Origin of the sequence: Serratia fonticola (assembly GCF_001006005.1) — a bacterium.
Lineage (GTDB): Bacteria > Pseudomonadota > Gammaproteobacteria > Enterobacterales > Enterobacteriaceae > Chania > Chania fonticola.
Genome location: NZ_CP011254.1, coordinates 5928599 through 5986269, shown reverse-complemented (window position 1 = coordinate 5986269; position 57671 = coordinate 5928599). Strand labels below are relative to the sequence as shown.

The 57671-nt window shown below is 55.6% G+C and carries 46 protein-coding genes, 6 tRNA genes and 1 pseudogene (1 of these 53 cut by a window edge); 25 read left to right on the top strand and 28 right to left on the bottom strand.

Translation table 11 applies throughout. The features are described 5' to 3' along the window. Positions 1-12 precede the first annotated feature (12 nt). Both WN53_RS26605 and WN53_RS26600 read left to right on the top strand, forming a co-directional pair. Positions 13-693 (top strand): response regulator transcription factor, encoded by a 681-nt coding sequence (locus tag WN53_RS26605; protein ID WP_024484484.1) that lies wholly within the window; start codon positions 13-15, stop codon positions 691-693. Positions 694-698: 5 nt separating this feature from the next. After that, on the top strand, positions 699-2009 hold the full coding sequence (locus WN53_RS26600; RefSeq protein ID WP_024484483.1) for an ATP-binding protein: 1311 nt from the start codon (positions 699-701) through the stop codon (positions 2007-2009). A 198-nt stretch (positions 2010-2207) separates the two neighbouring features. Here the strand turns inward: WN53_RS26600 and pgtA are convergent, their stop codons facing one another. Genes pgtA through WN53_RS26585 form a run of 3 tightly spaced genes read right to left on the bottom strand, consistent with a single transcriptional unit; the run spans position 2208 to position 6681 of the window. Next, positions 2208-3452 carry a two-component system response regulator PgtA gene (pgtA, locus tag WN53_RS26595; RefSeq protein ID WP_024484482.1) on the bottom strand — a complete coding sequence of 415 codons (1245 nt, stop codon included), beginning with the start codon at positions 3450-3452 and terminating at the stop codon, positions 2208-2210. Then, positions 3446-5449, bottom strand: a complete 2004-nt coding sequence (gene pgtB / locus WN53_RS26590) for a two-component system sensor histidine kinase PgtB (protein WP_024484481.1) — start codon at positions 5447-5449, stop codon at positions 3446-3448. The genes pgtA and pgtB overlap by 7 nt, the downstream gene beginning before the upstream one ends. Continuing rightward, entirely contained in the window at positions 5446-6681 is a 1236-nt protein-coding gene (locus WN53_RS26585; protein ID WP_024484480.1) for an ABC transporter substrate-binding protein, read from the bottom strand. Before WN53_RS26585 ends, pgtB begins: the two co-directional genes overlap by 4 nt. A 458-nt stretch (positions 6682-7139) precedes the next feature. Here WN53_RS26585 and pgtP point away from each other — a divergent pair, with 458 nt between their 5' ends. Beyond that, complete coding sequence (pgtP, locus tag WN53_RS26580) at positions 7140-8522, top strand: phosphoglycerate transporter PgtP (protein WP_024484479.1); 1383 nt, start codon at positions 7140-7142, stop codon at positions 8520-8522. A 65-nt stretch (positions 8523-8587) separates the two neighbouring features. Here pgtP and crr read toward each other — a convergent pair whose 3' ends face one another. The 5 genes from crr to cysZ form a co-directional block, all read right to left on the bottom strand. Further along, a complete protein-coding gene (crr, locus tag WN53_RS26575) occupies positions 8588-9097 on the bottom strand; it encodes a PTS glucose transporter subunit IIA (protein ID WP_021807057.1) in 510 nt (169 codons plus the stop codon). 49 nt (positions 9098-9146) lie between these two features. Then, the gene (ptsI, locus tag WN53_RS26570) at positions 9147-10874 is read right to left on the bottom strand and encodes a phosphoenolpyruvate-protein phosphotransferase PtsI (protein ID WP_024484478.1); all 1728 of its coding nucleotides are present in this window, start codon (positions 10872-10874) and stop codon (positions 9147-9149) included. A 46-nt stretch (positions 10875-10920) separates the two neighbouring features. Continuing rightward, positions 10921-11178, bottom strand: coding sequence for a phosphocarrier protein Hpr (gene ptsH / locus WN53_RS26565; RefSeq protein WP_024484477.1), 258 nt, complete (start codon positions 11176-11178; stop codon positions 10921-10923). A gap of 402 nt (positions 11179-11580) precedes the next feature. Continuing rightward, on the bottom strand, positions 11581-12549 hold the full coding sequence (gene cysK, locus WN53_RS26560) for a cysteine synthase A (protein WP_046808395.1): 969 nt from the start codon (positions 12547-12549) through the stop codon (positions 11581-11583). Positions 12550-12721: 172 nt separating this feature from the next. After that, complete coding sequence (gene cysZ, locus WN53_RS26555) at positions 12722-13483, bottom strand: sulfate transporter CysZ (RefSeq protein WP_024485235.1); 762 nt, start codon at positions 13481-13483, stop codon at positions 12722-12724. A 222-nt stretch (positions 13484-13705) separates the two neighbouring features. On the opposite strand from cysZ, the gene zipA reads away from it, so the two are divergent. From zipA to WN53_RS26540, 3 genes are all read left to right on the top strand, one after another. Next, on the top strand, positions 13706-14662 hold the full coding sequence (zipA, locus tag WN53_RS26550) for a cell division protein ZipA (protein ID WP_024485234.1): 957 nt from the start codon (positions 13706-13708) through the stop codon (positions 14660-14662). A 77-nt stretch (positions 14663-14739) separates the two neighbouring features. Continuing rightward, complete coding sequence (ligA, locus tag WN53_RS26545) at positions 14740-16761, top strand: NAD-dependent DNA ligase LigA (protein ID WP_024485233.1); 2022 nt, start codon at positions 14740-14742, stop codon at positions 16759-16761. Further along, on the top strand, positions 16761-16976 hold the full coding sequence (locus WN53_RS26540) for a DUF3820 family protein (protein ID WP_021178683.1): 216 nt from the start codon (positions 16761-16763) through the stop codon (positions 16974-16976). Before ligA ends, WN53_RS26540 begins: the two co-directional genes overlap by 1 nt. Before the next feature lie 37 nt (positions 16977-17013). On the opposite strand, the gene WN53_RS26535 is transcribed toward WN53_RS26540, so the two are convergent. From WN53_RS26535 to WN53_RS26525, 3 genes are all read right to left on the bottom strand, one after another. Next, complete coding sequence (locus WN53_RS26535; protein ID WP_024485232.1) at positions 17014-17463, bottom strand: FlxA-like family protein; 450 nt, start codon at positions 17461-17463, stop codon at positions 17014-17016. Positions 17464-17514: 51 nt separating this feature from the next. Next, positions 17515-18063 (bottom strand): nucleotidyltransferase family protein, encoded by a 549-nt coding sequence (locus WN53_RS26530; protein ID WP_037412578.1) that lies wholly within the window; start codon positions 18061-18063, stop codon positions 17515-17517. Between the two features lie 195 nt (positions 18064-18258). Continuing rightward, the gene (locus tag WN53_RS26525; RefSeq protein ID WP_046808394.1) at positions 18259-20541 is read right to left on the bottom strand and encodes a TonB-dependent siderophore receptor; all 2283 of its coding nucleotides are present in this window, start codon (positions 20539-20541) and stop codon (positions 18259-18261) included. A gap of 307 nt (positions 20542-20848) precedes the next feature. Here WN53_RS26525 and fes point away from each other — a divergent pair, with 307 nt between their 5' ends. The 5 genes from fes to WN53_RS26975 all read left to right on the top strand — a co-directional run bounded on the left by fes (position 20849) and on the right by WN53_RS26975 (position 28509). After that, the gene (gene fes / locus WN53_RS26520) at positions 20849-22201 is read left to right on the top strand and encodes an enterochelin esterase (protein WP_071784975.1); all 1353 of its coding nucleotides are present in this window, start codon (positions 20849-20851) and stop codon (positions 22199-22201) included. Positions 22202-22211: 10 nt separating this feature from the next. Then, the gene (locus WN53_RS26515) at positions 22212-22418 is read left to right on the top strand and encodes an MbtH family protein (RefSeq protein WP_024485229.1); all 207 of its coding nucleotides are present in this window, start codon (positions 22212-22214) and stop codon (positions 22416-22418) included. A gap of 41 nt (positions 22419-22459) precedes the next feature. Then, on the top strand, positions 22460-26407 hold the full coding sequence (locus tag WN53_RS26510; RefSeq protein WP_024485228.1) for an enterobactin synthase subunit F: 3948 nt from the start codon (positions 22460-22462) through the stop codon (positions 26405-26407). A 252-nt stretch (positions 26408-26659) separates the two neighbouring features. Then, positions 26660-27091: a hypothetical protein gene (locus WN53_RS26505; protein ID WP_024485227.1), complete on the top strand. Its 432-nt coding sequence runs from the start codon at positions 26660-26662 to the stop codon at positions 27089-27091. Then, positions 27088-28509: an FKBP-type peptidyl-prolyl cis-trans isomerase N-terminal domain-containing protein gene (locus tag WN53_RS26975; protein WP_024485226.1), complete on the top strand. Its 1422-nt coding sequence runs from the start codon at positions 27088-27090 to the stop codon at positions 28507-28509. The genes WN53_RS26505 and WN53_RS26975 overlap by 4 nt, the downstream gene beginning before the upstream one ends. A gap of 153 nt (positions 28510-28662) precedes the next feature. Here WN53_RS26975 and WN53_RS26495 read toward each other — a convergent pair whose 3' ends face one another. The 3 genes from WN53_RS26495 to fepD are packed head-to-tail and all read right to left on the bottom strand — an operon-like array spanning position 28663 to position 31560. Continuing rightward, the gene (locus WN53_RS26495) at positions 28663-29463 is read right to left on the bottom strand and encodes an ATP-binding cassette domain-containing protein (RefSeq protein WP_024485225.1); all 801 of its coding nucleotides are present in this window, start codon (positions 29461-29463) and stop codon (positions 28663-28665) included. Beyond that, the gene (gene fepG, locus WN53_RS26490) at positions 29460-30485 is read right to left on the bottom strand and encodes an iron-enterobactin ABC transporter permease (RefSeq protein WP_024485224.1); all 1026 of its coding nucleotides are present in this window, start codon (positions 30483-30485) and stop codon (positions 29460-29462) included. Before fepG ends, WN53_RS26495 begins: the two co-directional genes overlap by 4 nt. Position 30486: 1 nt before the next feature. Continuing rightward, entirely contained in the window at positions 30487-31560 is a 1074-nt protein-coding gene (gene fepD, locus WN53_RS26485) for a Fe(3+)-siderophore ABC transporter permease (protein ID WP_024485223.1), read from the bottom strand. Positions 31561-31720: 160 nt separating this feature from the next. On the opposite strand from fepD, the gene entS reads away from it, so the two are divergent. Then, positions 31721-32989 carry an enterobactin transporter EntS gene (entS, locus tag WN53_RS26480; RefSeq protein WP_024485222.1) on the top strand — a complete coding sequence of 423 codons (1269 nt, stop codon included), beginning with the start codon at positions 31721-31723 and terminating at the stop codon, positions 32987-32989. Here the strand turns inward: entS and fepB are convergent. Then, positions 32976-33935 carry a Fe2+-enterobactin ABC transporter substrate-binding protein gene (fepB, locus tag WN53_RS26475; RefSeq protein ID WP_024485221.1) on the bottom strand — a complete coding sequence of 320 codons (960 nt, stop codon included), beginning with the start codon at positions 33933-33935 and terminating at the stop codon, positions 32976-32978. The two genes, entS and fepB, sit on opposite strands and share 14 nt — an antisense overlap. A 194-nt stretch (positions 33936-34129) precedes the next feature. Here fepB and WN53_RS26470 point away from each other — a divergent pair, with 194 nt between their 5' ends. Genes WN53_RS26470 through dhbA form a run of 4 tightly spaced genes read left to right on the top strand, consistent with a single transcriptional unit; the run spans position 34130 to position 38594 of the window. Then, complete coding sequence (locus WN53_RS26470; protein WP_024485220.1) at positions 34130-35338, top strand: isochorismate synthase; 1209 nt, start codon at positions 34130-34132, stop codon at positions 35336-35338. Between the two features lie 11 nt (positions 35339-35349). Then, positions 35350-36978 (top strand): (2,3-dihydroxybenzoyl)adenylate synthase, encoded by a 1629-nt coding sequence (locus WN53_RS26465; protein ID WP_024485219.1) that lies wholly within the window; start codon positions 35350-35352, stop codon positions 36976-36978. Positions 36979-36981: 3 nt separating this feature from the next. Beyond that, positions 36982-37836, top strand: a complete 855-nt coding sequence (locus WN53_RS26460; protein ID WP_021807039.1) for an isochorismatase — start codon at positions 36982-36984, stop codon at positions 37834-37836. Next, positions 37836-38594: a 2,3-dihydro-2,3-dihydroxybenzoate dehydrogenase gene (gene dhbA, locus WN53_RS26455; RefSeq protein ID WP_024485218.1), complete on the top strand. Its 759-nt coding sequence runs from the start codon at positions 37836-37838 to the stop codon at positions 38592-38594. The genes WN53_RS26460 and dhbA overlap by 1 nt, the downstream gene beginning before the upstream one ends. 425 nt (positions 38595-39019) lie before the next feature. On the opposite strand, the gene WN53_RS26450 is transcribed toward dhbA, so the two are convergent. The 4 genes from WN53_RS26450 to WN53_RS26435 form a co-directional block, all read right to left on the bottom strand. Then, positions 39020-39095, bottom strand: a tRNA-Lys gene (locus WN53_RS26450). A 33-nt stretch (positions 39096-39128) separates the two neighbouring features. Next, positions 39129-39204, bottom strand: a tRNA-Val gene (locus WN53_RS26445). A gap of 38 nt (positions 39205-39242) precedes the next feature. After that, positions 39243-39318, bottom strand: a tRNA-Val gene (locus WN53_RS26440). A gap of 33 nt (positions 39319-39351) precedes the next feature. Then, positions 39352-39427: transfer RNA gene (locus WN53_RS26435), tRNA-Val, on the bottom strand. A 283-nt stretch (positions 39428-39710) separates the two neighbouring features. Between WN53_RS26435 and gltX the strand changes: the two genes are divergently transcribed. From gltX to WN53_RS26420, 3 genes are all read left to right on the top strand, one after another. Continuing rightward, entirely contained in the window at positions 39711-41126 is a 1416-nt protein-coding gene (gene gltX, locus WN53_RS26430; protein ID WP_024485217.1) for a glutamate--tRNA ligase, read from the top strand. Positions 41127-41346: 220 nt separating this feature from the next. After that, a tRNA-Ala gene (locus WN53_RS26425) sits at positions 41347-41422 on the top strand. Positions 41423-41484: 62 nt separating this feature from the next. Next, positions 41485-41560: transfer RNA gene (locus WN53_RS26420), tRNA-Ala, on the top strand. 180 nt (positions 41561-41740) lie between these two features. Here the strand turns inward: WN53_RS26420 and WN53_RS26415 are convergent. Next, on the bottom strand, positions 41741-42928 hold the full coding sequence (locus WN53_RS26415; RefSeq protein WP_024485216.1) for a NupC/NupG family nucleoside CNT transporter: 1188 nt from the start codon (positions 42926-42928) through the stop codon (positions 41741-41743). 378 nt (positions 42929-43306) lie between these two features. Here WN53_RS26415 and WN53_RS26410 point away from each other — a divergent pair, with 378 nt between their 5' ends. Further along, a complete protein-coding gene (locus tag WN53_RS26410; protein WP_024485215.1) occupies positions 43307-44542 on the top strand; it encodes an Nramp family divalent metal transporter in 1236 nt (411 codons plus the stop codon). Positions 44543-44668: 126 nt separating this feature from the next. On the opposite strand, the gene WN53_RS26405 is transcribed toward WN53_RS26410, so the two are convergent. Continuing rightward, a complete protein-coding gene (locus WN53_RS26405; protein WP_024485214.1) occupies positions 44669-45064 on the bottom strand; it encodes a DUF2502 domain-containing protein in 396 nt (131 codons plus the stop codon). A gap of 255 nt (positions 45065-45319) precedes the next feature. Further along, a complete protein-coding gene (gene mgrA, locus WN53_RS26400) occupies positions 45320-46309 on the bottom strand; it encodes an L-glyceraldehyde 3-phosphate reductase (protein ID WP_046808392.1) in 990 nt (329 codons plus the stop codon). Between the two features lie 244 nt (positions 46310-46553). On the opposite strand from mgrA, the gene WN53_RS26395 reads away from it, so the two are divergent. Further along, positions 46554-48215 (top strand): alpha-keto acid decarboxylase family protein, encoded by a 1662-nt coding sequence (locus WN53_RS26395; RefSeq protein ID WP_024486098.1) that lies wholly within the window; start codon positions 46554-46556, stop codon positions 48213-48215. Here the strand turns inward: WN53_RS26395 and WN53_RS26390 are convergent. After that, the gene (locus WN53_RS26390; protein ID WP_024486099.1) at positions 48191-49081 is read right to left on the bottom strand and encodes a LysR family transcriptional regulator; all 891 of its coding nucleotides are present in this window, start codon (positions 49079-49081) and stop codon (positions 48191-48193) included. The two genes, WN53_RS26395 and WN53_RS26390, sit on opposite strands and share 25 nt — an antisense overlap. 99 nt (positions 49082-49180) lie before the next feature. Between WN53_RS26390 and WN53_RS26385 the strand changes: the two genes are divergently transcribed. After that, positions 49181-49639 (top strand): multidrug/biocide efflux PACE transporter, encoded by a 459-nt coding sequence (locus tag WN53_RS26385; protein WP_024486100.1) that lies wholly within the window; start codon positions 49181-49183, stop codon positions 49637-49639. Between the two features lie 68 nt (positions 49640-49707). Continuing rightward, entirely contained in the window at positions 49708-50400 is a 693-nt protein-coding gene (locus tag WN53_RS26380) for an aspartate/glutamate racemase family protein (RefSeq protein ID WP_024486101.1), read from the top strand. On the opposite strand, the gene WN53_RS26375 is transcribed toward WN53_RS26380, so the two are convergent. Beyond that, the gene (locus tag WN53_RS26375; RefSeq protein WP_046808391.1) at positions 50397-51644 is read right to left on the bottom strand and encodes an ion channel protein; all 1248 of its coding nucleotides are present in this window, start codon (positions 51642-51644) and stop codon (positions 50397-50399) included. The genes WN53_RS26380 and WN53_RS26375 overlap by 4 nt on opposite strands. Before the next feature lie 332 nt (positions 51645-51976). Between WN53_RS26375 and glk the strand changes: the two are divergent. Then, a pseudogene (gene glk, locus WN53_RS26365) lies at positions 51977-52927 on the top strand (glucokinase); the annotation flags it as partial. A gap of 181 nt (positions 52928-53108) precedes the next feature. On the opposite strand, the gene WN53_RS26360 reads toward glk, so the two are convergent. Then, positions 53109-54335: an L-lactate MFS transporter gene (locus WN53_RS26360; RefSeq protein WP_024486104.1), complete on the bottom strand. Its 1227-nt coding sequence runs from the start codon at positions 54333-54335 to the stop codon at positions 53109-53111. A gap of 382 nt (positions 54336-54717) precedes the next feature. Here WN53_RS26360 and WN53_RS26355 point away from each other — a divergent pair, with 382 nt between their 5' ends. Further along, positions 54718-55056, top strand: coding sequence for a DUF2502 domain-containing protein (locus tag WN53_RS26355; protein ID WP_024486105.1), 339 nt, complete (start codon positions 54718-54720; stop codon positions 55054-55056). On the opposite strand, the gene WN53_RS26350 is transcribed toward WN53_RS26355, so the two are convergent. The 3 genes from WN53_RS26350 to WN53_RS26340 form a co-directional block, all read right to left on the bottom strand. Next, entirely contained in the window at positions 55057-55791 is a 735-nt protein-coding gene (locus WN53_RS26350) for a LytR/AlgR family response regulator transcription factor (RefSeq protein WP_024486106.1), read from the bottom strand. Beyond that, on the bottom strand, positions 55788-57479 hold the full coding sequence (locus WN53_RS26345) for a sensor histidine kinase (protein ID WP_024486107.1): 1692 nt from the start codon (positions 57477-57479) through the stop codon (positions 55788-55790). Before WN53_RS26345 ends, WN53_RS26350 begins: the two co-directional genes overlap by 4 nt. Positions 57480-57588: 109 nt before the next feature. Next, positions 57589-57671: the end of a DUF1479 domain-containing protein gene (locus WN53_RS26340; RefSeq protein ID WP_024486108.1), read on the bottom strand. 1162 nt of this gene lie beyond the right edge of the window; only the last 83 of its 1245 coding nucleotides appear in the window; its start codon lies off the right edge, out of view; it ends in the stop codon at positions 57589-57591.

Genomic DNA, 57671 nt, shown 5'->3' with positions numbered 1-57671 from the left:
GAAGGAGTGGGCATGAAAATTTTATTGGTCGATGACGATCTGGAACTTGGCACCATGCTGAGCGAATACCTGACGGCTGAAGGATTCAACGCGTCCCTGGTGCTGACCGGCAAGGCCGGAGTGGAGGGTGCGCTTTCTGGCGAGTATGTTGCGATGATCCTCGACATCATGCTGCCGGACATGAGCGGTATCGACGTGCTGCGCGAGGTACGTAAAAAGAGCCGCTTGCCGATCATCATGCTGACGGCCAAGGGTGACAATATTGACCGGGTGATCGGGCTGGAGATGGGCGCCGACGACTATGTGCCCAAACCTTGTTACCCACGCGAACTGGTGGCACGCCTGCGTGCGGTGCTGCGCCGGTTTGAAGAACAGCCGGAAGCGGTGGATAAAGTTTCTGTCCTGAGCTTTAACGAATTGACCCTCAACCCGTCCACCCGTAGCAGTGCGTGGCAGGGCAAAGCATTCGATCTCACCGCCTCAGAGTTCAATTTGCTGGAGTTACTGCTGCGTTCGCCAGAACGAGTGGTGTCGAAGGATGAACTGTCAGAGAAAGGGCTGGGGCGGCCACGTGAGGCTTACGATCGCAGCGTGGACGTGCATATCAGCAATATCCGCCAGAAGCTGGGCGCGCTAACCGATAACCGACTGAGCATTGAAACCGTGCGCAGTATCGGTTACCGCATCAGGTAATGCCGATGCGCGGAAGACTGTTCTGGAAAATACTGCTCGGTTTCTGGCTGACGTTTATCATCATGACCCAGGCGCTGTGGGTGACGTTTACCTTTTATGGCAATCGCCATGAAGTCCCGGAAAACAGCATGACCTGGCGTATCGCTAATCTGCAATTGACCTCTGCGGCCTCGGTGTTGCGCAGCAGTGGGATGCCCGCGCTGAACGCAATGGTTGCCAAGTGGCCTGAAACCGAACGCCGCTTCTTAAGCGTGACACCAGCCTTTAAGCCATCGGCTGATGAGTCTGTCTCCGACCGACCCGCGAAAATGATGGTGGAATGGGTAACAGGTGCAGATAACCAGAGTTACCTGTTGAGCTACGATCTGGAAGGACTGCGTGCCGAATATCGGCCACCCAAGCGCTGGCGCCTGCTGAACATTCCGGAGCCAATGGTGTGGGTCGGTGGGCTGGGGGGCTTGCTGTTCAGCGCCATGTTGGCCTGGAACCTGACGCGCCCGATGCGCCAGCTGCGTGCTGGTTTTGAGCGGGTAGCGCAGGGTGATCTGGCGGTGAGGCTGTTCCCGGCGATGCGGCGGCGGCATGACGAGCTTTCTGAGGTGGCACGTGACTTTGACAGCATGGCGGAGCGGCTGGAGGTGCTGGTCAGCGCCCGTGAGCAATTGCTGCATGATGTCTCCCATGAGTTGCGTTCGCCATTGGCTCGCTTGCAGCTAGCGATCGGCCTGGGGCGGCAAAATCCGGAGAACGTGGAGAACTCGTTGCAGCGTATCGAGCACGAAGCCGGGCGGCTGGACAAGATGATTGGCGAATTGCTGGCGCTGTCGCGTACCGAGAACAACGGCCTGTCGGATGATGAAGAGTATTTCGATCTCTATGGCCTAGTGGAGGCGGTGGTTAACGATGCGCGCTACGAGGCGCAAATCCCCGGCGTAGAGATCGTGTTGCAGGCCAGTTCCGACGAGGAATACACCGTAAAAGGTAATGCCGAACTGATGCGCCGCGCGGTAGAGAATATTGTGCGTAATGCCCTGCGCTTTTCCAGCCACGGCCAGCGGGTGACCGTGGTGCTGACGCGTATCGATCAGCTGTTCCAGATCCAGGTCAGCGATCAGGGGCCGGGCGTGGAGGAGTCAAAGCTGTCCAGCATCTTTGATCCTTTCGTTCGGGTAAAATCGGCGATGTCTGGCAAAGGCTATGGCCTGGGTTTGGCGATCACGCGCAAAGTGGTGCTGGCCCACGGTGGGCAGGTTGAGGCACACAATGGAGAACAGGGCGGCCTGGTGATCACGCTGCGGGTACCGCGCTGGAGTTAAAGGTTACAGACAAAATAAAGACTGCTGAAAACCCCTCTCTGGGCTCACAACGGGGGCGCTGTACTGGTTAGTTTTCGCATCGTAGACGTGAGACTACTGACAAATTCGCTCCTAGCTCACTCCGTAGGGGCGCAGCATGCAGCGCCCCTACGGAGTGAGCTAGGTGTTGATTTGACAGCAACCTGAGGCGGTTTGATGTTAACGGTAATGCTGCTTATCCAGATCGTACTTTTTCATCCGCAGGTAGAGCTTCTTACGCGGGATCTGTAAATACTCGGACACCTCATTAATCCGCCCCTGATGCAGGTTCAATGCCTCGGTAATGATCTGGCGCTCATAGTCTTCGATACGCTGATCCAGCGGCGCGGGATCGGATCCGTGCAACAGCGGGTTGGCGGTCTCTGCCAGTGGCATCACCCCGACGGCAAACAGCTCTGCGGCATTGGCCAGTTCGCGCACGTTATTTGGCCATACCCTTTTTACCAAACGTTTGATCAGCTCGGCTGGCAGATCCGGCAATGGATGGTTAAGGCGCAGGCAGGCTTGCTCCAGGTAGTGGCGGAATAACGGCTCTATATCGTCGGGGCGCAGAGAAAGCGGCAGGCAGGCGATTTGGGTCATGGCAAAGCAGTAATAGAAATCGGGCAGTAGGGTATGCCCGGCGGCCAGTTCTACCAACGGTGAAGTCCCAATGCCGATCAGCCGGAAGGGCAGCGGGTCTTGCCCCTGGAGCTGGATCAACCGTGCCTGCTGGGTGATAGACAAGTGTTCGAGGTGGCGTAAAATCAGTGTCCCGCCGCTTACCTGCTCAATCCATTGTTCTAACGGTGCCTCACCCCCTGGGGTTAATTCACCCACGATCAACGGCTGTTCGCTGCGATGGCTCATGCGGTGTAAATAGCGGGCAGCCAAAGTCCTGCCGACCCCTAACTCCCCTTGCAGGTAAACCGCCAAATCGGTTTCGGCTACCTGCTGCAAACGCACCCGTAGCTGCTTTACCCACTCACTACGGCCAATCAGATTGCTCTGCAGTTGTTCTTGCTGCCAACGACGACGGGCAATGTAAGAACGTCTCTGGGTCAGCGCGGTAGCGACCTGTTCGAGTAGCTGGGCCGGGTTGACCGGTTTTTGCAGGAAGTCCCTGGCCCCTTTTTTCACTGCTTCAACCGCCATCGGCACATCGCCGTGGCCAGTGATCAACAACACCGGCAAACAGGCATCGTGAGCGAGCAGTAGCGCCATCAGCTCAATCCCGGAACAGCCAGGCATACAGACATCGCTGATAACGATCCCTGGCCACTCCTCCCCGAGCATTTCCTGTGCCTTAAGCGGGTTATTACAGGCCTGGACCTGATAGCCTGCCTGGTTAAGCAGCATGGTATAGGCATCAAGGACGTCGGCATCGTCGTCGATTAACAGAATTTGCGCTTGTTGGCTTAGCATGGTTGATCCACCGGTTGAAACTGTAAAACGACGCAGGCGTTTTGCGTCAGCGTAGAGGCCAGATGCAGGCTACCGCCCATTTGCTGCATCAGCGAAAGCGAGATGGACAGGCCAATCCCCAAGCCTACCGATTTGCTGGTGGTGAAAGGTTTGAGTAACGACTCAGCCCGCGCCAGCGGCCAGCCAGGCCCATTATCCCACAGCATGATCTGCCAACCTGACGCTTGGCGTTGCCAGCTGATCTGCAATAGAGGCCGCTCCTGGCAAGCATCCAGCGCGTTGCTCATCAGATTGACCAACACCTGCTGAATGCGCACCTCGTCACCTAACACGTTTGGCGCACCTTCCGGTAGCCGCAGTTCCCCCTGCAACGGTTGGTGGCGAAGGGCCAGCAACTCCCAGGCGGCAAGTAATGACTGGCGCAAATCAACGGGCTGAGAGGGGCTATCCTGTTCTGTTCGCCGGGTAAATTGCCGCAGCATACGGATGATGGCATCCATGCGGCCAATCAGACCATCGGCCTTGGTCAGGGCCAGCGTGGCCGCCTCGGGCTGTTGTTTCTCAACCGCATGGCGAGCGGTAAACAGGTACATCGACAGGGCGTTCAGCGGTTGGTTGATCTCATGAGCCAGGGTGGTCATGGTCTGCCCAACCACGGCCAGTTTGGCGGCCTGAACCAGCTCATCCTGTGTAGCACGCAAATGCTGCTCAATGCCCTTACGCTCGGCGATCTCCTGCTCCAGCCGGGATTTTTGCTGGTTCAACTGGCCTAGGGTACGCCGCAACAGGCGGGCGATGCGGCCCAGTTCATCGCCACCGTAAACCGGGATCGCTGCGTTGGTTTCCCCAAGGCCGATACGTACCACCACCTGGTTGAGCTGGGTAAAACGCTTGACCAGGCGGGAACGGATAAAATAGTGATTGAGCAAATAAACCAATAACATCGCCAGCAGTGTGGCGATCACAATTAGCCTGCCGCTGACGCGGATGATCTGCTCCAGGCGATGGTTAAAGGTCTGCATCTGCTGGTGGCTGTTACTCAGTTGCGATTCCAACTGCGTGCGAAAGCGGGCAAGCGTGGCCTCCTTGGCCTGAGTAGCCAACGTAAGTGCCCGTTGTGCCTGATGATAGTTTTTCATCGCCGCGGGCATGCTGTTTTCGGCGATGCCGGTCTCCAGCAGTTCGTCTATGGTTTGACGTAGCGTGATGGTGCTGGGATGAGCCTGCAACCCCTGCATACTTTCGTTGGCCGTTTTTTGCAGATAGGCGAGGTAACGTACATGCTCGGCAACCGAAGTAGGTTCTTCACTGCCAGATTGCAGCTCGTTGAGGCGATCGCGTAAAGCATCGACGATCTGGTTCTCAATGCGTGCCAGTGCATAGACTTGCTGCTGCTCACTTTGCACCTCGCGCAGACTGGCTTGCAAGCGGGGGAGTACCTGGCCAGAGCCTGTCTCCATCTGATCGAGCAATGCCCCCTGTTGCCAACTGAAATCCTGCACCAGCGAATTCAGCTCGGTGGTGAAATCATCATGTAGCCAACTGATGCGCGCGGCGATCTCATTGACCTTTTCCCCGGCGATAAACATGTTGTAGAGCGCGTTGTCTAATCGGCCCAACAGTTGGCGGCTTTCTGCCAGCGTCGCCTGAATTTGCTGACGTTCAGGGTTATCCAACTGCATGCTGGCCTGCTCGATTTGCTCCAAATGACCGACGATCTGATTTCTTAACTGCAGGCGGGCATTGGTATTGGCGGCCTGCAAAAACTCATTGAGCTGATCGACCAGCGTGTTCAGATTACTTTCGATCACGAACGAAGATTGGATACGCGGAAAGTAATCATCCAGCGCATAGCGGACCTGCGAGCTTTGCTCATGCCAGGAGTACAGGCTGACCCCGCTGACGGTAAGCGTCAGCAGCGCGCCGGTAAGAAAGGCACCCCGCAGGCAGGTGCTGATGGTCAGGCGTTTGAAGAAGCGCGGCAATAAACGGCTCATTTTAACTCTTCCAGCGCCTTGATGGCCTTTCTCTGCTGTTGCTGAAAGAACAGTTGCCATTCCATGACCTGCTGTTCGCTCTCGCTACGTGCAGCAAACTGTTTAAGGTACTGCGGATCTTCGCTTTGGGCCTGGGTGACGGGAATGGCGGTCAACAAAGCACGGATCTCCGGCAAGGGCCGTTTGAGGCGGCTTTCAGCACCATACAACGCTTTCCAGGCGTCCTTGAGCTGAGACAGGCGGAAGCTGATGGCCGTATCAAACAACTTTTGTACCAGGCGCTGACGTTGCAGGATCAGCGAGTAATTCAGCGGCGGCCGCTGTAACAGCTTTTGCTGCTGCGCAAAACGTGGGCTGTCTGCCGGCAGCGGAACCACCGGGTATTTTCCCGTGCTGGTATCGGCCAGGACCCGCTGCCCCTGCGGGCTGAGTAGGAACTGAATAAAGCGCCGGGCCTCGGCGGGATAATGGCTATTGCTCGTCACGGCAATATAGGTGGGGGAGGCCGCAGCCTGAGGGAAATAATGGAAGGCCAGATGCGGATCGTCGAGCAGCAGATTGGCGTAGTTATCGATAATCGGCCCGACGGACCCCAGGCCACTTTTGACTTTATCCGCCACGCCAAAGCTGCGCGAAGAGATGGTGATCAGGTTACCGGCCGCCGATAGCATTGTTTGCCAGCCAGATTGCCACCCCCGCTGTTGCAACAGCGACTCCACCATCAGGTGGCTGGTATCCGAGCGGGAAGGGCTGCTCATCAGCAGGGCCCCCTGGTAGCGGGCATCGGTCAGATCGTCCCAATCGTCTGGCAGCGGCAGCCGTTTCTCTGCCAGATTGGTGCGGTTGATCAGCAGGCCAAAACCCGAAATGGCTACCGACACGGCGGTATTGCGGATAGGTTCAGGCACCAGCCGCTGTGATTGTTCCGGAGCACCCTCATAGTTTGCCAGGCGCTGATGCTGTTGCAGGTGCTGGAGCAGCATGGGGGAGGAGGTCAGCACCAGATCGACGTTGTCACTGCCGGTGCTGTCGAGCAGTTGTTCCAGGGAGGCGCTGGTGCGGTTCAGCGTGCGGATGACCACCGACTGCGGCTGGCCTTGCCAACGGCTGATGAGATAGGCGGTTGCCTCTGGTGAAAAGGTGGTGGCCATCACCAGTTCATTTCTTTTAGCCCCGGCGACACTGGATAACAGCCAGCAGGCCATTGCCGTAAAAATGAGCGTTGCACGCATAATAAAACTCTCCCTCGACCTCATCGTTTGTGATCTTATTCATAAAATCGCAATAACGATAAAAATAACCCGCAAAACATTTGGGACAAAAATATTTTTCGTCAACCAATAGGATTTAGCCGGGGTTATAACGTTGATGAAGTCAGAATATTACCATTGATAGACTATCAATACTGTTAACACCTTCAAAAACATCACCACTTGTGGGCTGGCTTTGTGTGCAGCCGCAGTGCTGTGGCACTCTAGCGCGTGGAGGTGAGCGAACTGGTTTTTGGTTAATAACGGTAATGTTAATTGATGGGTCAAAATTGGGCTTATTTGTTCTGGGTTTGAGTCAATTTTGACACATATTACGGGGCTTGTCTTATTAATGAATTAATTACACCATCCGCTGCGAGCGTTATTAATAAATAGCAGGCGCATCGAGCCAGTACAGATAAACCTCACAGGGGAATAACATGTTTTCATTATTAAAACCTAGCGCGGCGGCGAAGCGTGTTCCGCCAGAACAGGTGCAGGCAACCTACCAGCGTTATCGCATGCAAGCGTTACTGAGCGTCTTTTTGGGCTACCTGGCCTATTACATCGTGCGTAACAACTTCACCCTTTCGACGCCCTACCTGAAAGAGCATCTGGATCTGAGTGCGACGCAGATCGGCATGTTGAGCAGTTGCATGCTGATTGCCTACGGCATTAGCAAAGGGGTGATGAGCAGCCTGGCCGATAAGGCCAATCCCAAAGTGTTTATGGCCTGTGGCCTGGTGCTGTGTGCCATCGTCAACGTCGGTTTGGGGTTCAGCACCGCCTTCTGGATCTTTGCCGCATTGGTGGTGTTTAACGGCCTGTTCCAGGGGATGGGCGTAGGCCCTTCGTTCATTACCATCGCCAACTGGTTCCCACGTCGTGAGCGCGGCCGCGTTGGCGCATTTTGGAATATATCCCACAATATCGGCGGCGGGGTGGTGGCCCCCATCGTCGGCGTGGCCTTTGCGGTGTTGGGCAGTGAACACTGGCAGAGCGCCAGCTATATCGTCCCTGCGGGCGTGGCGGTGCTGTTTGCGCTGGTGGTCCTGTGGCTGGGTAAAGGCTCCCCGCGCAGTGAAGGTCTGCCTGCCTTGGAACAAATGATGCCGGAAGAAACCGTCAGGATGACAACCGGTGTGCAGGAGCAGGCACCGGAAAATATGAGCGCCTTCCAGATCTTCTGTACCTATGTTCTGCGTAATAAAAATGCCTGGTACGTGTCGCTGGTAGACGTATTTGTCTACATGGTGCGCTTTGGCATGATCAGCTGGCTGCCTATCTACCTGCTGACCGAAAAGCATTTCTCCAAAGAGCAGATGAGCATCGCGTTTCTGTTCTTCGAATGGGCGGCGATCCCGTCCACACTGTTGGCTGGGTGGCTGTCGGATAAGCTGTTCAAGGGACGCCGTATGCCGCTGGCGATGATCTGCATGGTGATGATTTTCATCTGCCTGATTGGTTACTGGAAGAGTGACTCGCTGTTAATGGTCACCATCTTTGCCGCGATCGTCGGTTGCCTGATCTATGTGCCACAGTTCCTGGCTTCGGTACAGACGATGGAGATCGTTCCCAGCTTTGCTGTCGGCTCTGCCGTTGGCCTGCGTGGCTTTATGAGCTATATCTTTGGGGCCACGCTGGGCACCAGCCTGTTTGGCGTGATGGTCGATAACATGGGATGGCATGGCGGCTTTTATCTGCTGATGGGCGGCGTGGTGTGCTGCATCTTGTTCTGCTATCTGTCACATCGTGGCGTATTGGCCTTGGAGCGTGAAAGACAGCAACAGGAGCTACAAGCGGAGCCGCTGGTAGCGCAGTAGAGCTTAGACATTCTGGATAAAAAAATGGCGCCGATAAAGGCGCCATTTTTACGATCGAACCGCGATTACTTCTTGATGCGGATGATCGGGGTCTCGCCAACGGTGACGCTGCCGGACAGTTTGATCAGCTCTTTGATCTCGTCCATGTTGGAGATAACCACCGGAGTCAGGGTAGACTTGGCTTTCTCTTCCAGCAGGGCCAGATTGAACTCGATAATCACATCGCCTTTCTTGACGCGCTGGCCTTCTTCCGCGATGCGTTTGAAGCCTTCGCCTTTCAGCTCAACGGTGTCGATACCAAAGTGCACGAACAGCTCAATGCCGCTATCAGATTCGATAGAGAACGCATGGTTGGTTTCGAAAATTTTACCGATAGTGCCGTCAACCGGAGCAACCATTTTGTTGCCAGCAGGTTTGATAGCAATGCCGTCGCCAACGATCTTCTCGGCGAATACGACGTCCGGTACATCTTCGATATTGACGATTTCGCCAGAAAGTGGAGCGACGATCTCGATAGTGCCCATGTCTTTCTTGTCATCAGAAACCAGAGACTTCAGTTTATCGAACAAACCCATGATCTTCTCCTAAGCATTAAATTGGGCGGCGTTCCAGTGTCGTGGAATTTTAGCAGAGCGTTTTTTCTTCGATGAACTTATTGACGCAGTTCATCAAATCCTGTGCCGTTGGTTGTTCCAAGGCCTGCGCTGCCAATGCCTTCACATCTTCGAAATTGGTATTACGAATAATTTTCTTGATGCGCGGGATTGCAATCGCACTCATGCTGAACTCATCCAGCCCCATGCCCAAAAGCAACAGTGTAGCACGCTCATCGCCAGCCAGCTCGCCGCACATACCGGTCCACTTGCCTTCTGCGTGAGATGCATCAATAACCTGTTTGATCAGGCCAAGCACTGATGGGGACATCGGGTTATAGAGATGAGAAATCAGCTCGTTGCCGCGATCTACTGCCAGAGTATACTGGGTTAAATCGTTTGTCCCAATACTAAAGAAGTCGACTTCTTTCGCCAGGTGGCGAGCAATCACTGCCGCGGCCGGTGTTTCCACCATTACGCCCACTTCAATGCTCTCGTCAAAGGCTTTGCCTTCTTCACGCAGCTGCGCTTTCAGCGTTTCCAGCTCGCCCTTCAGATCGCGCACTTCTTCCACCGAGATGATCATCGGGAACATGATGCGCAGTTTACCGAAAGCAGAAGCACGCAGGATGGCGCGCAGCTGAGCGTGCAGGATTTCCCGGCGGTCCATCGCGATACGGATCGCGCGCCAGCCCAGGAACGGGTTCTCTTCTTTTGGCAGGTTCATGTACGGCAGGTCTTTATCGCCGCCGATGTCCATGGTACGGACGATGACTGCCTGTGAGCCCATGGCTTCCGCAACGGCCTTGTAAGCCGAGAACTGCTCGTCTTCGGTTGGCAGTGAGTCGCGGTCCATGAACAGGAATTCGGTACGATACAGGCCGACACCTTCGGCGCCATTGCGCTCTGCACCGGCGACGTCACGCACGGTACCGATGTTGGCACAGACTTCAACCTGATGCCCATCCAGCGTGATCGCCGGCAGGTCTTTCAGCTTGGCCAGATCGTTTTTCTCGGTGACGTATTGGGTATGAACCGCTTTCAGCTGTTCAATCACCTCGGTCGTCGGGTTGACGTAAATCTTGTTGTTAACCGCATCCAGGATCAGGTAATCGCCGTTTTTTACCTGGGTGGTCACGTCGCTGGTGCCAACGATAGCGGGCAGTTCCAGGGAGCGAGCCATGATCGATGTGTGGGAAGTACGGCCACCCAGATCGGTGATGAAGCCCAGCACTTTGTCCAGGTTCAACTGTGCGGTTTCTGACGGTGTCAGGTCCTTCGCGACCAGTATCACCTCATCCTGAATGGCGGTCAGATCGACAATCGCCAGGCCCAGGATGTTTTGCAGCAGACGCTTACCGATATCACGCACGTCCGCCGCGCGCTCTTTCAGGTATTCGTCGTCTAATTCTTCCAGCGCTTTCGCCTGGCCTTCGATCACGGTGTAGGCTGCCGCATCGGCAGACGCCAGATCGTCTTTGATGAGGGCTATGATTTCCTGCTCAAGCTCTTCGTCTTCCAACAGCATGATGTGGCCTTCGAAGATCGCTTCTTTTTCTTCGCCGAAGGTCTCGCCTGCCTTGGTTTTGATTACTTCCAGCTGTTCAGACGCTTTGGCGCGGCCTGCCAGAAAACGTGAGATTTCCTGCTCTACATGGTCTGCAGAGATTTTTTTCCGGTTGATGACAATTTCATCTTCCTTCAGCAAGAGAGCCTTACCAAAAGCGATACCCGGTGATACTAAAATGCCTGAAATCATAACCCTACCTTACTCTTGACTGGTGTTAACTAAAAAGACGGGCCGATTACTCAAGCTCTGCCATCAGTTTTACCAAGTGCTCAACGGCTTTCTGCTCGTCTTCACCAACGGCTTCGATGGTGACTACTGTTCCTTGGGTCAGGCCCAGAGTTTGCAGCTTAAACAGGCTTTTGGCGCTAGCGCTCTTGCCGTTGGAAGTCACGGTGATGTCAGACGTGAAGCCTTTGGCTTCTTTTACGAACTGAGCGGCAGGGCGAGTGTGCAGACCATTCGGAGCGGTGATAGTCACTTCTTGCTGGAACATTGATGTTTCCCCAACTTATCGGATTTAAGGTTGTGGAGCTAAAGTTTAGCCTAACGGCGTGATTTTAGCTTGTCTGGTTAGCGCCTGACTATGGTACAGGGGCGAGCGTTGATGCAACATAAAACGACGCTTTAAGCATTTCAGATCAAAAAATCCGAGCATCTGGCGTAGTTTCAATCAGCTCCCCATTATGCCGTGTTTTTCGCTGGAGCAACAAATGAGTAAATCGATTCAGCTCAAACATTGGCAGGAAGGCGATTAATTTTGCGCATCGAAATAATTGACCGGTTAAATACTAAAGCCAGCGGCGAAAATCAATCGTTGAGTGGTGTAAACTTTGATCCAGTCCACAAAAAAAGCACCTGAATAGGTGCTTTTTTAGCTATTTGTGCACTGTTTGCGCTATTGCTGCAGTTCCTGTTCGGTGAACAGATCGGCAAACAAAGCGGTGCTCAAGTAGCGCTCACCTGAAGAAGGCAGAATAACCACAATTGTCTTGTCGGTAAAGTCGGCTTCTTCGGAAAGTTTGACGGCGGCCGCCACGGCGGCACCGGAAGAAATCCCGGCCAGGATGCCTTCTTCTTCCATCAGGCGGCGTGCCATGCTGATGGCTTCGTCGTTGGTGATCTGCTCGACGCGGTCAACCAGGTTCAGATCAAGGTTGCCAGGAATGAAACCGGCACCGATGCCCTGGATTTTGTGCGGGCCGGGTTTGATTTCCTGGCCTGCCAATGCCTGGCTGATGACCGGTGAGTCGGTTGGTTCAACCGCCACTGTGGTGATAGCCTTGCCCTTGGTGTTCTTGATAAAGCGGCTGACGCCGGTCAGTGTACCGCCAGTGCCGACGCCCGCGATAAAGACATCGACTTCGCCATCGGTGTCTTCCCAGATTTCCGGGCCGGTGGTTTGTTCGTGAATTTCCGGGTTGGCCGGGTTGCTGAACTGTTGCAGCAGGATGTAGCGGTTCGGATCGGTGGCCACAATCTCTTCGGCCTTGGCGATCGCCCCTTTCATGCCTTTGGCACCTTCGGTCAGCACCAGATTGGCACCCAGCGCCTTGAGCAGTTTACGGCGTTCGATGCTCATGGTTTCCGGCATGGTCAGCGTGAGCTTGTAACCCCGCGCCGCGGCGACAAACGCCAGGGCGATACCGGTGTTGCCGCTGGTTGGCTCCACCAGTTCTTTGCCTGCGCTCAGAATGCCACGTTTTTCGGCATCCCAAATCATATTGGCACCGATGCGGCATTTGACGCTGAAGCTCGGGTTGCGAGATTCAACCTTGGCGAGAATGCGTCCGTTGCCGATACGGTTCAGACGAACCAGCGGCGTATGGCCGATTGTTAATGAGTTGTCTTGGTAAATCTTGCTCATGGCCCGTCCTTATAACTCTATGAAATGTAGGGAACATCGAAAGCATACGCTAACGGTCTCGGCAGGGAAGTAAAGAATTGGTATATCGATATGTTATTAGAGAATAAGTTTTAATCACAATAACAAGGGCGCGCGAAGCGCCCTTGTGCAAGAAACAATCTTACCTGCTCCATTAATGACGAACGAATTGTGTACGATAACGGTCGACCCACATCGCCGTGGCACCGCAGACTGCCACCGGCAGGATCACCAGATTGAGGATGGGGATCATGGTGAACAGGCTCACCAACGCGCCAAACTGCAGATTATCGGTTTTGTGCTGGCGCAACGCCTGGCGCATCTCGGCGAAGCTGACCTTGTGGTTATCAAACGGATAATCGCAGTATTGAATGGCCAGCATCCAGGCGCTGAACAGGAACCACAGCACCGGTGCCAACGTTTGGCCAATGCCCGGTATAAAATAGAGTAACAGCAGGCCCAGCGCGCGTGGCAGGTAATACATCAGCTTGCGCCATTCACGGGACATGATGCGCGGCAGATCTTTGACCACGCCGAGCATACCGGTATCCGGCAACGGTTTGCCGGTCAGGCTACCTTCGAGCTGTTCCGCCAGCAGCCCGCAAAACGGGGCGGCGATCAGGTTGGTGATGGTGCTGAACAGGTAACTGAACACCAACAGCACGGAAATGACCGCCATCGGCCAGAGTAAATAACTTAGCCACTGTAGCCAGCTTGGCACATGGCTCATCATGCTCGGGATCCAGTCGCCCAGTTGGCTGAACAGCCACCAGAAGGCAGAGCTCATCAGCAGCACGTTGACCAGCAACGGCAGGACGACGTAGCGTTTAATACCCGGGCGCGAAATCAGGCGCCATCCTTGGGCAAAATAATGGAAGCCGTTGGTGGACCCAACAGGGGGAGGCACATAGGACATATCTTAAGATTTTCTCTTTGGCTAAACAGGCTAAGCTATCATATAGGGTTGATTTTCCACTGGCTAGAGCCACATTGGCTGAAAAAACAGCAAAAAAATGCCGAATAATCATCTTTATTGGCATAAAGTTCAGCACGGACTTGCACTTGTGCCTGTGGGCAAATAGAGTTAAAGAGTGAATGTTTGCCGCGGTGGCAATGTCTTGGAACAACAGAGATAGCAATGATGCAGGATTTGCGTCTGATATTAATCGTTGTTGGCGCGATCGCCATAATAGCGTTGTTATTACATGGTCTTTGGACCAGCCGTAAGGAACGCTCGTCCCTTTTTCGCGATCGCCCAGCCAAACGCTCGAAAAATGAGCGTGAACCTACTCCACTTGATGATCCTGCTGAAAGCGTGGGAGAGGTACGTATCCGTGCCACTCGCGCAGAAGTTGAGGATGAGCCATCAATGGGCCATATCGATGTCGGACGCGAAGAGCCGGTGATTGCACCAAGGCCAGCTCCAGCAGCTCAACCTGCGCCTCGGCCAGCCCAGCCCGCGCCGCTCTCCCAGCGTCCGGATTACGATGACATCCTGCTGGATAACTATGCCCAGGACGAGGACGAAGAGCCGCAGCAACCTGTTGTGCGTCGTGAGCCGCGCGCTGACGATATGCCTCCGGCTACCGCTCCTGCGCCAGAGTCTGCCTTCCATCATGCAGAGCCTATGCGTGAACCGCAGCCAGCGCCGGAACCGTTGAAACCGGCAAAACTGCAGGAAACCGTATTGGTGCTGCACGTGGCAGCCCATCAAGGCGGTGTGATCGGGGGTGAAGTGTTGCTGCAGAGCGTACTGCAGGCGGGCTTCCAATTTGGTGAAATGGGTATCTTCCATCGCCATATCAGCCCGGCAGGCAGTGGCCCCGTGCTGTTCAGCCTGGCCAATATGGTCAAGCCTGGGTCATTCGATCCGGAAATGATGTCCGATTTCTCCACGCCGGGCGTATCGATGTTTATGATGGTGCCGTCTTACGGCGACGCCAATCAGAACTTCAAGCTGATGCTGCAATCGGCACAACGTATTGCCGACGATGTGGGTGGCGTGGTGCTTGACGATGAGCGCCGCATGATGACCCCGCAAAAGCTGGAAACCTACAAAGCACGCATCCGCGAAGTGTTGGAAAACAACGCCTGACCGGTTGCCAGTGCACTGCATAATCCGTAATCCAGAACCCCCGCCAGCCGGGGGTTTTTTATCTTTGATGGTGAGCCATGGCATCGATTAACGAAACAATCAATCAACTACGCACCTCATTGCGCCATCACGAATATCAGTATCACGTACTCGATGCGCCGGAGATCCCGGATGCGGAATACGATCGCCTGATGCGTGAGCTGCGTGAGCTGGAAGAGGCCCATCCTGAACTGATCACCGCCGATTCACCGACGCAGCGCGTCGGGGCCGCTCCCTTGGCGGCGTTTGATCAGGTGCGCCATGAAGTGCCGATGCTGTCGTTGGACAACGTCTTTGATGAAGAGAGCTATCTGGCGTTTTACAAGCGCGTGCAGGATCGCCTGAAAAGCAGCGAGCCGCTGACCTTCTGCTGTGAGCTGAAGCTAGACGGGCTGGCCGTCAGCCTGCTGTATGAAGATGGCGAGCTGGTGCGAGCCTCCACGCGTGGTGATGGCACCACCGGGGAAAATATCACCTCTAATGTGCGCACTATCCGTGCCATCCCGCTGCGCCTGACCGGTGAAAATATTCCGCGCCGGGTGGAAGTGCGTGGCGAAGTCTTTATGCCGCATGCCGGCTTTGAGCAGATGAACGAAGAGGCGCGCCGCAAAGACGGCAAAATCTTCGCCAACCCGCGTAACGCGGCGGCGGGCTCGCTGCGTCAGCTTGATCCGCGTATCACGGCCAAGCGCCCGCTGACCTTCTTCTGCTACGGTGTTGGCCTGCTGGAAGGGGGCGAATTGCCACGCAGCCATTGGCAACGCCTGATGCAGTTCAAAGCCTGGGGCTTGCCGGTGAGCGATCGCGTTAAGCTCTGCACCGGTAGCGATGAGGTGCTGGCGTTTTACCGCCAGGTCGAGCAGGACCGCATCAATCTTGGCTTTGATATCGACGGCGTGGTGGTGAAGATCGACGATATCGATCTGCAAGAATCTCTGGGCTTTGTTGCTCGCGCACCGCGTTGGGCTACGGCGTTCAAATTCCCGGCACAAGAGCAGATCACCGTGGTGCGGGAAGTGGAGTTCCAGGTCGGGCGTACCGGTGCGATTACGCCGGTCGCACGTCTTGAGCCAGTATTGGTGGCCGGGGTGATCGTCAGTAATGCCACGCTGCATAATGCCGATGAAATCGAACGCCTTGGCCTGCGCATAGGCGACACGGTGATCGTGCGCCGTGCCGGGGATGTGATCCCCAAAGTGGTCGGGGTGATCGAAGATCGCCGCCCGCAGGACGCGCGTGAAGTGGTATTCCCACTGCATTGCCCGGTTTGTGGTTCCGATGTGGAGCGGGTGGAAGGCGAAGCCATTGCGCGCTGTACCGGCGGGCTGATCTGCGGTGCCCAGCGTAAAGAGGCGCTGAAGCACTTCGTTTCCCGCCGGGCGATGGACGTTGACGGCATGGGCGATAAAATCATCGAACAACTGGTCGATAAAGAATATGTCAAAACGCCAGCTGACCTGTTCCGTCTATCCGCCGGTATTCTTACCGGGCTGGATCGCATGGGGCCAAAATCGGCACAGAATCTGGTCAATGCTTTGACCACCGCCAAACAGACCACCTTTGCGCGCTTCCTGTATGCGTTGGGTATTCGTGAGGTAGGAGAGGCCACGGCAGCCGGACTGGCGGCGCATTTTGGCTCGTTGGAGAAGCTGCGAGAGGCCGATCTGGACGCGTTAAAACAGGTGCCGGACGTGGGCGAAGTGGTAGCCAGCCACGTGGTGAACTTCTTTGCTGAAGCACATAACCAACAGGTGATCGCCGAGCTGATCAGCCCGGAAATCGGCATTAACTGGCCTGCTCCGATCGTCGTGGTCGCCGAAGAGATCGACAGCCCGTTTGCCGGTAAAACCGTGGTACTGACCGGTTCTCTTAGCCAACTTTCCCGCGATGAAGCCAAAGATCGGCTGACCGCGCTGGGGGCCAAGGTCAGCGGCAGCGTATCCAAGAAAACCGATCTGGTGATCGCCGGTGAAGCCGCTGGCTCCAAGCTGGTCAAGGCACAGGAACTGGGGATCGAGGTGATCGACGAGGCGGAGATGATCCGCCTGCTGGGGGCCTGATGGAAAAAGAGAACCTGATCGAAATCGCCAACACCGTGATGCCCTTTGGCAAATACCAGGGCAGGGTGCTGATCGACCTGCCGGAAGAGTATCTGCTGTGGTTCGCCCGTAAGGGCGAATTCCCCAACGGCAGGCTGGGAATGCTGATGGAAATGACGTTGGCGATTAAAATTGAAGGGCTGGATCACCTGATCAAGCCCCTGAAGAAAAGCTGAGTCGATGGGCGTAACGCCATGTTGCGCCCTTCATCGTCTAGATATAAACGTCCACGGCGTTGGCGGCGGTCGGGCGGTTGACGCCATCACCGCTCATGGCCTTGGCCATCTGCTCTTCCTGCTGTTTTTCCATTTCTTGTTTCTGAATGCGCGCGATCTCAGCCTGGAGCATTTGGATCTGGCTCATGATCAGCTGTTTTTGCTGCTCGATCTGTTTGGCATCGCCATCCGAGTTTTGCAGCTCAACGAGTTTTTGCTGCAGATTCTGGATCTGCTTAAATAGCGCTGAAATACGCGAGGCCGCGCTGCTATCTTTTGGCGCCACGGGTGTATCAGTCTCGGTTTTCTTGGCCTTCCCCCCTTCAGGGGCATTGTTAACCGGTGCCGACATCAGTGCAGCCCCGCCTTTACCGGTGGCGGTGAACACCTCACGGACTCCGGCAATCGGGTTCTTGATGGGCACAATCATGGTAATGTTGGTCGACATGCGATCCTCCCAGGTAGCTTGTCAGAGGTATCGGCAAATCGCGGCAAAACTTTACCTTGGCGTCAGCTTTAGCTGTGGCCAGAGTTCGAGCCACTGTTTCTCCACCACGCGCTGTTCGAAAGCGGCCAGGTTGTTGCTCTTGGGGTTGAAGGTGATGCTGTGGTTGAACAGCGCCTGTAGGCCAAAAGGGGCGACGAGCTGGATGCTGCCATCGGCTTGCAATCTGGCACCCACGGCGGTTTCGATCTCCGTCCAATAGCTGATGGCGTCTTCGCTGTCGCGATAGGGCGCGCGGTGACTACGCAGGTGCATACGCGCCTGATTCTTTACCGACCAGGGTTGTGCCGACCACTCCAACAGGCGCGACTCCAGCATCTGGTCGCGCTCGGCATCGCTATGGCGCGAGTCGAAATGGATCACATCGATATCGTTGAGCGGTGTGCTGGCCGTAAAACCATGCAGCCGGTCCCACACCAGATTACGCACGAAGCCCGCACCCAGGCACCAATCGTTCAGCCCGAGCCGCCGGGCGGTGCATAAGGCCTGCATACGTTCGCTATCTTGGCGTAACCAATCAATAATTTGTTGCTGAGGTGTCATCAATAGTGCCATCAATGCTCATTTGTTTCCGCTACTGTAACCCGAAACGGGCGGCGGCGTGATGGCGAAAATGGCAAAAAAAAGCGCGGCATAAGCGCCGCGCTGAGATTGCTGATAAACCCACCTGCCCCAATTGTAGGGGCGCTGCATGCTGCGCCCGAGATCAAGCCGGTTGAGGTCAGGTCAAAGCCATGATCAGAACTGGGTGTTCAGGCTCATAAAGTAAGTCCGGCCCGGTTCGTTATAGGTTGCTGCACCCGCACCGTACATATAGGAATTGGTGACGGCGTTACCGGTCGTTTGCGCGTTACCTGCGCGGAACTGACGTTTGTCGAACAGGTTGTCGATCCCCCCGGTGATGCTAACGTTCTTGGTCACCGCATAGGTGCTGCTCAAGCCAAATACCGTATAAGGGCTTACCTCACGTTTTTCGGTGCCCGTCACTGGCTCCCCCTTGTAGTTGTACTTTTTCGGCTTCTGACGGCCGTACCAGGTCATGGTGCCTTGCAGCGACAGATCCTGCGTGGCTTGCCAACTTAGGGTAGAGTTGATGGTGAACTCAGGAATAATCGACAGGTAATCACCGGTAGTCTTATTCTCGTTCTCAATCATGTAGGTGGCGTTGTTGTTCCAGGCTACCGTTTCGCTAACCGGCACGTTCAATGTGCCTTCCAGACCCTGGACTACCGCTTTCGGCACGTTTTCCCAACGGTAGATATCAGTTTTTCCGTTGGTGGTGGTGCCCGTCGGAGCATACCCGGCTTCGATCTTGTTGCGGTAATCGTTACGGAAGTAGGTGATGCCAGCCAACCAATCGTCATGGTGGAATTCCAGACCGATCTCTTTGTTGATGCTGTTCTCCGCTTTCAGGTCGTCGTTACCGATCAGGTAGCAGGCCCCGCCGCTGGCAGCACAGCCTTGTCCACGGCTGTAAAGCACATAGTTGCCGTTGCTCTGGAACAAGGTCGGTGCTTTGTAAGCACGTGCGATACCCATTTTCAGGGTAAACAGATCGCCTAACTCCTGTGACAGGTTAAGCGACGGGCTCCAGTTATCACCGGCTTCGGAATGGTGATCGAAGCGCAGGCCCGGTGTCAGCATGGTGGAGTCTGTCAGTTCGGCGTTATTCTCGGCAAACAGCGAGAAGATTTTGGCCGAAGAATACGGGCTGCGGTTGGTGGCATCGATGCCAGGGATCAGGCCGCCTTCGGTCATCGACTGAGTGGTTGAAGACGGATCTTTCATCTTCTGTTGGTTCCACTCGGTACCCAGCGTGGCGGTTTGTGGTACCCACATATCGAACGGGATACTGACTTCGCTGTGCGCCGTGAAATCATCCAAACGGGTAGTATTGTAGCTATCGTTGGCGAAGATCCCTTCAGTGCCCCCGGCCAGCCCTTCGGCTAAGCGGGTATTGCGCGTGCGCTCAAACTGGACATAGTTGTTGGTGCTGACGCCGCTATCCCATGCGCCACGATAATTGACCGCATAGGTTTCACGATACATACGGTTGGTTTCTTTACCGTAGTTGCTCTGTACCAGCGCATTGGTGTTGGTGTTCTGGGTATCCCCGGCGTACAGGTTACCCTGGCGGCCATAGGCGTACTGGAAATCCAAGGTCTGCAGGTGGGCGAATTCCCAGCTCAGCAAGGCATCGATATTTTTGTCGATCACTCCTTCACGACCGGCAGGCAGAGTATTGGCATAGGTGCCGGTACGTTCGGACTGATGCCCCTGGTTGATATCCCAGGCGTCGGCCTGCGTTTTGCTGTAGCCACCGAACAGACGGAAGCTCAACTGATCGCTCAACGGGCCGGAAAGGCTGAAATCGGTACGCTTGGTGGCGCCTTCATCCTTATGCTGCGGTACGTTGAAATAACCGTTTAGCGAGCCATGAAGATCTTGGGTGGTTTTCTTGGTGATGATATTGACTACGCCACCTGCTGCACCGTTACCATAGCGGGCAGCCGCTGGGCCACGCAGCACTTCGATACGTTCGATCATATCTGGTGGCACCCAGGCGGTGTCGCCACGGGTATCACGCTCACCGCGCCAGCCCTGGCGTACCGAGTTACGGCTGCTGGCTGGCTTGCCATCGATCAGGATCAGGGTATTTTCTGGCCCCATACCGCGGATATCGATCTGGCGGTTGTTGCCCCGCTGGCCGCTGGTGGAGTTACCGGTCAGGTTGACCCCCGGCATGGTACGGATCAGCTCATTGATATCACGAGCGGGAGGGCGTCTTTTGATTTCTTCGGCAGTGATGGTGGAAACGCCGGGCGCTTGAAGGTTTTGTTTGGCGGCGGTGACGACGATGACATCTTCAGAGGCGGATTCTTTTTTGCTTTTCTCAGCCAGCGCGGCGCTGTCTGAGGGGGGGGCCGTTTGCTCGGCATTGACCGTAACGGAAAATGCAGACGTGCCCAATCCTAACCCGATGAGTGTGGCTAAAGAATAACGAGATAACTTCCGATTCATTTTGAGGTTCCTACCTAACAACCCTTCCTGATGCGGCGCTGTGTGACAACCGGTAACGGAACGGTTTGTTGTAGTTTTATTGTGTAGTCGAAAATAGTAACGAAACCCAGAGGCCAGGCTGACTGGCAGCAAGATCCCGCTCAATAATTCGGCATCCATCCCTGTTGAAGAATGCCCGCTCTATTTCGAGCTTGTATACACTATTGCAAATGCAAATAATTATCAATAGTATTCCTTGTGCCGTTTGGCATTTGGGAACCGGTGAGTCGCACGGCGTGCCTTGCCAACAACACAATGAGTGGGCGTTTTGAAAACTGAACAACAACCAGCAAGCAGTACGTTATTGGCGAGCAAGCATGCAGGGAGCCACGGTTGGTGGCTGGATATCGCCCGGCGTGGCACCCCCTTGGTGGAACCGCAGGATAATGGGCGATGGAAGGTGACGTTCTTGTGGCGCGACCCTCAGGGCGGTGAACTGACCTCGGCTTATCAACGTGTCTGGATCCATATCAATTGCCTTACCGATCATCATCAAGCATCGCCCCCGCAGAGCCTGCAACGGCTTGCTGGCTCGGACGTCTGGTATTGGCAAACCGAGCTGCAAGGCGACTGGCGCGGCAGCTACTGTTTTATCCCCTGCATGGAGGATCGTCCCTTCGAACCGCAGGGGGACAATTCCCACGCCAACATGCTTTCTATTCGCCACTGGTGGCATCAGGTGTTTGCCCGCGCAACTCACGATCTGCTTAATCCTTACCGCGCCTGGCCTGGAGTCGGGGGGCACACGCTTTCCGGCCTGCATATGCCACAGGCTCCCCAACAACCAGCCTGGCGGGACTTTGACAACTATGCCGTGACCAGCGGCCGCTGTACGCCTGCACCTCCTGCCAAACTGCAACGGCATACCTGGCATAGCCAGCGACTGGGAACCTCCCGCCACGTCTGGATCTACTCCACCGGTGAAAGTAACCCGGCGGCGCGGCCATTGGCTATTTTGCTGGACGGCCAATTCTGGGCCAATCAGATGCCGGTCTGGGATCCGCTGATGCAACTGACGCGTACTGGCCAACTGCCGGAGGCGGTCTATCTGCTGATCGACGTGATCGACCAGCAACACCGCGCACGGGAACTGACCTGCAACGATGAGTTTTGGTTGGCCCTACAGGAAGAGTTATTACCGCAATTGGCCGACTGGGCACCGCACAGCCGTGAGGCTGCCAACACCGTGGTAGCTGGGCAAAGCTTTGGTGGCTTGGGGTCGCTCTATGCTGGCCTGCGCTGGCCGGAATATTTTGGTGCCACCATCAGCCAGTCCGGCTCGTTCTGGTGGCCCCGCCGCGATATGTTGCAATTGCCCACCGTGCCCGAGGATGCCTGCTGGTTGATCCGCCAAGTAGAAGACGGGCAGTTGGGTGCGTGCGGCAAGCTGAAGGTGTTTTTAGAGGCCGGGGCGCATGAAAAGCTGGTCCACCGGGTGAATGACCGTATGGCGGCCCTGTTAAGTGAAACCGGGCATCAGGTGCAATATCGGCTGGTGGAGGGCGGGCACGATGCGTTGTGCTGGCGTGGTGGTTTACTCGATGGTCTGCAGGCGCATTGGTCGGAGCTGGCCAACTGCCGTGCCGAATTGAAGCCATCCGCCAACCCTTTTCATGCTTAAGGAGCAAGTAATGGAAACCTTAAACCCGTTCGATGACGAGCAGCAAATTTGCTACGTCCTGCGTAATGAAGAACTGCTTTACAGCCTGTGGCCGGATTTCAGCACCATCCCAGCCGGTTGGATCAGCGTTTTTGGCCCGGCTTCCCGGGAGCACTGTGTGCACTGGCTAGAACAGAATTGGCAGGATATGCGGCCCGCATCACTGCGTAAGGCGTGATGGAGACGCAGCAGCAAGAACCGACAACAGGAGCGAACGTCGTGTCAGAAACCTCTATTTTACCCACCGGGCAACAGGTGACCGTTGAATTGCCATTGGTGGCCGCGCAGCCCGGTATTTGGGTTGCCGATCAAATTTCACCGTACGGCAATGCCTATGCGGTCGCCCATTATATCGAACTGAACGGCCCGCTGGATAAAGACCACCTGCTACAGGCGATCTCACTGGGCCTGGCTGAAGTGGATACCTTAAGGCTGCGTTTCGTTGAGCGTGACGGTGTGCCGATGCAGTATTACGACGCCACGATGCCGTTGGCTGCGCCGGAATGGATTGATTTAAGCGACTCGGCGGATGCAGAGGCGGCGGCCCACGCACTGATGCAGATCGACCTTGGTGCCGAATTGCGAGTGAGCAGCGGCAAACCGCTGTATCGCCATATCCTGATGCGTTTGCCCGACGATCGCTGGTTCTGGTATCAGCGTTACCATCATCTGGTGGTCGATGGTTTCAGCTTTACCGCCATCGCTCGCCGTATCGCCAATATTTATACCCGCCTATATCAGCACGAGCAGCCGGAACCGACGCCGTTCACGCCTTTTAGCGATGTGGTGGCGGAATATCAGCAATACCAGCAATCTCCAGGTTATCAGCGTGATGCCGATTTTTGGTTGAACAAGGCACGGCAGTTGCCCACGCCAGCCACCCTCTGCCCACAACCGTTAGCCGGGCAAGCACCCTCGACGCGTATTCACCGCTTGGCGCAGTTCTGTGCCGCGCAGGATCTTGCGCCACTGGTCAGCCTGGGCCAACAACAGCAGCTCAGCGCAGCCGATATGGTGATGGCGCTGGTGGCCGTGTGGGTGGCTCGTCTGACAGGGCAAACCCACTACAGCGCCGGGTTTATTTTTATGCGCCGCATGGGTTCGGCTGCGCTTTGTGCCACTGGGCCGGTGATTAACGTACTGCCGGTGGAAATGCACGTCGCGCCGCAGGCAACGCTGGCCGATATCGCCGCGCAAATCAGCCGTGAACTGAAATTTGCCCGCCGCCATCAGCGCTATGATGCCGAACAGGTACAGCGCGATTTGGGGCGTATTGGCGACAGCCAGCCGCTGTATGGCACCGTCTTCAACTTCAAGATGTTCGATTACCAGCTCGATTTTGCCGGTATCAAAGGGATCACCCACGATCTGGCTTCTGGCCCGGTGCGTGATTTGGAAATCGCCTTGTTTATCGACGAGGCTGGCACGCTGAAGATTGAGCTGTTGGCCAATGCCGAGCGTTATCAGTTGGCCGAACTGACGGAGCACTTAAAGCGCTTGCCACTGTTGCTGCGGCAGTTTGCGAGCCAACCGACATTGCCGGTAAGCGAAGCCGATTTGCTGAGTGAAAAAGATCACGCCTTGCTGGCCAAGGTGAACGACACCGCTTATCCGATGGCAGCCCAGACCCTCAGTGGTCTGTTGGCCGAACAGGCGAATAAAACTCCGAATGCCCCGGCGCTGGCCGATGAACACTACCGGTTCAACTACCGCGAAACTCGCGAACAGGTGATCGCCCTGGCCCAACATTTGGTGGCTCAGGGTGTGCAACCGGGCGACATCGTGGCGGTGGCATTGCCGCGCTCGGTCTTCCTGTCGCTGGCGTTAATGGCAATAGTGGAAGCGGGAGCGGCCTATTTGCCACTGGATACCGGCTATCCAGATGAGCGCCTCAGCATGATGCTGGAAGACGCGGCCCCACGCCTGATTATCACCGATGCCTCCCAACAGGCGCGTTTTGTGGGGCAGGGGGAAGTGCTGTTATACGATGCGCCACTGGTAGCCTCCGCTGCTGCACCGAGCGCGATCCAAGGCCCGACGCCGCATCATCCGGCCTATATCATCTTCACATCCGGCTCAACCGGGCGGCCGAAGGGCGTGCTGGTTGGGCATCAGGCCATCGTTAACCGTTTACTGTGGATGCAGCATCAGTACCCGCTGGCGGCAGACGATGTGGTGCTGCAAAAAACTCCGTGCAGCTTTGACGTCTCGGTGTGGGAATTCTTCTGGCCACTGATGGTGGGCGCGCAGTTAGTGATGGCACCGCCGGAGGCTCACCGCGATCCTCAACAACTGCAAACGCTAATCGATCGGCATAACGTCACTACCATGCACTTTGTTCCTTCGATGCTGGCGGCCTTTGTCGGTGCTTTGGACAGCGCAACTGCCATCGCCCATTGCCAGCCACTGCGTCAGGTGTTCTGTAGCGGTGAAGCATTACCGGCAGAGCTGTGCCGCCTGTGGCAGAGCCGCACTCAGGTGCCGTTGCATAACCTCTACGGCCCTACCGAGGCGGCGGTGGACGTGACCTGGCATCCGGCCTTTGGTGACGCCCTTGCAGCGGTTACCGGAGCTAACGTCCCCATCGGATTGCCGGTGTGGAATACCGGTTTACGTATTCTCGACGCGCGCTTACGCCCAGTGCCACCGGGTGTAGCAGGCGATCTATATCTGACCGGCGTGCAACTGGCTCATGGTTATCTGGCCAGGCCGGATCTGACCGCCAGCCGCTTCGTCGCCGATCCGCAGGGCAACGGTGGCCGGATGTATCGCACCGGTGACGTCGCCCGCTGGCTGCCAGACGGCGCGGTAGAATATCTGGGGCGCAGCGACGATCAGCTGAAAATTCGCGGTCAGCGGATAGAACTCAGTGAGATCGACCACGCCCTGCTGTCACTGCCGGGCGTACGTCAGGCGGTGGCTCATGCCTTGGTATTGGAGGGCACGGTCGTTGATGCAATGGGCGGCGATGCCCGGCAACTGGTTGGCTATCTGGTCCCGCAACCTGGCGTACATCTGGATAGCGAAGCCCTACGTGCTGCGCTAGCCGATCGCTTGCCACCGCATATGGTGCCGATCGCCCTGGTTGAAATGGCCGAGTTGCCTCTCAGCGCCAACGGCAAGCTCGATCGCAAAGCCTTACCACAACCGCAAACCGGTGCTGGAAAGGCCGGACGCGAGCCGGAACCCGGGTTGGAAAGCGAGATTGCCGCAGTCTTTGCCCGTTTGCTCCAGCGCGAGCAGGTATTTGCCGATGATGATTTCTTTGCCCTGGGCGGGCATTCATTGCTGGCGATGCGCCTGGCCGCCGAGTTGCGGCGCGATCTGGGTAAAGCGGTATCGGTCGGCCAGGTGATGGTCGCTTCGAAAGTGGAGCAACTGGCTCAGCTATTGGCGGAAGAACGCACGCAGGAAGAGGCCGACCAATGCGGTTTCGACAGCGTGTTGCCGCTGCGCGTTACCGAAGGCCCAACGCTGTTCTGTCTGCACCCGGCTTCCGGTTTCTCCTGGCAATTCAGCGTTCTGCCGCGTTATATCGATCAGCATTGGTCGCTGGTGGGCATTCAGTCTCCACGCCCGGATGGCCCATTGGCGTTGGGTGAGGATATGGATCAAGTCTGCGATGCGCATCTGGCCACGGTATTACAGGTACAGCCACACGGCCCGTATCACTTTATCGGTTATTCCCTGGGGGGAACGTTGGCGCAAGGTATCGCAGCGCGTTTGCAGGCGCGTGGGGAGGAGGTGGCTTTCCTTGGCTTGCTGGATACCTATCCGCCGGAAACCCAGAACTGGGACGTGATGCTGGACGACAACGTACTCAAAGAGGTGCAGCGCGAGCGTGAGCAGTTCCTGGCGGTATCAGAAGATACGCTCGATCCGGCGCTGGGCGAGGCGCGTGTCGCGATGTTTGACAATATCGAAGCCAACTACGCGGATTCGGTCAGGCTGTTGTCACACACCCATACGGCGCATTTCCAAGGGCAAGCGACGCTGTTTGTGGCCAAGCGCACCTTGCAAGCAGGCATGGATGTGCAGCAGACCTGGGCGGAATATGTCGATGCGTTGCAGGTGTTTGAGCTGGATTGTGCGCATGTGGATATCGTTTCACCGGCTTCGTTCAAGGTGTTGGGACCCTTGTTAAACCGGGTGTTGCGGGCACTGTAGCCGTCATGCCATGTGCAAACTGCAGGTTAAAAACGACAGTGAGCCGTTCTCGCTGAAAAAACATTTCCTGGCGGAGTGTCTGCGATAGGTGGCAGGAGATCTAACGCGGCACTTGCCCTGTTGCTGTTGCCACCAAGTATGACCTGTCTTATCATCCCAACCGGGCAATAGCCATATTGCCCGCCAATGGAGGCGATCCGCGTGCGCACGGGCAGCGGTGACGGACATTATCCAGTCAGGAAGGAATAAAATTTGAAACAGCTACAGAAAACCCGTGGATACCGGCAGCCACTGCTTGCCTGTCTGATCATCAGCAATGTCCTGCTGATGGCTGGCTGCGCGAATGAACGCCCGGTCACCTCATCTGTCACACCAACTGCGGAACCTACGCCTGTTGTCGTTGAGACTCCGCCATCCCCGCAAGAACCGACGCCTATAAGCAGGTGTCAGAGCGATCTTGCCGCGTTGCAAACCGTTAGTCCTCGGACCTATGCAGTCAGGAAAGCCAATTTTGACAGTCTGCTGGCCAACGCCTCGTTTTACAGCGGGGTACGTGGTGATGTGAACGCATTGACCAAAAATACGGTAGACGCACTGTATAAATATAAAACCAATCAGCTGTGTACTCAGATCGGGCAAGACTTGCTTAACGGACTGATCCGCAAAATGGAGAGCGTGAAATGAAGTTGGGGTTAAAGTATGGTTTGGCCTTGAGCCTGACGTTGCCGGTGGGCTGCGCATTGGGTGCAGAGCAACTCAAGGATGACAGGGCCAGCACCATCCATGCCTTGGAAGCGATCACTAGCCAAGAGAGTGAGGCTCCGGCGCTGTTGCTGTTGAGCCCTTCACAACTGAATGAGATCAGCCCTCCCGCAGAAAGGAAAGTGAGTAAACCTTCCACCAATACCAAGACCCGCGAGTCATCTTCCCTGCAAGCGCAAATCAAACAGTTAAATGCTGCCCTTGCCCAACGGGACCAAGAGTTGCAGCAACTGCGTCAGGCAGCACAGCAGGATGCGGATGCTCGCGCCGAGGTTAGCCAGTTGAAAAAGACCCTGCAGGAGAATTTGCAGGCGACGGATCAGATGCAGCAGGATATGGTGGCCGCGGCGACGGCTAAAGGTGAGAACTCCAATGAAAACGGTAGGCTACAGCAAGCGCTGGACCAAAGCCGCCAACAGAGCTCGGCGTTGCAGAAGCAGTTGGCTGCCCTGGCCAAAGCACACACCGATAATAGCGAGGAAAACAAGGCGTTGCAGGCAGAGTTGAACGACAGCCGTCAACAGGCCGAGCAAGCGAAAAAGGCGTTGGCCGAGTTATCGGCGAAAGCTGAAGCTAAACCCATCTTGCAGCTTGCGCTGGATGAAAGCCTGCACAACCAACTGACAATGCTGAAAGTAGCCAACGAACAGCAACAGGCGGAAAACAGCCGGCTGCAGCAACAGTTGGCTACGCAGCCACGAGAAGTCATAGAGCCGAAGTCAGAGCTTGAGATCCGTGATTATGCCATCGGCAGTTCCCTGGCAGAAGACATGCTGGCCTTGCTCAAACAGCGTGCGGCTCAGGGGGTTGAAGTGGACAGCCGTCTGGCGCTGGCGGGGGTGCAAGATACCTTCGCGGGCAAGCTCAAGCTGCAACCGGAGCAGATCGACAAGGCCTTGGATGCCAGCGAAAAGTTGGTGCAACGTAATGCACAGCAGCAAAAGTTGGACACCGAAAAGGCAGGCGCAAGTTACATCGAGCAGTTTGCCAAGCAAAAACAGGTGAAAAAAGAGGCTTTAGGCTACTTTTACCGGATCGATAAGACCGGAAAGGGGGCTCTTGGCGCAAACAACATGGTCAGCGTGGCGGTAAAAGAGAGCCTGATCAACGGTAAAGTCATCAAGGATATGCAGGCGGCAGGCACCTCGGTCACCCAGTTACTGAGCAGCTATCCACCGATATTCAGAACGGCGATCTCGAAGCTGCAAAATCACGGCAGTATCACGATGGTCGTACCGCCAAGCTTGGCTTACGGCGATAAAGGTCTGCCCCCTGATATCCTGCCGGGATCGACCATGGTCTATAACGTAACGGTATTGGATGTCGCGCCGGCCAAGTAAATGGAGTTCGACGGTGGCCGCCTGCGTAAAGGTTTTTCAACCTTGCACGGCCATAGTTAGTTAGACGGCTGGCGCGCTCACGGTGATGAAGTCTCAGTAGAGCCATCGGCTATCAGCCGGTGGCCTGATTTTTCATTGTGAGTTTGCTGGCTGCTATTTCCCCAATGGCACCACTAGCGGCGTATGCGAGACCGGATCGTCGATGATCACGCACTTCAGCCCGTAAACTTCCTCGATCAATTCCGGCGTAACAATGTCTTTTGGCGCGCCCTCGGCCACCACTTTGCCGTCGCGCATGGCGATCAGATGGGTGGCATAGCGGCAGGCATGGTTGAGATCGTGCAGCACCACTACCAGCGTGTAATGATTCACCCGGTTCAACTGGCGCAGCAGCTCCAGCAGATCGATTTGGTGAGTGATGTCCAGCCAGGTGGTCGGTTCATCCAGCAGAAGCAGCGGCGTTTGCTGGGCTAACACCATGGCGATCCACACCCGCTGGCGTTGGCCACCGGAAAGGGTATCGACGGGTTGATCGGCCAACTGCGCCACGCCGGTTGAGCGCATGGCCTGTTCCACTGCCTGCTGATCTTCGTCGCTCCAGCGGCTGAACAGGCTCTGATGAGGGTAGCGGCCACGGGCAACCAGATCGAACACCGTGATATCGCCTGGGGCAATCGAACTTTGCGGTAACAGGCCCAGTTGGCGTGCGACTTCCTTGGTGGGATATTCGCGGATTTGTCGGCCGTTCAGCCACACTGAACCCGCCTGCGGTTGCATCAGGCGGCTGAGGGTGCGCAGCAGCGTGGACTTACCACAGGCGTTTGGCCCGATAATGACCGTCAGTTCGCCGTGAGGAATAGACACTGAAAGATCGCGTGCGACGATTTTCTTGTCGTAGCTCAGCGTCAGGTTTTCGGCACGCAATGGTGCGGTTAACGGGGTTTCAGCATTCATTTTTTTCGTGACTCACGGATAAGTAACCAAATCAGATAGATGCCACCGATGCTGACGGTCAACACGCCGACCGGCAACTGATAAGGCATAAACAGGCGCTGCGCTGCCACATCGGCCGCCAGCAATAATAAGGCACCGGTCAGCGCGGTGAGCAGCAAGACATGCTGGTTGGCGCACAGGCGGCGGGCAATTTGCGGGGCGACCAGAGCAATAAAGGAAATCGGCCCGGCTACGGCGGTGGCGGCAGCGGTTAGTATCACGCCGACCAACAACAACAACAGCCGGGAGCGTTCAACCCCAACACCGAGTGCGCAGGCGGTGTCATCCCCCATTTCCAGCAACCGCATGCGCCTTGTCAACGTCAGCAATACCAGTAACGCCAGCAGCAGCACCGCCAGCACCGGCAGGCTTTTCGCCCAGGTGATGCCGTTGAGAGAACCGGCGTTCCACAGCCCGGCGGTCATGGACGCTTCCAATGAGGCGCTGATGATCATCCAGGTATTGGCGGCCAACAGCAGGGCACGAACGGCAATCCCGACAATAATCAGGCGGAAGGTTTCTACCCCGTTGCTCCAGGCCAACAGATAAACCACCCCGGCGGTAAGCAGGCCACCGGCCAACGCCCCAGAGGTAATGCCGATAACGCTGCTGTTAAACAGCACGATAGCGACCAGCACGCCGCTATAGGCTCCCGTATTGAAACCAATCACGTCAGGGCTGCCGAGCGGGTTACGCAATAGTGACTGGAAAATCGCACCGCTGAGGCCGAGCGCTGCCCCCAACAGTAAAGCCATGGCCACACGTGGCAAACGCCACTGGGTGACGATCACCGCAAGATTGGCCGGGCCTTCGCCGCGTAACGCGTCGATCACCTGCGCAGCGCTGAGCTGCAAGGTACCAGAACCGAGGGCATAAACCGCCAGCGCAAGGCAGGCGAATAACAACAGCAGGGCAGTTACCAAAGGACGCGCCAGCCGAAACGGCTTTTTGGCGAGGATCTGGCGGGAAACCAACAGGCTCATCTTATCCTCCCCGCCGGAACATACGGCGCTGGCGCACCAACATAATCAACATCGGCGCGCCGATCAGGGAAAGTACGATGGAGACCCGCAGTTCCCCCGCGACCAGAAAGCGCCCCAGTAAATCAGCGCTCAGTAGCAGGATTGGCGTTAAAACCAGCGTCCAGGGCAGCATCCAGTTGAGTTCTGACCCCGCCAGCCGCCGGGCAATGTGGGGCATCATCAGCCCGACAAAGGCAATAGGACCAACGGCGGCGGTAGCTCCGCCACACAGTAGCGTAATAGCCAACAGGCCAAGCAGTTGAGTGCGGATAATCCCGATGCCGAGTGCCGCTGCAAGCTCACTCCCCATGCTCAAGCTGTTCAACGCCTTGCTAAGCCACAGGGTGATCAACGTGCCCAGCAGGATTGGCAATGCGACGCTGCGCACTACCGCCATATTCTGAATGTCCAGTGTACCAGCCTGCCAAAAACGCAGCTGATCGAACACCAAAGGATTGAGCAGAGCGATGCCGGTGGTCATCCCTTCCAGCACGGCGGCCAGCGCCACTCCGGCTAGCGTCAGGCGTACAGGATTAACGCGGCTGCCGCCCATTGCGCCTACCAGCGCCACCAACAACGAGGCAAACAGCGCACCGGCAAAGGCGAACCACAGATATTGGCTGACGTTGGTCGCATCAAAGAAGGTAATGCCCAACACCACGGCGAAACCTGCCCCGGAGTTAACCCCCAAGATACCAGGGTCTGCCAGCGGGTTGCGGGTGAGGGTTTGCATCAGCGCGCCAGCCAGCCCGAGCGCGATGCCAGCTAATACGCCGATCAGGGTGCGTGGCAGGCGTGCTTCGGTAATGATGACGCAGTCTGCGCCGCTGCATTGGCCGCTCAGCGCGGCGACGACGTTACTGAAAGGAATGGATTTAGCCCCCAGCGATAGGCTGAGCATCATCACCAGCAGCAGCACGGCAAAGGCGCACAGCAGGCCAAACAGGCGCTGCCAGAAGGAGCGGGATAACCCCAGAAACAGAATGCCTCTGCGGTCAGGAAGCGGAGAAGAGCAATTAGGTGTAAGCCGGAACATGACAGCCCATTGTTAACTGAATATCAATGATATCTATTATCATTATTGATTGTATTTATCTATGGTAGCATGGCAGCCTAACCAGCACTAGCGCTGAGCCTCTCGAATATCGTGTCGTTGTTTGTGGAAGATCAAGGATATAAGTTGTGGTGATAACAAAATGAATAAACCCTCTATTTTGCTCGATTTTAGCCTGCTTAGGACCAACCCCGCTTTTCGTGCCGTATTCTGCGCCCGTTTTATTTCGATCCTGGCATTGGGCCTGATGGCGATCGCCATTCCGGTGCAGATCCAGGCGTTAACCGGCTCAACCCTGTTGGTCGGGTTGTCGGTGACCCTGGCGGGTAGCGGAATGTTTGCCGGTTTGCTGATGGGCGGGGTGCTGGCCGATCGCTATGAACGCCGTCGCCTGATCCTGTTTGCGCGCTCAACCTGCGGTGTGGGTTTTCTGGGGCTGTGCCTCAATGCTGCGCTGCCTGCACCTTCATTGACAGCCATTTATCTTCTCGCGGTGTGGGACGGATTTTTTGGTGCGGTAGGCGTGACGGCGTTGCTGGCGGCGACACCGGCCATCGTTGGCCGTGAGAATATCGTGCAGGCCGGGGCCATCAGCATGCTGACCGTGCGCTTTGGGTCGATCCTGTCTCCCGCTATCGGTGGGCTAGTGATCGCCGGGGCCGGTATCAGTTGGAACTATGCGCTGGCGGCCTTGGGGACGTTGATCACTTTGATCCCACTATTAAAATTGCCTCAGTTACCACCTCCGCCGCAGCCCCGTGAACACCCGCTGCGGGCACTGATCGGCGGCTTCACCTTCCTGTTCCAGAACAAGGTGATTGGCATGGTAGCGCTGATTGGTGCGTTGATGACCATGGCCAGCGCGGTGCGCGTGTTATATCCGGCTATCTCGGGCATGTGGCAGGTCACCACTCAGAGTTTGGGGATCATGTATGCGGCGGTGCCATTAGGGGCGGCGATTGGTGCATTTACCAGTGGCCGGGTAGCTCAGGTGGCACGGCCTGGCTGGATGATGTTGATCACGGCGATAGCGGCTTTCGTGGCCGTGGGGTTGTTTGGCCTGATGCCTTGGTACGGCATGGCGCTGTTATGCCTGGTGGTGTTTGGCTACCTCAGCGCGCTGAACTCGTTGCTGCAATATGGCCTGATACAGAACCTGACGCCGGACGCGTTTCTGGGCCGGATTAACGGCCTGTGGACCGCGCAGAACGTAGTGGGGGATGCGCTTGGTGCTTTGCTGCTCGGCGCGATGGGGGCATTTATGCTGCCAGCGATGAGCTCTACCAGCTTCGGTTTTGGTGCGGCGCTGCTGGCCGTGGTGCTGGCGTTTACCATGCGTGGCCTGCGCAACGTGAGCATGGGCGGGCAGAGCGATAAACTCCAACCCGCCGCTGCGACTACGGAGAAATAAACAGCTTTTCCAGACGCGTCAGCAAGTTGCTGGCGCTGTAATAATCCAGGCGGAAGGTGTCGTTCCCCAATGGGTAAACCCGCTTATTCTCCACCGCTGGCAGATGAGCCAGGAAACTGTTGCTCATCAGCCGCTGTGCATCACTTTCATCGTTGGCGAATAACAGCAGCGTTTGCCCATTCAAGCCTTCTGCCAGGTTTTCACCGCCAAGTTGTACGATATCTTTACGCGCCCCTTGGCTGGTGCTGGCGTTGAGTTTTGGTGGCAAAGTGGCCAGGGTAAAGCCCAGCTGTTGCAGCAGTTGCCCTTGAGATGAATCGGCGGTCCACAAGTTGGCGTTTTTGCCATCGCTGCGAAACACCAGTGCCGTTATGGGCTGTGGAGGCAATGTCATCTGCTGTTTCAGCGTTTTCTCACGGCGATCAAACTCGCTGACGATCTTCTCCGCTTGTGCTTCATGGCCGGTCGCTACGCCGAGGATGTTGGCCAGTTCCTGCCAGCTTTTATCGTCGTAGTTCACCACCAGCACCGGAGCGATGGCCGACAGTTGATCGTACAGGCGCACCGCAGAATCGGCCCCGGTAGCGGACATCACAATCAGGTCTGGTGCCTCACCGGCGATTGCCTCGGCGTTGGGTTCACCAATATATAACCGCTTCACTCCTCGTTTGGCCGCAATCTCTCCCCACTGGTGGAAAAAGCCCTGCCGATCCGACAGCCTATTGTTTGGGCTGGTGGCTCCGCTGGCAATCACTGGGGCGTCGATCGCCAGCAGTGTCCCGGTAACCGTCACGCTGGTGGAAACGATGCGCTGTGGGGGTTGGTTAAGGGTGATAACGCCGTGCGAGGTTTCGATACTGCGCGGCCAGGCTTTAGTCTCGGCTTGGGCAACGCTCAACGCCAGCAGGCCAAACAGCGCCAGGCTGAGCCGCAGGGGAATTGACATCGGTGAGATCCTTTTAATCCGAATGATTATCATTCATTGGTCAGAAACCACCAAGTTTAACCGTTAATGTGGGTTAGCAGAAGAGGTTACGTTTATTGACATGGTTAGTTCTGGCAGGTACTTTATCGCGGATGCAATACAAATGATAATCATTATTATATTGGTTATTGTTAATGAGACAAGAGGAAGTACCTATGGACGTAGCCGTTAAGGGCGCTGCGCAAAAGGACCTGCAACAGGGTGTAGATCTGGCACAGGCCGCCACAATATCCCCGACTTCAGGTTTCTTTTTTACCTCGCCTTTTCGCAGTCTGAGCACCCAGGGATGCTTTGCCCGCATCACCATGCCAGCGGTTGATGGCGATGACCTGCAGGGCCAATTCCAGCAGGCGATACAGCAAGCCTTTGCGCAGGCCCGCAAGGCAGGTATCAAGGATCCGCTGCTGTGTGGCGCGATCCCTTTCGATACTCGTCAACCCTCGTCACTGTTTATCCCGCAACAGACGCAATGGTTCGATCGTGAAACCCTGCTGACCAGCTTAGCGCCTGCTGTTGGACCGATCCCTGAGATTGTCCGCCAAACCGAGTTGCCAGCGCAGCCGCAGTTTATGCAGATGGTTAGCGATGCCGTACAGGCAACTAGCGGAGATCGATTGGATAAGGTGGTGCTCGCCCGCCTGTTGGACATTGAAACCAGCAAACCGGTAGACCACGCAGCGCTGATGGCGCGCATCATTGCCCAGAATCCGCACGGCTTCCATTTCCACGTGCCGCTGGCAGAGGGGACATTGGTGGGAGCCAGCCCAGAGCTGCTGCTGCGTAAATTTGGCGACCAGTTCCATTCCAACCCGCTGGCGGGTTCGGCTCGGCGCGAAAGCGATCCGCAGCGGGATCGGGCCGTCAGCGAACAGCTATTGGTTTCAGGCAAAGACCGTTATGAGCACCAGATCGTGACCGAAGGCATGCGCCAGGTCCTGGTTGGGCGTTGCAGTCATTTGCATATTCCCGCAACACCCGAACTGCTCAGTACCACCACGCTGTGGCATCTTTCGACGCCCATCGACGGTGAAGTGGCCGATCGGGCAGAGAATGCCCTGTCACTAGCCTGTCTGCTGCACCCTACGCCGGCATTATGCGGTACCCCAACGCTGGCAGCGCGCGATCTTATCGAACAGCTTGAGCCGTTTGACCGGCAGCTGTTTGGTGGCATCGTCGGCTGGTGTGACGCCGAGGGCACCGGAGAATGGGTCGTTACCATCCGTTGCGGCACAGTCAAGGGTAATCAGGTACGCCTGTTTGCCGGTGCGGGCATCGTGCAGGACTCTTCCCCGCAGTCCGAATGGCACGAAACCGGTACCAAACTCAGCACCATTCTGCGTGCGTTTGGCCTTAATCAAGGATAGAGAGTCCCCCCATGACTATTGCTTTTACCCCCTGGCCTGAAGAGTTCGCGCGCCGTTACCGCGAACGCGGCTATTGGATCGATCGGCCTTTGACCGACATCTTGTCCCGTCAGGCAGATAACGATGCTATTGCCATGATCGACCCGCAACGCAGCTTAAGCTATCGTCAGATGGAACAGCTTTCCGACCGTCTAGGTGCCGCCTTGTTACGGCGCGGACTGCAATCGGGCGATACCGCGTTGGTTCAACTTGGCAACGTGGTTGAATTCTATGTGGTGTTCTTTGCCCTGTTAAAAATCGGCGTGGTGCCGGTGAATGCCCTGTTCAGCCATCAACGTAGTGAACTGAACGCCTATGCCAGCCAAATCAAGCCTGCTCTGCTGATTGCCGATCGCGATCACGCCCTGTTCGCTCAGGATCAGTTCCTGGACACGTTCAGAGAACAGCATCCTTCGCTACGGGTGGTTGGGCTGCGTAATCAGGCCGAAGGTGAACAGGCGTTGGCCGCTTGGCTGGAAGAGGAACTCGGTGCTTTTGAACCGAGGCCAACGGCTGCCGATCAGGTAGCGTTTTTCCAGCTTTCCGGTGGCAGCACCGGTACGCCGAAGCTGATCCCGCGCACTCATAACGATTATTACTACAGCATCCGCCGCAGCGTGGAGATTTGCCGTTTTGACAGTGCTACCCGCTATCTGTGTGCGTTGCCGGTGGCCCACAACTACCCAATGAGTTCTCCGGGCGTGTTGGGGGTGTTCTACGGTGTCGGGCTGGTGGTATTTGCCAGCGATCCCGCTGCTGCCCAATGTTTCAAACTGATCGAACAGCATCAGATCACGGTCACCGCGCTGGTGCCGCCTGCGGTTACCTTGTGGTTACAGGCGATTGAAGAGTGGGGCAGTAATCAGCCGTTAGCCAGCCTGGCGCTGCTGCAGGTTGGCGGAGCCAAATTGGGGGAAACCCTGGCGGCCCGCATACGCAATGAGATCGGCTGCCAGTTGCAGCAGGTGTTTGGCATGGCTGAAGGGCTGGTGAACTACACATTGCTGGATGACGACGACCAACACATTCTCACCACCCAAGGCACGCCAATGTGTCCGGACGACGAGCTGTGGGTGGCAGATGAACAAGGTAATCCGCTGCCGGTAGGGGAAACGGGCCGTCTGATGACCCGTGGGCCATACACCTTCCGCGGTTATTACCAAAGCCCTGAGCATAATGCCGAAGCCTTTGACGAGAACGGTTTCTACTGTTCCGGCGATCTGATCAGCCTGACGGCGGACGGTTATGTGCAGGTACAAGGGCGGCAGAAAGACCAAATCAACCGCGGTGGTGAAAAGATTGCCGCAGAAGAAATTGAAAACCTGCTGCTGCGCCACCCTGCGGTGATTAACGCCGCGCTGGTGTCGATGCCGGACGATCTGATGGGTGAAAAAAGCTGCGCCTTTGTCATCGCGCACGAGGCCGTCAAACCCGTGGTGCTGCGCCGCCATCTGCGTGAGCAGGGCGTGGCCGAATTTAAATTGCCCGACCGCTTTATTCAGGTGGAGTCACTACCGTTAACCCCGGTCGGTAAAGTCGATAAAAAACTGCTGCGTGAACGCCTGGAAGCGCAACAACTGGCTCAGGCCAAAGGAGAATAAGTCATGGCGATCCCTAAACTTAACGATTATGCGTTGCCAACGCCGAGCGAACTGCCGGTTAACAAGGTTAACTGGGCCTTCGAGCCACAGCGCGCAGCACTGCTGATCCACGACATGCAGCAATATTTTCTCAATTTCTGGGGTGAAGATAGCCCGCTGATCAAACAGGTGGTCGAGAACATCGCCGCTCTGCGCCGCTACTGCAAGCAACAGGGCATCCCGGTGTTTTATACCGCGCAGCCTAACCAGCAAAGTGATGAAGACCGTGCCTTGTTGAATGATATGTGGGGGCCGGGGCTGAACAAGCACCCTGAGCAGCAGGCGGTAGTCAGCGAATTGGCACCGGATGCTGACGACACGGTGCTGGTGAAGTGGCGTTACAGCGCGTTCCACCGCTCGCCGCTGCAAGAGATCCTGCAAGAAAGTGGGCGCGATCAGCTGATTATCTGCGGTGTGTATGCGCATATCGGTTGCATGACCACGGCTATCGACGCTTTTATGCGTAACATCAAGCCGTTTATGGTGGCCGATGGCCTGGCAGACTTCTCCCGTGAGGAACACCTGATGGCTCTGCGTTATACCGCCGGGCGCTGTGGTCGGGTGGTGACTACCGCCGATCTGCTCCCTGGTATTGCCAGCATCGATGCGTTGCGCCAGCAAATTATCCCGTTGCTTGATGAAGATAGCGAAGACATCGGCAATGATGAAAACCTGATCGATTACGGCCTGGACTCGGTGCGTATCATGGAGTTGGCAACCCGCTGGCGTAAAATTCGTGAAGATATCGATTTTATTGCACTGGCCAAATCACCGACGATCGATAGCTGGTGGGCGTTGCTTTCCGAGAGGAAATCCTGATGGGTAGAGAACAGGAATTTAGCGGTAAACGTGTTTGGGTGACCGGTGCCGGGGCGGGGATTGGTTATCAAACCGCATTGGCATTTGCACAGCGTGGGGCCGAGGTTATCGGCTTCGATCTGCATTTTGGCGATCTGGACTATCCGTTCCGCACCGAGGTGCTGGATATCACTGATGCCGATGCGGTAGATAGCGTTTGTCAGCGTTTATTGGCGGAACATGAGCGGTTGGACGTGTTGGTCAATGGGGCTGGCGTTCTGCGCATGGGGCTGACCGATGAAACCAGCAATGCGGACTGGCTTGCCTGCATGGCGGTGAACGCCGGTGGTGCTTTTAACCTGTTCCGTCATACCTTGCCGGTGTTCCGCCGTCAGAAGCAGGGGGCCATTGTGAGCATTGCCTCTAACGCGGCCCATGTGCCACGTGTTGGTATGGCGGCCTACTGTGCCTCCAAGGCCGCGATGCGCAGCCTGTGCCAAACCGTGGGGCTGGAAATGGCGCCTTATGGCGTGCGCAGTAACCTGGTTTCCCCCGGTTCGACCAATACCCCGATGCTGCGCGGGATGTGGCAGGACGAACACGGCGAAAGCAATATGATCAAGGGTTTCCCCGACCAGTTTAAGTTGGGTATCCCGTTGGGCAAGATTGCCCAGCCGCAGGAAATTGCCGATGCGATTCTGTTCCTGGCGTCTGACCGGGCTAGCCATATCACGATGCAGGATATTGTGATTGATGGTGGGGCGACGTTGGCGGCTTGAGTTATTGCCAATGCGTTAAAACCGTAGGGAGCCGAGTTGGGCTCCCTTTTTGTTTTTGATGGTTAGTAACTAATTGCCTTTAAAATATTTATTTCTTTACGGCGGTTAGGTTAATGGAGGAATAACTGGTAGCACAGACTGTTCCCTCTCCTTGGGGAGAGGGTTAGGGTGAGGGAGATATCACCGTGGGCTGAGGGGGCGATCGCCGGGTAGGTCAAAAGAGTCGTAGGGTGCGGACATTAGACACCGGTACGGTGGGTCGTGCAGGATGACCGGCCGCCGCCGTTGTCTCGCAAGCGAGACTCGAACCTGAACGCAGGTTCTCACCCACACGACCCTTTTTTGCGTATGTGGTGAGGGAGACAGTACGTGAGTGGGGAGCGCACATGCGAAAAAGGCGCCTAAAGGCGCCTTTTTCTAAATAGTGGTGGGTCGTGCAGGATTCGAACCTGCGACCAATTGATTAAAAGTCAACTGCTCTACCAACTGAGCTAACGACCCACGAATGTGGTGTACTGCTTTTTGAAGCTGAAATGGTGGGTGATGACGGGCTCGAACCGCCGACCCCCTCCGTGTAAAGGAGATGCTCTACCAACTGAGCTAATCACCCACTTCAGGACTTCCAGATACTACCAAATGAGAGAATGATGGTGGGTGATGACGGGCTCGAACCGCCGACCCCCTCCGTGTAAAGGAGATGCTCTACCAACTGAGCTAATCACCCTCATTGTTCTCATTTCTTACTGCGTTAACAAGATGGTGGGTGATGACGGGCTCGAACCGCCGACCCCCTCCGTGTAAAGGAGATGCTCTACCAACTGAGCTAATCACCCCGTCTTGTTGGAGTCGCATTATAGGGATAGTTGAAAGTGAGTCAACGGTTTTTAAAATGATTTCAATCGTTCGCCGCAAATTTAGACAGGATGCGATATTTATCGCCGACCAGGACGATTCTTTGCACAGTATCATGCGTAGCGGGCCGCAAAGCGTAGTGGCCGATAGCGCGTCGGCGTTGAGGAATTAGCATGGAGTGGTAGAATGTCGTCCACTATTTTACATTCCGAGCAATCGTCGGCACTCCGCTGACACGCGTTGCGTAATAAGGCAGTGAACCCAATGAAAATCAAAACCCGTTTCGCCCCAAGCCCGACCGGCTATCTGCACGTCGGCGGCGCCCGTACTGCGCTCTATTCCTGGTTGTTCAGCCGCCATTTCGGCGGTGAGTTTGTATTGCGTATCGAAGATACCGATCTCGAACGTTCAACCCAGGAAGCTATCGACGCAATTATGGATGGCATGAACTGGTTAAATCTGGATTGGGATGAAGGTCCGTACTTCCAGACCAAGCGTTTCGATCGCTACAACGCGGTCATTGATGAAATGCTGCAACAGGGAACGGCCTATAAGTGCTATTGCTCGAAAGAACGCCTGGAAGCGCTGCGTGAAAAGCAAATGGAAAACGGCGAGAAACCACGCTATGACGGTCATTGCCGCGATAGTCAGTGCAGCCACACTGCCGATGAGCCACACGTTGTGCGTTTCCGTAACCCACAGGAAGGCTCGGTCATCTTCGACGATAAAATCCGTGGCCCAATCGAATTCAGCAACCAGGAGCTGGACGATCTGATCATTCGCCGTACCGACGGTGCGCCAACCTATAACTTCTGCGTAGTGATCGATGACTGGGATATGGAAATCACCCACGTGATCCGTGGTGAAGACCATATCAACAACACGCCGCGCCAAATCAACATCCTGAAAGCGCTGGGCGCACCGGTGCCGGAATATGCTCACGTGTCGATGATCCTGGGTGATGACGGTAAAAAGCTGTCTAAACGCCACGGTGCCGTTGGCGTGATGCAATACCGCGATGATGGCTACCTGCCGCAGGCGTTGTTGAACTATCTGGTGCGTCTGGGCTGGTCCCATGGCGATCAGGAAATCTTCTCTATTGATGAGATGAAAGAGTTCTTCACTCTGGATGCGATCAACAAATCCGCCAGCGCCTTCAACACCGAGAAGCTGCAGTGGTTGAACCATCACTACATCAACCATATGCCAGCGGAAGAAGTAGCGGTGTATCTGGCATGGCATGTTGAGCAGCAGGGGATTGAAACCCGCAACGGTCCAGAACTGAAAGATCTGGTCAAACTGCTGGGCGAGCGTTGTAAAACCCTCAAGGAGATGGCGGAGTCTTGCCATTACTTCTACCAGGACTTCAGCGAGTTTGACGCCGATGCGGCGAAGAAACACCTGCGTCCGGTCGCACGCCAGCCGCTGGAGGCCGTACGCGCCAAATTGGCCGCTATTACCAACTGGACGCCAGAGAACGTGCACGATGCCATTCAGGGCACCGCAGACGAACTGGGCGTGGGTATGGGCAAAGTAGGGATGCCATTGCGCGTCGCGGTCACTGGCGCTGGCCAGTCACCGGGCATGGACGTTACCGTACATGCTATCGGCCAGGCTCGCTCCCTCAAGCGTATCGACCAGGCGTTGGCTTATATTGCCGAGCGTGAAGCGCAAGCCTGACCGTTAGTTGCCAGCTAAACCGACAAAGCCCTGCGAAGCGATTCGTGGGGCTTTTTTCTTGCTGGTTTGTTTTGTGCCCAAAGCGATGGTTTTTTAGCATTAAACGCGCTGATTTGGCGGCTTTTTCAGCGCTTGATCGAGGAATTCAATTTAGCCGTTGACAGGGTTTCTGGGGTTTCATATCATGCGCCCCGTTCACAGGATTTCGTGATTGTGGATTGGGGCTATAGCTCAGCTGGGAGAGCGCTTGCATGGCATGCAAGAGGTCGACGGTTCGATCCCGTCTAGCTCCACCAACCTTTTATCTCAGGAAGGTTGGGGAATACCGTAACGCACGGTTAATGCGTACCACTTTTGTGGGGCTATAGCTCAGCTGGGAGAGCGCTTGCATGGCATGCAAGAGGTCGACGGTTCGATCCCGTCTAGCTCCACCACCATTTGAAAAGCCGACCCTTGGGTCGGCTTTTTGCTTTTGTGCTGTAAGAACGCCGCCGCATGTTGTGTCTATTCCTCCCCTTCAGTTCGAGCAGTATTGTCATTGGGCCATCAAATAAAAAACGCCCGATAAACTTCATCGGGCGTCTTAAGACTAGAACTTGTCGATTCTAAAGCTGTTAGCCCAGAACCAGGCCTGTGATGGCTGCTGACAGCAGGCTAACCAGGGTAGAGCCGTAAACCAGCTTCAGGCCGAAACGTGAAACCACGTTGCCCTGATGCTCGTTCAACCCTTTAATCGCACCGGCTACGATACCGATAGAAGAGAAGTTGGCGAAGGACACCAGGAACACGGACAGAATACCCATGCTGCGTGGGGACAGCTCAGCACCGATTTTCTGTAGTTCCATCATGGCAACGAATTCGTTGGAAACCAGCTTGGTCGCCATGATGCTGCCAACCTGCAGCGCTTCGTGCTTAGGCACGCCAAGGATCCAGGCAAATGGATAGAAGAAGTAGCCCAGGATTTCCTGGAAGCTCAGGCCGAAGATGGCGCTGAACAGGCCGTTAAGCGCGGCAATCAGAGCGATAAAGCCAATCAGCATCGCGGCAACGATAATCGCCACCTTGAAGCCTGCCAGAATGTATTCACCCAGCATTTCAAAGAAGCTTTGGCCTTCGTGCAGATTGCCGAGGTGCAGCTCTTCTTCTTTACTGGTGTCATAAGGGTTGACCAGTGAGAGGACGATAAAGGTGCTGAACATGTTCAGTACCAGCGCCGCCACGACATACTTGGCATCCAGCATGGTCATGTATGCGCCAACGATGGACATGGAAACTGTCGACATCGCGGTAGCGGCCATGGTGTACATGCGTTTTTCTGACATCTTGCCCAGCACATCTTTGTAGGCAATGAAGTTCTCAGACTGGCCCAGGATCAACGAACTGACGGCGTTGAAGGATTCCAGTTTGCCCATACCGTTCACTTTAGACAGCACGGTCCCGATGATGCGGATGATAAACGGCAGCACTTTGATGTATTGCAGAATACCGATCAGGGCAGAGATGAACACGATTGGGCACAGCACCTTCAGGAAGAAGAAGGCCAGGCCTTTGTCACCCATCCCGCCGAACACAAAATCAGTCCCTTGCCCCGCAAACCCGAGCAACTTGTCGAACATTGCTGCAAAGCCTTTTACAAAGCCTAAACCTGCTTCCGAGTTCAGGAAGAAATAGGCCAGTAACACTTCAATAACCAACAACTGAATAACATAGCGGATGCGGATGTTTTTACGATCGCGGCACACTAACAGGGCCAGGATTGCAACCACCACTAACGCTAACGCAAAGTGCGCAATATGGGACATGTTTGCTCCAAATTTGAGGCAGGCTGAATTTCGGTTGTCATTTTATGTAACGCCAAGTTTAAAAACGAGACATTCATTGCAAATATGGAAAATCATAGTGGAGATAGTCCTAATCTATGACGGCAAAGCACCAAAGATCAAGATGTTAATAAATATGCGTGTTCGTGGCATTTTTGTGCTACTTTTATTATCAAGCGTGATCCGCTCTGAACCTTGTGATCTAGAGTAGATGGAAACGCGAGGATTTCATGCGATCTGTTCGATAAAACCTTCGTTTTTGGCTATCGCAGAGATAACCATTATCGCTGCAAATGCACTTGATAATCATTATCACTTAGGTAAAGATGAAGGTGAGCTAAATTAGTAAGGATTTTCGCTATGCTGAACAGTCGCGCGGTTAACAATTCCTCCAGCCGCCCGTCCAGAAAGATCAAACTTTCTCTGATGGGGCCTGCCTTTATCGCCGCCATCGGCTATATCGACCCCGGTAATTTTGCCACTAATATTCAAGCTGGCGCTTCTTTTGGCTACACGCTGCTGTGGGTGGTGGTATGGGCCAACGTCATGGCGATGCTGATCCAACTGCTGTCTGCCAAACTCGGCATCGCTACCGGTAAAAACCTTGCTGAACATATCCGCGATCGCTTCCCGCGCCCGGCCGTCTGGGCCTATTGGGTGCAGGCGGAGATTATCGCGATGGCCACTGACTTGGCCGAGTTTATCGGTGCCGCGATCGGTTTCAAACTGCTGCTGGGGGTAACGCTGCTGCAGGGGGCTGTCCTCACCGGCATTGCCACCTTCCTGATCCTGATGCTGCAAAAACGCGGGCAAAAGCCACTGGAATTGGTGATTGGCGGCCTGCTGCTGTTTGTGGCAATGGCCTATATCGTCGAGCTGGTATTTTCTCAGCCGCAGCTGAGCGGGTTGCTTAGAGGGATGGCGATCCCGGATTTGCCGAATGGTGACGCGGTGTTTCTTGCTGCGGGGGTGTTAGGGGCAACCATCATGCCGCATGTGATTTATTTGCACTCCTCGCTGACGCAGACTGCCGGTAAAGACTCTAAAGCCGAACGTTATTCGGCCACCAAGCTGGACGTGGCGATCGCCATGACCATTGCCGGTTTTGTTAACCTGGCGATGATGGCCACCGCCGCTGCCGCATTCCATTTCAACGGCCACAGCGGTATTACCGATCTCGACCAAGCCTACCTGACGTTGCAACCGCTGCTCGGCAATGCGGCGGCCACCATTTTTGGTCTGAGCCTGGTTGCAGCAGGTCTCTCTTCTACCGTGGTAGGCACCTTGGCGGGGCAGGTGGTGATGCAGGGCTTTGTCCGCTTCTATATCCCAATCTGGGTACGGCGGGTGGTCACCATGATGCCATCGTTTATTGTCATCATGATGGGGATGGATGCGACGCGTATTCTGGTTTTGAGCCAGGTGCTGCTGAGCTTTGGTATTGCCCTGGCCTTGGTGCCGCTGCTGGCGTTTACCGGCAACCGTGAACTGATGGGGGATATGGTCAACGGCCGCCTGATCCAGAATCTCGGTAAACTGATTGTGTTGGTGGTGGTTGGGCTCAACGGTTATCTGCTGATCAGCAACCTGCTTTAAGATAGTTCCTCTCACCCTAACCCTAACTCATGTAGAGGGGATGAAGAGTGCTACAGACTGACTTCTGCACCTGATTACGATGCCGATCAGCTCCCTCTCCCTGTGGGAGAGGGTTGGGGTGAGGGGTCAATCATCATGATCGTGATGGTGGTTTTTGTGATGATGCTTGTTCTTATGGTGCTGCTTTTTATACTGCTTGTAATAGTATTTATCGGCCTTGCGGTAGCGGCCATCATGGTAGTAATAATTTTTGTGCCAGTAATCGCGATCACGCCAGCGATAGCCATCCCAATAGTAGCCACGGCGGCTGCGCTCCCCTAAATCACGCCCCTGATGGCCATGCCACCAATCGCGATCGCGCCAGTCGTAACCGTCCCAATAATTGCCCCGTTTGTCCTGGTCACCAATCTGCAGTGAGACCCCCGGCAGCAAATCAATATTGACGCTGCTGGCATGGGCGATGGGTGCGATGGGCATGAAAAGCGCCGCCAGAATGGCAGCGGTAAACAGAGGTTTAAACATTTAGGCTCCCTTGGCCGATTACCGATAATGAAGCACGTTCATCGGTATAGGTTTTGGCCATGCAAACGGTTGTTATCCCTCGTTCTTAAACGCTATGCGTAAAATCCATGAGGTATTTATCTGAGGGATGTTAACGCCGTGGAGCGGCCGCGCCTTTGGGCAAATTCTGAAAGCCATGGAGAACACCGGGGATTGGGAGTTATCTGAGGGGAAAGGGGAGAAAACCGCCGATACCCACCGGCGGTTTGTAAGCGATTACATCAGGATCTGCTCAATCTTGGCGATCTCTTCTGCGCTGAACTTACGGTTGGCCAACATACCGACCGCATCTTCAATCTGGCTGACTTTGCTAGCACCAATCAATACGGAAGTGACGCGATCGTTACGCAATACCCAGGCCAGCGCCATTTGCGACAGCTTTTGACCACGCCGTTCTGCCAACACATTCAGCAGGCGAACCTTTTGCAGTTTCGTTTCGGTAATCTGCTCGGGAGTGAGCGAGCGGCTGCCGCTGGCTGCGCGGGAATCAGGCGGGATGCCTTGCAGATAGCGATCGGTCAGCATGCCTCCGGCCAGCGGTGAGAAGGCGATAGACCCCACGCCATGCTCTTCCAGCGTATCCAGCAACTCGGGTTCGACCCAGCGTTCAAACATCGAGTACTTCGGCTGGTGGATCACGCAAGGGGTGCCAAGCTGTTGCAGTATGGCAAATGCTTGCCGCGCCCGTTCGGCCGGGTAATTCGATAACCCGACATACAGCGCTTTCCCTTGGCGGACTATCAAATCCAGCGCCGCCATGGTTTCTTCCAGCGGCGTATCTGGATCAGGGCGGTGATGGTAGAAGATATCCACATAGTCGAGCCGCATGCGTTGCAGGCTCTGGTTCAGGCTGGCGACCAGGTATTTCTTCGATCCCCAGTCACCGTAGGGGCCAGGCCACATGGTGTAGCCCGCCTTGGAAGAGATAATCAGCTCATCGCGATAAGGCTGGAGATCCTGATGCAGAATACGGCCGAAATTCTCCTCGGCAGAACCCGGCGGTGGCCCGTAGTTATTGGCCAGATCGAAGTGGGTAATACCAAGATCGAAGGCACGATGCACCAGGCTGCGCGCATTGTCATACAGTGTGCTATCACCAAAGTTGTGCCACATACCGAGTGAAACGGCTGGCAGTTGCAGCCCGCTGCGGCCACAGCGGCGATATTCCATATTCTGGTAGCGGGCAGGCTCAGCTTGATAAACCATAAAATCCTCATCGACGGCGGGAAATGATATTCAGTGTATGCGCTTCCACTTGGGCTGTCAGAGTGCCAGATCACGCTAATTGTCCATAATTTATTCAAATTGCTTATGGATGATCCCTACTGCATGCCGTTGGTGCGCAGATGTAAAGCGGGGTTTCCAGTGCCTTTTGCCGATAAAGCTCGAAAATTCGGCAGCATCTTTAATACTTAATACTAACCATTCTCCCATTACCTAGGTGATGATCATGAACAAGAGCTATACGGTGGCAGATTACCTTCTCGATCGGTTAGCCCAGATTGGCATTCGCCACTTTTTCGGTGTACCGGGAGATTACAACCTGCAGTTTCTCGATCATGTTATCGATCATCAGCAGATAACCTGGGTAGGCTGCGCCAACGAGCTGAACGCCGCCTATGCCGCCGATGGTTATGCCCGCTGCAAACCGGCCGCGGCACTGTTGACCACCTTTGGCGTGGGTGAATTAAGTGCGATTAACGGCATTGCCGGCAGTTATGCCGAATACCTGCCGGTGATCCACATTGTTGGCACACCGGCTTTGCGAGCCCAGCGAGCCGGGGATTTACTGCACCATTCTTTAGGGGATGGGGACTTCGGCCATTTTGCCCGTATGGCGCAAGAGGTCACCATAGCTCAGGCCAGCCTGACGGCCAGCAATGCTGAAGCAGAAATCGATCGCTTATTGACGACCGCGCTGTACGAGCGCCGCCCGGTGTATCTGCTGTTGCCAAGTGATGTCGCCGAAGCTCCGTTGGTCTCGCGCCCAGCACCTTTGGTATTGCGCCAGCCCAATCTTTCCGAGGTATCTCTACAGGCATTTATCGCTGCCGCGCGGGAAAAACTGCAGGACGCACAGCGGGTTTCCCTGCTGGCGGATTTCCTGGCCGAACGCTTCGGGGCCGAACCCTTGCTGGAACAATGGATGAATGAGGTCAATATTCCGCACTCGACGCTGCTGTTAGGCAAAAGTGTGTTGGATGAAACCCATGCCTGCTTTACTGGAACCTATGCCGCAGCCGCCAGCGATCCGCAGGTTAAGCAGCAGATTGAGGGTGCCGATGTGGTGATTAACGTCGGGGTGCGTTTCACCGATACCATCACCGCCGGTTTTAGTCACAATCTGCCCGTGGATAAATGCATCGATATCCAACCGTTCGAGGCGCGGGTTGGTCAGCAGGTTTTCAGCCAGATCCCTATGCGCGAAGCAGTAAAGGCTCTACATCAACTGACGTTATCGTTAGCCAGCAAGTGGTCGTTGCCGTCCATTAAACGGCCAGCGCTACCGGATCCGAGTTCCAGCGGTCTTGATCAACATAGTTTTTGGCAGCAGATCCAAGACTTCTTGCAGCCGGGGGATATCCTGATTGCGGAGCAGGGCACCGCCTGTTTTGGCGCGGCGTCGTTGACGCTGCCGCGGGGTTGCCGGTTTATCGTACAGTCCTTATGGGGATCAATCGGCTATACCTTACCGGCGGCATTTGGCGCGCAGACTGCTGATCCTCAGCGTCGGGTGGTATTGCTGATTGGCGATGGGGCCGCTCAGCTTACCGTGCAGGAGTTGGGCAGCATGTTGCGCGATGGGCAAAAGCCGGTGATCTTGCTGCTGAATAATGACGGTTACACTATTGAGCGAGCCATCCATGGGCCGGAACAGCGCTATAACGATATCGCGCAATGGAACTGGACGCGTCTACCGCAGGCATTATCGCTCGATCATCAGATGAAGTGCCTGCGCGTCACCGCGCCTGAGCAGTTGCGTGCAGCGCTTGAAGAGGTCGGCGGTAGCGAGCAACTGGCGTTTATCGAGGTGGTGTTGCCGAAAATGGATTTTCCCGAACTGCTTGATAACGTGTCACGTGCCATTCAATCGCGTAATGCGGCGGCTTGATCGGTGGCATTTTCCAGCAGGCGATCCAATAACCACAGCCCCGCCGGCCCCGGCGGGGTAAGCTTGGACCATACGGCGTCGACCGAGATGGTTTGCGGCCAGCCACGTATTTTCAGCTCTGTCAGACGTTGCCGCCCGTACTGTTTGACCAGCCAGTGCGGCAGTATTGCCCAGCCCGCCCCCTGTTCCGCCATCTCTAGCAACATCAGATAGCTGGGCGCCGACCAGGCCCTGCCGCGCGGTTTTGGCGCGCTGTTGCTGGTATAAGTGTTGAGGTAAAGTTGGCGGCTGCTGGCAAGGTGTGCCTGTGTCAGGGCAGGAATAAGGGTCAGCGGATGATCATGAGCGACAAACAGCCCCATTTCAGTCTGCTCTGGCAGCCTGGCGACGGCGATCTCGGGAGGGTAGTTGGGTTGTACCGCCAGCATCCCCAGGTGGGCGCGGCCAGTCTGTAGCAGATCCAGCACATCCTCCCCTTCGGCGATCATACATTCCAGCTCGATATCCTGATAACGCCGCTCGAAATGTTTCAGCAGGTTGTCGTGATGGTTGGGCTGATAGGTATCGGAAAAAACGATGGTCAGCCGTGGTTCGATATTGTCCCCCAAGCGGATGCTCAAGGCATCGAGTCGTTCGCTGGCAGCGAGAATTTCCTGCACGTGGCCCAGCACCTTGCGGCCAGCCTCGGTCAATACAGGTTGGCGTGCCTGCCGATCGAACAGCGTCAGCCCGAGATCGGCCTCCAGATTGGCAATGGCGGTGCTGATGGTGGATTGGCTTTTGCGCAGCCTGCGTGCGGCGGCAGAAAACGAGCCTAACGCGGCAGCCTCAACAAAGGCCAGTAGGGCTTCTGGGGAATAGCGCATGATGTATCTACTTTATCGATGGTATCTATCTTTAATCTACGCAAAAAAGCGATGATAATCACCTGACTTTTTCAATAATGATCACAAAGCAGGTGAAGTATGCAGTTGCAAAACAAGTCGTTGACTGAACGTATCGTTCACGCAGTGGGATTCGAAGCTATCGCTGTAATGATCTGTGCCCCTGTGGGGTCGTGGTTGCTTAACCGCTCGATGGCACAGGTCGGGACGCTGGCGATCATGTTATCTACCGTCGCCATGCTGTGGAACATTGTCTATAACTCGATCTTTGATCGGTTGTGGCCAGTGAGCCGAGTGGTCAGAACGCTGAAAGTGCGTATTGGCCACGCCTTTGGCTTTGAAGCCGGGTTTGTACTGATTGGTCTGCCGATAGCCGCCTTTATGCTCAATATTTCCTTGTGGCAGGCCTTTGTGTTGGAGCTCGGTTTCTTCCTGTTCTTCCTGCCCTATACCATGGTGTATAACTGGTTCTACGATACCCTGCGCCAGCGTTGGTTCGAGCCGCGCCAGGCTCAGGTAAGCAGCTCACGTAGCAAATAATTGCTTCGTCAGTCAGGTCGTTCTCGGGTAATGTCTGGTTGATAGAACGTCAAAGCCAGGAGAATCGAATGAAAGTGTTGGGATTATTGGGGGGGATGAGTTGGGAATCCACCATCCCCTATTACCGAATGATCAACGAGCAGGTGAAACAGCGGCTTGGTGGTCTGCATTCAGCCAAAATCGTGCTCTACAGCGTGGATTTTCATGAAGTGGAACGCTTGCAGCACCAAGGTGATTGGGAGGGGGCTGGCCGTTTGCTGGCAGGGGCCGCCGCTTCGCTGCGTGCTGCCGGTGCCGAAGCCATCGTGATTTGTACCAACACTATGCATAAGGTGGCGGATGCGGTGGAACAGGCCAGCGGCCTGCCGCTGATCCATATTGCCGATGCCACGGCATTGCAGGTACGCCAGCAAAATATTCGCCGTATCGGCTTACTCGGCACGCGCTTTACCATGGAGCAGGATTTTTACCGTGGGCGTTTGCAGGATAAATTTGCTATCGAAGTGGTTACGCCGGATGCCGCCGATCGCGATATCGTACACCGCATCATTTATGAAGAGCTATGCCTGGGCAAGATCGTTGATACCTCACGCGATGAATATCGCCGGATTATTGCCAAGCTGGAACAGCAGGGCGCCGAGGGGATCATCTTTGGCTGCACCGAGATCGGCCTGTTGGTTAGCGCACAAGATGCCGCGGTGCCGGTATTCGACACCACGGCCATTCATGCGCACGCCGCTGCCGAGTATGCTCTGGCTTAGTCTTCATGCGGAGGCTGGTTTTTTACTACCAGCATCAAAGGTTTGCCCGCCAGCACCAGCCAGGCGGGCAACATCACAATACAGAGTATCGGTAACAGGTGCAGCTCTGGCACCACCGCCACGGCCATAAACAGGCTCAGCCAGCCGTCGCGAGTCACCACCAGCACCAACCCCATAATGGCACAGGAAACGGTGATCGCTGCCGGAACCGCCGGAACATGTTGATGCAACATCAACCCCAGTGCGACACCTATAAATACCGCTGGGAAAATACGCCCGCCGCGGAAGCCACTGGCGGCAGCTACCACCAGGGCGGCCAGCTTGGTCAGGGTGATCACCAACAATTGGTTGGTGGTGAAACTGCCGTCGACCACCAACAGTTTCATCTCATCCAACCCTTTGAATAGGGTGACATCTCCGCCAATGACCCCAAGGATCCCCAGCAACAGGCCACCTAGCCCGAGCATCAATACCGGATTTTTCAGCGAATGGAACATGTGGTGCATGCGTGGGAAGCACCAGATCGCCACCATCCCCAGGGCAATAGCGATCAGCGCGACCACCGAGCCGCTGAAGATATCGCGTAGCCGGATCACATCGTAAGCATCAAGCTGTAGGGTAAAGTTCGGGGTAAAGAACATCTGGGTAGTGACGGCCCCGGCGGCAGCGGCCATCAGCGGGGCAAACAGCCGATCCCACAGGGGGACTTCGTTATTTCCCCCTAGCGTTTGCGAGAAAATCAGGGCGGCGGCAACAGGGGTACCGAACATTGCGCCAATCGTGCCAGCGGCAGCGAGGATGATCCAATCCATCCTGGGCACTTTGGGTAATAGCCTGGCCCCGAGTGCGACCACCAGGGCAATATTGACGGCGGTGATCGGGTTTTCCGGCCCCAAACTAACGCCACCTGCCAGGCCGATCATCAAAGCTAAAGCCAGCCCCGGTACGGCGGCCACTGGCAAAGGCATGCCGATCAGCGATTCGGTAGCCGGATCTGGCCCGGCATGGCCCGGCACGAAACGTATGATCAGCCCAACGGCGATACCAGCCAGCGTAAGAATACCGATGGTCCACCACGGGGAATGGCTATCTATATCGAGCATTTCCGGAAGGCGAGTCCACAGCAAGTTCTGCAGCACGCTGGCACTTTCCATCAGCAAGATGAGGATCAGGCTGGAGGCGGAACCGATAACGATCGCGGGCAGAGCGAAGGCCAACATAGCATTGGCGCGTGGATGCAGCATGCAGGATCCCTTGTTGTTACGTCCCTGATTGGCAGGGAAAACAGAGAGTAAAGCCAGCAGAATCGCCAGGCTCCAGAGAATTGGTTTGCATAGTATATAGCTCCAACGGAGCGATTTCGCTAATGGTAGCCGCACGCGATCGCATTCCTCTCACGTTTTTTGCGCCAATCTGTAACCGCCGGTATAAATCGGTGAAAACTGTGCTGGCTGAAACGATTTTTGTGATCGAGATCGCTATTGCGCAGCGGGCCGCAGAATGCCGATTGTTGTTTGGGCGGCGTGATTTTACAGTGTACCCAATTTTGCATTATTCATTTTAGGGAGAAACACCGATGACCTATGCCCTCGTAGGTGATGTTGGCGGTACCAATGCCCGCCTGGCGCTGTGCACTGTCGAGACGGGCGAGATCGCCCAGGCGAAAACCTATTCTGGTCTGGAGTTCGATAGCCTGGAAGCGGTGATCCGCCAATACCTGACCGAGCTGCAACTGGAGGTTCAGGATGCCTGTATCGCCATCGCCTGCCCGGTAACGGAGGATTGGGTCGCCATGACCAATCACACCTGGGCCTTCTCCATCAAAGCGATGAAAGAGAGCCTGGGCTTAAAGCATCTGGAAGTGATTAACGATTTTACCGCGGTTTCGATGGCTATTCCGATGCTGTCTGAAGATGACGTGTTGCAGTTTGGCGGTGGCAAAGCGCAAAAGGATAAACCGATTGCCGTTTACGGTGCGGGTACGGGCTTGGGGGTGGCGCATCTGGTGCACGTTAACCGCCGCTGGGTGAGCCTGCCGGGTGAGGGTGGCCACGTAGATTTTGCGCCGAACAGTGAAGAAGAGGACATCATCCTGGAGGTGCTGCGTGGTGAAGTTGGTCATGTCTCTGCGGAGCGCGTGTTGTCTGGCCCTGGGCTGGTGAATCTGTACCGTGCCATCGTCAAGGCAGACAAGCGCCTGCCGGAGAAGCTGGAACCCAAAGACATCACCGAGCGTGCGCTGGCGGATAGCTGTACTGATTGCCGTCGTGCGTTGTCCCTGTTCTGCGTGATCATGGGGCGGTTTGGCGGCAACCTGGCGTTGAACTTGGGGACGTTTGGTGGAGTGTATATCGCCGGGGGCATCGTGCCGCGCTTTATGGAGTTCTTCAAGGCTTCCGGGTTCCGCGCCGCCTTCGAAGACAAGGGGCGCTTCAAAGACTACGTACGTGAAATTCCGGTGTTTATGATCACCCATTCCCAACCGGGGCTGCTGGGGGCCGGTGCTCATCTGCGGCAGACGCTGGGAATACCCCTCACCCCAACCCTCTCCCAAAGGGAGAGGGAGCTGTCAGCCCCTGCTCGTTTAGAAGTAAAGAGATAATCTCAACAACTGCGATCGTCTCTTCTGCCAGCACTGATCAAGAATCAAGATACTTTCAGCCCAACTCGATCGGTACCCTCTCCCTTTGGGAGAGGGTGAGGGGCCATTAGCCGTTGGCTTTGGCCAACACCGGCTCTGCGTGAGACTCTTCTTCCTGCTCTACCGCTTTCGGCGCTTTGATAAACAGGGTGATCAGCAGTGAAATCACCGACAGCACACCCATCACCATAAAGGTCGCGTGGAAGCCGCCGAAGTGGTTGGCAACAAACGACCCTGCCAGCGCGCCCAGACCAAAGCCCTGATAAATGATGCCGTAGTTCTTGCTGTGGTTTTTCAGGCCGAAGAAGTCACCGACAATCGCCGGGAAGACGGTAATGTTGCCACCGAAGCAGAAAGCGACCGCGCCGACGCAGATAAAGAACAGCGTATGGCTCAGCGTCACGAAGCTCAGTGCGGCAATTGCCAGAATAGTGACCAGCATGGTGAAGCTGATGACGCGCATACGGCCTACTTTATCGGACAGGGTGCCCAGAATGATGCGGCCTGCGGTATTGAAGATTGCCACGGCAGAAACGGTGTTGGCGGCGGTGGCCAAATCCATTCCAGCCAGCTGTACGCCCATGTCTTTAACGATACCGATCAGATACAGGCCACTCATACAGGCTGCGAAGAAAATCACGAACAGCATGTAGGCCTCTTTGCTGGCCAGCATCTGGCGCACGGTGTAATCGTTGCCCAGCGTACCGTGGTTAGCCTGTTGGTTAACCTGCACCGGTTCTTTGAGCAGCATGGAGCCCAGCACAATCAGCGCCATCACGATTACGCCCCAATAGAAGAATGCAGCAGAGACACCGGCACCGCTAATCAGGGCGGCGTTAACGTATTTGAACAGCAGACTGCCGCTACCGAACGCCCCGACGGAGATGCCGGAAATCAGCCCCTTGTTATCCGGGAACCATTTGATCAGGTTGGACAGCGTAGAGATGTAAGCGATACCCACCGCAAAACCGACCACCACGCCTGCCAACAGATAAATCATATCCAGCGATTGCACGTGGGCGCTGGCAATCAACCCTAGGCCGACCAGCACGCCGGAGACCAGTGTCAGATTGCGAATACCGAAACGCTCTTGTAGCTTACCGGCGAACAGCGTGGCGAAGGCCAGGAAGAAGCTGGTGATCGAGAAGGTGGTAGCGACATCGCCAAGGCCCCAATGGAACTTGTCTACCAGCGGCTGGTTGAACAGGCTCCAGGTATAGATAGTGCCGAGGCCCATCTGGCAGATGATGGTGCCGAGAACGATTAAGCTGCGATTTGCCGGTTTGCTGTTCATGGCCGGTCTCCTTCCTGTATTGGCGTTGCCCATTGGCAAAATTAGCAAGGCAACCAGAGCCCTGCGGTATGGGCCTATTATAAAGGGGGGATCGTTGCCAATGGCGGATCGGGAATGAACTGCCGCTGCCGAGGAATGAAATGCCGTTATCGCTGCATGAGTTGCCGAATAAGGGCTAAAAAGCCGTTGGAGTGCGGCCTGCGGGGCGTGATCTACATCAAAGATATGTCAGAAAGATGGCCAAACCTCCGGGGCAACTGTGTAGTAATTGTGAAGGATATGCCTGAAAGGCGTAATTGGGCTTTCCTCCTATAGAGAACGTACCGGTGCGGAACTACTGTGATCGGTAAATGGACCCGTTCCATGCTCTGGGAGAGACCTGATGAAAAAAGTGCTGTTGTTATTGGCTGCGTTGTTTCCGCTTTCACTGCCTGCGGTGAGCCATGCGGATATTTCTGTCGGCATCAACGTGCCTGGAATGTCGCTGCATATTGGCGATCGGGATGACCGTGGCCATTACTGGGATGGTGGTCGCTGGCGTGAACCGCGCTGGTGGCACGAGCATTATGGCCCACGCGGATATTACGGCCCACCGCCAAGGGCGGTTTATTACGGCCCCCCACGTCGTGAATGGCGTGATGGCCCACGTTATCACCGCATGCCACCACCACCGCCACGCTATTACCAACGGGATCACGGCCCGCGAGGCCCACGCTGGTAACTATAACCGCATCAGTTGGCGAAACGCCTTGACCTTGCTGCGGCTGACCGGGACTTCAAAATCCAGATCGCTCAGCCGCAGAATATAGGTGTTGTTGAACCACGGAACGATTTCCCGGATCTTGGACAGATTCACGCAATACGACCGGTGGCAGCGGAAGAAAAACTCTTCTGGCAGCCGTTGGTAAAACTCGGTGATATTCATCGGCATCACAAACTCTTCGCGCCGGGTATATACCCGTGTAACTTTCTCATCGGCGGCGGCGTAGTAAATGTCGTTGATGTCCGTGACGATGATGCGCTCGTCTTTGATCAGGTTAATGCTGTGGTTGGTGCGATTCGCCGGTGCGCTAGGTTCCGGCGTCTGCGCCGGTCGGTTATGCAATGCCTCCAGCTTTTGCAGCATGGTGATGATACGCGCTTCATGATACGGCTTGAGGATGTAGTCGAACGCCTCGATCTCAAACGCTTCCACCGCATGCTCTTTATAGGCGGTGATAAACACGATCGACGGACGATGCGCAAACTTGCTGATGTTCTGCGCCAGCAATACGCCGTCTAACGAAGGAATATTGATATCGAGGAAAATGGCATCGACCTGATGAGTTTGCAGGTATTTCAGCACGTCCAGGCCATCTTCAAAGGTGGCTTCGATGGTGATATTACTGTGTTTATTAATCAGATAAGTCAGCTCTTGCTGGGCGAGAAACTCATCTTCCACAATGATGGCTTTCATAGTTGTTCCCCGGCAGGTTGTGGGCTGTTTTCGCTATGCAGCTTATTGCCGTTTTTGGTGACGTAGAAGGCGATTTCCGTTCCCGGCTCCAGCCGACGTATGCGCAATCCTTCTCCGTACAGCAGGGAAACCCGGTGGTGTACGTTAAGCAGACCGATATTGTGGCCAGGCATTTCATTGCGCGCCACGCGCTCGATCACCAGTGGATCGATGCCATTGCCAGTATCTTTCACCGAAATCTTGACGCGATCGCCCCGATCTTTCACCGCGATCACCACCACGCCTTTCCCTTTACAGGGTTGAATACCGTGCACGATGGCATTTTCCACTAGCGGCTGGATCAGCAGGCTGGGGATGCGCACGGCAATATCGTCGTCGATGTCATAAATCACCGTTAGCTTACTGCCGAAGCGCGCCTGCTCGATGGCGATATAGTCCTGGATCTGATGCAGTTCCTTACGGATATCGATCAGTTCGTCGTTCAGTTCCAGGTTATAGCGCAGGTAACGCGACAGGTTGATGATTAACTGGCGGGCGGTATCCTGATTTAGCCGGATCGACGACGAGATAGCGTTCAGCGCATTAAACAGGAAATGCGGGTTGATTTTGCTTTGTAGCGCACGCATTTCGGCCTTGTCCGCCATTTGGCGCAGATGCTCGATGCGCGAGACTTCCATCTGGGTGGAGATAATCTGCGACAGGCCAACCGCCATCACCTTCAGCGTATTGGTGATCTGATGGGCATGGCAGTAGTAAATCTTCAGCGCCCCGGTCACCTCTCCCTTTTCCCATAGAGGGATCACCAGTTGGGAATGGATCTGCGGTGCTGTCTGATTCTCGAGGTTGTTTTTGATGATGATTTTGCCCTGCTGGATGCTTTCCAGCGTCACTCGGCTCAGCCCTGCGCGCCCGAGTGGGTAATGCTCTGCTCCCACGCCAACGTAGGCCAGCACATGTTGGGTATCGGTGATGGCGACCGCATCGGCATTGATATCGTGGCGGATAATTTCGCAAATGGTGGTCAGTGATTCGCTATTGATATGACGGAAATAGGGCAGCGTTTTACGGGCGATATCCAGCGCCAGCTTGGCCTGCCGCGCCGCAATCACTTCTTTTTCGTCTTCGACGCTTTGCACCAGCAGCACGATCAGGCCGATACACACCGTGCCGAGGATCATCGGCAGGGCAATTTTAGACACGATATCCAGCCCGAGCTCGGTGGGTTTGGCCCAGGCAACGATCAGCAGCATGGTGAGTGATTCGCACAGCATGCCTCCCAAGATCCCGGCACGCCAGCGCTGGCCTTTCTTCACCTTCAGGTTGATATAACCGGCGCCTATCCCGGCAATAATGCTGGTGATCAGGCAGGGAACCGAGGTGATACCGTCGATATCGATCAGATAGCGGTGCAATCCGGCGATAATGCCGGTAATGATGCCGACCCAGGGGCCAAACAGGATCCCCCCGGCCATAATGGCGATCACGCGCACGTTAACCAGAGAGCCTTCGACGTTGATGCCAGAATAGGTACTGAACAGGGCGAACAGAGAGAAGATGGCCGTGACTGCGGCCAGTTCCAGCGGAGTATGATCTTCCTTTTGCAACAGCTGGCGAAACAGCCGGGTGCGGGTGAGGAAAAACAGGCAGATCAACATCAGGGCGGCACGATCGAATACCGCTAACAACATTTCAAAAACAGGGTGCACAACGGGCGGCTCACTGCGACAAACGGGAGAACACAGTATATCACAGCGCGGCAATGACCGCGGTGGCCGGAGCACACCGCGGTCATCAGGGCTACTTGATACCCAACTGCTCTTTGCCGAGCGGCGTCAGCAGCTCAACGGTGGCGCGGCCAATGAAATCCACTTCGAAATCAT

Coding starts and splice junctions, on each gene's coding strand:
- fepB (WP_024485221.1), bottom strand. CDS start 33,935: ATGTCAATTCCCCTGCGGCTCAGCCTGGCGCTGTTTGGCCTGCTGGCG.
- pgtB (WP_024484481.1), bottom strand. CDS start 5,449: ATGAGCCGTTTATTGCCGCGCTTCTTCAAACGCCTGACCATCAGCACC.
- crr (WP_021807057.1), bottom strand. CDS start 9,097: ATGGGTTTGTTCGATAAACTGAAGTCTCTGGTTTCTGATGACAAGAAA.
- WN53_RS26515 (WP_024485229.1), top strand. CDS start 22,212: ATGGAAACCTTAAACCCGTTCGATGACGAGCAGCAAATTTGCTACGTC.
- WN53_RS26525 (WP_046808394.1), bottom strand. CDS start 20,541: ATGAATCGGAAGTTATCTCGTTATTCTTTAGCCACACTCATCGGGTTA.
- ptsH (WP_024484477.1), bottom strand. CDS start 11,178: ATGTTCCAGCAAGAAGTGACTATCACCGCTCCGAATGGTCTGCACACT.
- cysK (WP_046808395.1), bottom strand. CDS start 12,549: ATGAGCAAGATTTACCAAGACAACTCATTAACAATCGGCCATACGCCG.
- WN53_RS26465 (WP_024485219.1), top strand. CDS start 35,350: ATGACTATTGCTTTTACCCCCTGGCCTGAAGAGTTCGCGCGCCGTTAC.
- WN53_RS26385 (WP_024486100.1), top strand. CDS start 49,181: ATGCAGTTGCAAAACAAGTCGTTGACTGAACGTATCGTTCACGCAGTG.
- fepG (WP_024485224.1), bottom strand. CDS start 30,485: ATGAGCCTGTTGGTTTCCCGCCAGATCCTCGCCAAAAAGCCGTTTCGG.
- WN53_RS26405 (WP_024485214.1), bottom strand. CDS start 45,064: ATGTTTAAACCTCTGTTTACCGCTGCCATTCTGGCGGCGCTTTTCATG.
- WN53_RS26460 (WP_021807039.1), top strand. CDS start 36,982: ATGGCGATCCCTAAACTTAACGATTATGCGTTGCCAACGCCGAGCGAA.
- cysZ (WP_024485235.1), bottom strand. CDS start 13,483: ATGTCCTATGTGCCTCCCCCTGTTGGGTCCACCAACGGCTTCCATTAT.
- WN53_RS26600 (WP_024484483.1), top strand. CDS start 699: ATGCGCGGAAGACTGTTCTGGAAAATACTGCTCGGTTTCTGGCTGACG.
- WN53_RS26345 (WP_024486107.1), bottom strand. CDS start 57,479: ATGTTGTTAGCGGTATTCGATCGTGCCGCCCTGATGTTGATCTGCCTG.
- zipA (WP_024485234.1), top strand. CDS start 13,706: ATGATGCAGGATTTGCGTCTGATATTAATCGTTGTTGGCGCGATCGCC.
- ptsI (WP_024484478.1), bottom strand. CDS start 10,874: ATGATTTCAGGCATTTTAGTATCACCGGGTATCGCTTTTGGTAAGGCT.
- WN53_RS26470 (WP_024485220.1), top strand. CDS start 34,130: ATGGACGTAGCCGTTAAGGGCGCTGCGCAAAAGGACCTGCAACAGGGT.
- WN53_RS26605 (WP_024484484.1), top strand. CDS start 13: ATGAAAATTTTATTGGTCGATGACGATCTGGAACTTGGCACCATGCTG.
- WN53_RS26495 (WP_024485225.1), bottom strand. CDS start 29,463: ATGAATGCTGAAACCCCGTTAACCGCACCATTGCGTGCCGAAAACCTG.
- dhbA (WP_024485218.1), top strand. CDS start 37,836: ATGGGTAGAGAACAGGAATTTAGCGGTAAACGTGTTTGGGTGACCGGT.
- pgtA (WP_024484482.1), bottom strand. CDS start 3,452: ATGCTAAGCCAACAAGCGCAAATTCTGTTAATCGACGACGATGCCGAC.
- WN53_RS26415 (WP_024485216.1), bottom strand. CDS start 42,928: ATGTCCCATATTGCGCACTTTGCGTTAGCGTTAGTGGTGGTTGCAATC.
- WN53_RS26585 (WP_024484480.1), bottom strand. CDS start 6,681: ATGCGTGCAACGCTCATTTTTACGGCAATGGCCTGCTGGCTGTTATCC.
- mgrA (WP_046808392.1), bottom strand. CDS start 46,309: ATGGTTTATCAAGCTGAGCCTGCCCGCTACCAGAATATGGAATATCGC.
- entS (WP_024485222.1), top strand. CDS start 31,721: ATGAATAAACCCTCTATTTTGCTCGATTTTAGCCTGCTTAGGACCAAC.
- WN53_RS26535 (WP_024485232.1), bottom strand. CDS start 17,463: ATGTCGACCAACATTACCATGATTGTGCCCATCAAGAACCCGATTGCC.
- fepD (WP_024485223.1), bottom strand. CDS start 31,560: ATGTTCCGGCTTACACCTAATTGCTCTTCTCCGCTTCCTGACCGCAGA.
- WN53_RS26395 (WP_024486098.1), top strand. CDS start 46,554: ATGAACAAGAGCTATACGGTGGCAGATTACCTTCTCGATCGGTTAGCC.
- WN53_RS26975 (WP_024485226.1), top strand. CDS start 27,088: ATGAAGTTGGGGTTAAAGTATGGTTTGGCCTTGAGCCTGACGTTGCCG.
- pgtP (WP_024484479.1), top strand. CDS start 7,140: ATGTTTTCATTATTAAAACCTAGCGCGGCGGCGAAGCGTGTTCCGCCA.
- WN53_RS26375 (WP_046808391.1), bottom strand. CDS start 51,644: ATGCTGCATCCACGCGCCAATGCTATGTTGGCCTTCGCTCTGCCCGCG.
- WN53_RS26360 (WP_024486104.1), bottom strand. CDS start 54,335: ATGAACAGCAAACCGGCAAATCGCAGCTTAATCGTTCTCGGCACCATC.
- WN53_RS26350 (WP_024486106.1), bottom strand. CDS start 55,791: ATGAAAGCCATCATTGTGGAAGATGAGTTTCTCGCCCAGCAAGAGCTG.
- ligA (WP_024485233.1), top strand. CDS start 14,740: ATGGCATCGATTAACGAAACAATCAATCAACTACGCACCTCATTGCGC.
- WN53_RS26540 (WP_021178683.1), top strand. CDS start 16,761: ATGGAAAAAGAGAACCTGATCGAAATCGCCAACACCGTGATGCCCTTT.
- WN53_RS26355 (WP_024486105.1), top strand. CDS start 54,718: ATGAAAAAAGTGCTGTTGTTATTGGCTGCGTTGTTTCCGCTTTCACTG.
- gltX (WP_024485217.1), top strand. CDS start 39,711: ATGAAAATCAAAACCCGTTTCGCCCCAAGCCCGACCGGCTATCTGCAC.
- WN53_RS26380 (WP_024486101.1), top strand. CDS start 49,708: ATGAAAGTGTTGGGATTATTGGGGGGGATGAGTTGGGAATCCACCATC.
- WN53_RS26410 (WP_024485215.1), top strand. CDS start 43,307: ATGCTGAACAGTCGCGCGGTTAACAATTCCTCCAGCCGCCCGTCCAGA.
- WN53_RS26390 (WP_024486099.1), bottom strand. CDS start 49,081: ATGCGCTATTCCCCAGAAGCCCTACTGGCCTTTGTTGAGGCTGCCGCG.
- WN53_RS26530 (WP_037412578.1), bottom strand. CDS start 18,063: ATGACACCTCAGCAACAAATTATTGATTGGTTACGCCAAGATAGCGAA.